A 56,078-nucleotide genomic window follows, 5' to 3' on the forward strand; every position below is an offset into this window, starting at 1 on the left:
AGCTGATGGAGCTACGCAGTATCCGATGATATGATTCGATGGAAGGCTGCATATTGAATTGAAAAGGTCTATTCGCAATAATCAGCGGCTCCTCGAGGAGTTCAAAAGGCTTAACAAGGGCAAGACGGACACACATGTCCCAACCTTGCTCGTTGTCATTGGGTGCTCTGAAAATACCAACATCGTTGTGCAGCTTGCGCTTGTATAGCAGTCCCCGAAGATCGCAAACTTCATATAGCATTTCCCGAACCTGTGCCATAGGTTGGACATCATTAGCTGAATTGCTTGTGTTCTGTTGGAAATGGCCGCATTTGACGGCTGTAACATTACTCTTGCCGTCTATTTGATTCAACAGGTCGGTCAGGCAATGGGGCAGAAGTTTGTCAGAAACATCTGACCAGAAGATGTATTCACCTTTGGCTGCATACAGTCCGCTATTAAGCAGATCATGAAAATCGCCTGAACGGTTGATTGTCCTGACTTTGAGTTCCGGGAAATTGTTTGCGAGAGCTGTAATGAGGGTCGTATCAGCTGTCTGATTGAGCAGGATAATTTCAACTGATTTTTCAGTTTGTTTGGATAACATGGTCAGAAACATGGGTAGCAGTTTGTGATCTGCTATTCCATTAAGCGGGACTAATATGCTGATTTTGATGTCATGTTTTTTTTCAGAAATCGGCATGACAGGTCTTAGGATGGTCCTGTCTTTAGATATAACCAATCCTTTATTTACGTGCCTGACTCTGCCTAGTCTGTTGAGCTTATGCCATGTCTTTGCCAGAAAATCTGTTGTGCTTGTGGAGAAGCATCCTGCATCACGCATGGTTTCTGTTTCAAACATTGCGCAAGCGCCTACTTCGTTGAAATGCGGAAGAGAATAGGCTGCTGTGGCGGTTTTGTGCTCGAAAATTGAACCGAGCCGTGAAAACATGAGTTCATCAAAGCAATCATCATTGCCGATGTATTCCATTTCCCGGTTGTCACTGATGAGTCTTTTCATGTTCGGGTAGCTAAGTACCGTATCTGTCTTAGCCAAAAACATTTCGCGCAGACTGTAGCAGAAATTCTCCGTGTATTGGCAATCCGGAGTAGCTGTGACCGTAAAAGGAGCTTTAGCCAATTCCAGACCTTTATTCAGCATCATGGGCAGTGGAAGATCTTTTGCGTCCACGTGGCGTATATACAGGCGGTTGCTGTATTTTGTTTTTACTTCCTTTTCCACTTCGCCACTGCTATCAGCGTCCAGCAGAATAAGTTCCGTGTTTAGAATTTGGTCGATCAAAGCGTCGATGCACAGTCTTGTCTCTTCACTCCAACTGAATACCGGGAGTAGTATGCTGGCCTCGATTTCAGTTCTGATATCGGAAATGGAAATACCTGTTTGCTCATAGAGTTCAGTGGCGGTCTGCGGCCCTTCAAGAACCAGTTCCTTATAGAAGTTGAGCAACTCTTCTTCGACAGGCAGTCCCTCTCCCATATGGTCGGTCACATTGGTCCCTTCTGAGTTGTCATATAGGGCCATGGGTTCACCTTTATGAAAGTAGAAAGCCCAGTTTTGCTTTCTAACGCAGGCATAGTCGGTGACACCCGTTACATCAAAGCTGACGTTGCGTTCGGATATGCCGATCAGTTCCGGAATAGGACCGCCTTGGAGCACTGATTTTAGGCTGACTCCCTGTGCCTTCATCTCTTTACTCAGCGCAAGGTCGAGCAGAGTAGGTGCGATGTCTATGGAGCGGATCAGTTCATGCTTTTTAGCCGGGGTAAGCCCTTCGGCAATAAAGGAGGCAAATACGCGGGTTTTGTTGTTGGCAAAGCCCCACGGCATGCTTTTATCATACTCAATGTAGTTCTCGTCCAGAACACAGCCATGATCGGAAGTTACTACAACGATATCTTCCGGTCCGGGGTCAATTTTGTCCCACAGCGCTTTAAAATCCTTTGCTTGTCGGGCCACAACTTTGAGGTATTCATCGGTGGTCCAACTGGTTTTCTGGTTGCCGCCGAAATCATGAATATAATCAAGGTGGAAATTGACGAAGAAAGGTTTCCTGCTTTGCCGTACTCTGGCTATGAACGCATCGCGTCTATCGTTATCGTAATTCCGATGCGGAGTATGTTCGAGTGTGGGGTAGCCGGATTCAAATACATCAAATCCCCGTTTAGGCTGGCAGGAGTCTAAGCTGCTGTCATCCCAGCGGAAGGTCTGGTAACCGTAATACTTGAAATGCTCAGTGACGGTCAGGACATCGTCTTTGAAATTACGGATGGTCTGCACTCCATGATGAATCATCCCTGTCAGCCCGGGCCGCAGGGATGAGAAGTACGAAGGTGCGGAGATTCTGGTAGAACCGCCGCTGGTCATGACATCGGTAAACAGGACCCCCTGTTCAATTACTTCGTCAATTTCATTGTAGACGGCTGTTTCGGAAAGACATGATGCCAGCATGTCCGATCTCAGGGTGTCGATTACGATCCAGATGATGTTTTTCATTTGAAGAGGCCTCGTTCAGGAACTAGAAAGTCAGCAAAGTATTAAACCGGTAGGGAGACATAGGATAGCTTTCAAGATCCTGATCAAAAGTCTGGACCTTCATGCCGTATTTTTTCCCATATTCATGGAACCATGATTTGGGATAGTAAAGATGGCGGTAGGGGCTGTCTTCTGCTGTTGGGTATTCTTCCCCGGCATAGACCACATTGCGCCTGAAGTCTTCGCAAAGATTTCTTTTCTCGAGATCGGGTACATCGAGAATAAATATTTTCCCGTCATGGGTTAGAACTCGCATTATTTCATCCATGGCCCTTTCAGCATAATCAAGGTCACGGAAGTAAAAGAAGACCCCGTGGGAAAAAACAGCTTCGAACATGTTGTCCGCAAAACCGAGGGTAGAAGCTTCGCAAGCTTTACCGTTTAATTCGGGGATTGCGGATGTGGCTTTCTGGATCAGTGTTTCAGAGTAATCAGCACCGTAAAGTTCCGGGCCGGAATTGCGAAAGGTGTAGAGCATTGCTCCGGCTCCGCAACCAACTTCCAGAATCTTTGAAGCCTTATCGGTTTCCAGTCTGTTTTTGATGTCTGCTGAAGTTTTCATCCAGTCATCAACAGATATTGCTCCGGTTCCGGTATCAAAGCCGTCTGCTTTCATAAGGTCTTCAAGTGAATCTCCACTTTCAGTTCCTTTGCGGGTCCATACCTCGTGCCATTTATTATCAGTAGAAATGTTCATTGTGATCTCCGCTTTATGCTGTTTGGGATGTGATCATATTATCAGCAAGTGTTGTGGTCAGGGCATCAACCAGCATGCGGTTCTCCTCAGGAGTTTTAACCGCAAGCCGCAGATAGCGTCCTTCAGGAAGCCCTTGCTTTTTGCCGAGGTCTTTAACCAGCATTTTGTGATTCATGAATAATTGTTCCTGAATGTAATCCGAATAAACCCCCTCCGGGAGTTCGCAGCAGAAATAATTTGCGTATGAAGGGATAACCTTCAGGGTTGGAATTGCGTTTAACATTTCTCCCATCTCATCACGGGCCTCGATTACTTTAGCGCGGGATAAAGCGTAATCGTTGCGGTATTTCGGGAGAATATCCAAAAAATATTGGGCAACTGAATTGATGTGCCAGATCGGCAGGGCTGTGCGTACTTCTTTAATGAGTTCGCGGTCGGCACTTGCAATGTAACCAAGCCTGATTCCCGGAACTCCGAGGTCTTTACTCAAACTGCGCAGGATGATCACATTCGGGTATTTATCCAGTTCATCGAGAAGAGTCGTGTCACGTCCGGTACCGATGAAATCGGCGAATGATTCATCAAGGATTATCATATCCAGATGACGCAGTTCTTCGAACATGTAGCGAAGTTCTGCCGGTTTGAACCTTGTTCCGGTAGGGTTGCCGGGGTTGACGATAACCAGCGCGTTGGAACCGCTTGATTTTGCTTCTTTGACAATTGTTGCCGGAGTTTGAGTCAGGCTATGCGGGCAGGGCGGTATGGCATGGATCTGTTCGGGTTTGAGATTTCGTGCATATTCATCAAATGAAGGCTGGAGCAGGGTAACCTTGTTAATTTTTTGACGCAGGAGTTCAATAAGTTCTGAACCGCCGTTGGCCACTGCAAGCATGGATTCATCAATTTTAGCCCAGTTCGCAAGGCTGTGATTGATTTCCTGCTGTCCTGAAGGGTAGTTGTCGAGCAGGTCGGTCAAGTTCAGGCGAAGTTCGTTATAAAGGTTCTGGTTGGGAAAATAAGGATTGTACAGATACTCGAAGTCCGTGAAGTCATAACGCCAGTATCCACCGTATTTCTTGCGTACTTTTTCCAGCAGGGAACGGTCATCGGTTACATATGCCTCGGCCCGTTGCAGGTCCGTGAAGTCATCAATTTCAAACCAGCGGTGAGAATTGCATATCTTGGCTTTAAGCTCTTTGCTGCCCATAAAAATTATCACACCCAGCACCAGTTCATAATACTCGTTCTGGCCGTTCATTTTTACATACAGATCAATAGTGGGCAGGAAAATATTTTGCAGGAAATCTTCAGTAAAGGTGTAAATGTTTACCGTCTTGTATTTGTCGGTAAAATTGAAATTTTTATCCTGGTCTTTACCGGGGATCAATCGGGTAATATTCTTGCGGTCAGGAGAAAGCTCCACCACAGTGCCGTCCATATGTTGCTGGAAATTATCAACCATGACAGCATTGGCGAATGGCTCTTCCAGCAGCTCTTCAATCAGTCCCGGTTCAAAGAAAATATCGCATTCCAGAAGAATGGTGTTCCTGTCCCACAATTCGCGGGTGAGCCATAGGGAGTGGATATTGTTGGTTTTGTCCCAGTCTTCGTTTCGTACGTAGACAATTTCGATACCGTTGTAGCTGTCACCAAGCCTTTCATGCAGTTGTTCCGACTTGTAGCCCTCTACAATAATAAATCGCTCAACCGGATGTTTCGACAGTATATTTAAAGCATTAACGATCAGCGGGCATCCATTGACTTCGACCAGTGGCTTGGGAACATCATCCGTAATGGGACTTAGCCTTTGTCCTCTTCCTGCTGCTAGAATGATAACCTGCATAGCTGTCTCCATGTCAAATTAGTGTTTGCAATGGGCAGTGATAAGCAATGTTTGTTCCAAAATAAAGTTCAATTAAGATTTATTAAAAACTTTGCAGGTGATCATGGATAGTACGATTAATGAATTTATATTGAGCGAATTGGTTTTATTATGATAATGATTTTATATAGATTTTGTGGTTGTTGATTTTAATGAATATTCGAATCAAAGGAGATGTATGTGGACGGTCTTCCACTTTGGTTGATTTGGCTGATTGCCGGACTTGTTCTGGCTTTGCTGGAACTTGTGGCTCCAGGAATGGTTTTGATTTTTTTTAGCCTTGGCTGTCTGCTTTCCGCTTTAGCAGCACTAATTTACAGTGATGCTTTGGTACTGCAGGTTACGGTTTTCTGTATATCCTCTGTTGGGACGTTGTTGATCCTTCGCCGGACATTTATGGGCTGGTTTCAAGGGCAGGTGTCCGATGTAGTTGATGATGGGTACGATAATTCGCCTGAAGGAGCATTAGCTGAGGTTAGCAAGGATTTCGGTTCTGACGGTTTTGGTCAGATTAAGTATAGAGGCTCATTCTGGAAGGCTGTTGCCCAGTTAGACCATAATTTCGTGGTTGGTGACAAAGTACGTATCGTTTCATGGGCTGACAAAAGCAAGACTTCTTTTTTAGTGGAAAAACTTTGACAGTTGAGGTTGCGTTATGGCTCCTGCTTTGATTGCTGTTATATTAATTGCTGTGGTTCTGGTTGTAATAATCATTAAATCCATTCGGATCGTTCCCCAGAAAACAGAGGCAATAGTGGAAAGGCTCGGCAAGTACCGGGTGACTCTTGGCGCTGGGTTTCATTTTCTGTTTCCGTTTATTGATCGTGTGGCATATGAGTTTTCACTTAAGGAAGAGGCTCTCGACACTTTACCTCAGACTTGTATTACAAGTGATAATGTCAGTGTAGTCGTAGATGGACTTATCTTCATAGAAGTGCAGGATTCCAAAGCCGCAGCGTACGGTATCGACAATTATCGATATGCTGCTTCGCAGTTGGCTCAGACTGCACTTCGTTCCTGTGTCGGTAAGCTTGCGCTCGATAAGACTTTTGAAGAACGTGATTCCATAAATGCTCAGGTGGTGGAAGCCATCGACGCTGCCGCTGCTTCTTGGGGTATAAAAGTTTTACGTTATGAGATTAAGGATATTACTCCTCCGGACAGCGTGAAAGCGGCTATGGAAACTCAGATGATCGCCGAGCGTCAGAAGCGTGCGGATATTGCCCGAAGCGAAGGTGAAAAACAGGCCATAATTAACAGAGCGGAAGCGGCCAAGCTTGATGAAGTGCTTAAGAGTGAGGGTGAGCGTGAGCGGCTCATGAACGAAGCCCTCGGTAAGGCTGAAGCCATCACTACTGTTGCTGATGCCACAGCCAAGGCTTTGCGTACTGTCGGGGAAACTCTGAATTCTTCTGGTGGTGCTGATGCTGCATCACTTCGTGTAGCGGAGCGTTATGTGGAGGCGTTTGAAGGTCTGGCTCGTGAATCTACCACCTTGATTCTTCCTGCTGAAGCCGGAGATGTGGCTTCCATGGTAGGAACTGCCATGAGTGTTTTTGGCAAGGTTAAGGGCGATAGTGGGAAGTCTGCACAGAAACCTGAAGGGCAGGGTGAGTTTGGATTTACTTTGGAATAAGTGAACTTTTTTCTCGGAAATTTACACGCATAATAAAACCCGGCTGTGATGGCCGGGTTTTACGTTTCAGGCGCACGGACTGCCCTTTTAGGCTATAGTGTTAGCTATTGTCCCAACACCGGAGTACGCGGCACTGAGAACGCTTTTTTGGAAATCATAATCGCTACTGGTTGAAGAACTGAACTGATCGGAGTTCATGTAATCAAGTGTCTTGGTTACAACCTGAGCTCCGAAGAGTTGCTTGTCACTTACCGCAGGTGCGGTATCCATTGTTGAGCTGATTCCTGTTACGTCCATAAAACCCCTCCCGAAAAAGGGCAATATACGCGCCTATCTGTTAAATCGGTTAAACTCTGAGATACTTTAGGGTAAAAATAAGGATAATTTAGGATTTCTGAACAACTATCTATAATAATTGTTTTAAAATATAAAAAATCCCCGCTTTTAATGATAAAAGCGGGGATTTTTTGAAGTCCAGTTGAACAGGTCTATTTTTTTACCTGTTCCCAAAGCTCATTCTGTTCGATGAGGCTCATCTCAGAGATATCTTTGCCTTGTTCTTTGGCGAGGTCTTCCATTTTGGCAAAACGCTCAAGGAATTTATTGTTGGTGATATCCAAAGCGGTATTGGCTTTAATGCCTTTTCTGCGGCCCAGTTCAATAAGGGTGAACAGGTAATCGCCGAATTCCTCGGCAATTGCTCCCTTGTCGCCGGATTCTAAGGCAGTGTTCCATTCTTTCCATTCACTATCGAGCTGGCCCAGGCATTGCTCATCAGATTCATAGGTAAATCCGCTGCGGGCTGCTTTTGAATTTATGCGGTATGCCTTGAGCATGGGCGGCAATCCCTTCGGCAGGGAATCGAAAATCTTTTTGTCGCCTTCTTTTTCGCTGCGTTTAATTCTTTCCCAGTTACGGAGCAACTCTTCCTGATCTTCGACCTTGCAGTCCGCGAATACGTGCGGGTGGCGGCGAATCATTTTTGCTGCGCCGGAATCAACAGCATCAGCAAAGGTAAACGCGTTATCTTCTTCGTAACGCTGAGCAATGAACAGCAGCAGAAACATGACGTCACCAAGCTCTTCCATCACTTCCTGTTTGTCGTCAGCACGGATAGCTTCTACAAGTTCGAAAGCTTCTTCAATTAAAGAATCACAAAGTGTTTGAGGTGTTTGCTCTTTGTCCCATGGGCAGCCGTCTGGAGCAGTTAGGCTGGAAATTACATTTTTGAGTTTTTCAATGGATTTTGCGCTCATTTTAAATAGTATCGCTTATAGGGTTAGTGAGTTCTGAGTGATCGGGAAACATTGACTTTATATCCAATGAATCAAGTACATTGTCTGGGGCGAAGCTGATGAAGAAGCTTGCCGTGGACATTACTTTTGGAGCCAGTTTGGACTTGGTCAGGAACTCTGAATTGGGTGTAAAGCTGTTCAGCACGACAATAATGATGCCGCCGACAATGATTGCTTCGACAAAACCCAAAATCCCGCCGAGGACCTGATCAGCCCAGCTGAGCATGGACACCGTCAATATTTTTTTAATGGTAACACCGACCAGAAAAGCAACAAAAAGCGTGGCTACGATAATAGAAAGGTAGCTGAACGCCTTTACAGTTCCTGGGCCGTCAAAAAAAGTTTGAAAATACGGGGCGAGCTCGTGATGATATTTTGCGGCAAGATAAAAGCCGAAAATTAAAGAAAAAACGGAAATAGCTTCTCTGACTATCCCCCGCAGTAAGCCTCTAAAAATCAGGGCCCCGGCAATGACAATTAAAATGATATCCAGCGCATTAAATGCTAAGCCTGCTGTTTGCATACTGAAATCCGTTAATAATTTGTTTGTGAAAAAATGCGCGAATTCCGCATGAAGCCTTATCAATAAAAGAGATAAGAGGAACCTAGCAGACAGCAGAGGAAAAGTGAATATCATGAACCTACTTGAAAATAATAAAAAATATGACAATCAAGTGAAAAATGAGGTTGTGTCATTTCGTGTTCTCAGGTAATTCTCGATTAATTTTGAGGGAATGGTTTTAAGGGGCAGGATTTTAATTATTCATGCTTGGAGGATATGCGTGAAGTTGATTGAAACAGAATTTCCCGGACTTGTGGTTATTGAACCTAAGGTTTTCAGGGATAGGCGGGGCTTTTTTCTGGAAAGTTTCAATAAAAATGTCTTTGCGGAAAATGGGTTGCCTACTGATTTTGTTCAAGACAACCATGCATATTCATCGGGTCTCGGCGTCATTCGCGGTCTTCACCTGCAGATGCCTCCTCATGCTCAGGCAAAACTTGTCTGGGTCACCAGGGGTGCTGTTAACGATGTCGTTGTAGATTTGCGTAAGGGATCACCAACCTACCGTAGATCGTTCAAAATTGAACTATCAGCGGAGAACTTTCTGAGGTTGTTTATCCCCAAGGGATTTGCGCATGGATATGAAACTCTGACCGAGGAAAACGAGTTCATGTACAAGGTCGATTCCGGATACACACCTGGCAGCGAGGCCGGGATCAGGTGGAATGATCCGGATCTTAATATCGACTGGAAGACAAAGAATCCGGTACTTTCCGATAAAGACCTGGAGCTTCCTCTCCTGGCACGGTTTGATTCTCCGTTTGAGTTTTAAACCGGTCTGCGAGAAGTGTTTTTCAAGCGCTTTTTCGCATATCTTTGTCAGGAAATAGGGGTTTTTCTTCTTTTGGAGAGTTTGTGAAAAGTTTCATATTCTCTTGACATAGAAAGATTCTCTATTTTAGAAGAAATGGCGTTAATTGGTTGTTTATGTTTCACAAAACTTAAGGAGTAGTGGGGCGAGGTTATGGAGGAAAAAAGAACATCGAAGCAGTGTGGAGGAGTTCTTCCTTTCTTCATCGGTGTCCTTGCGAGCCTGATTGTTGGTTGGTGGGTTTTCCCGCAGGTTATTTATAGCCAGAAGACTCAGCCTATCGATTTCAGCCACAAGGTTCATGTTGAAGGTGAAGGTATGGACTGTGAGTCATGTCACATGTTTTTGGAAGACGGTTCTTTTGCCGGTCTGCCTTCCAATGAGCAGTGTGCTGAGTGTCACGAAGATGTCCTCGGAGAAACCGAAGCTGAGGAAATTTACGTGACCGAGTATCTGCAGAAGGGTGTGGAAGTACCCTGGCTGGTTTATCAGTATCAGCCCGATAACGTTTACTTTTCGCACATGGCACACCAAGGTTTCGAGTGTACGGATTGCCATCCCGACGTAGGCAACAGCGACACGCTGCCGACGTATTACGAAAACAGAATCAGCGGTTACAGCAAGCAGACCATGAAGATGTGGCAGTGTGAACGCTGTCATGCGGAAGTTGGTACCAGCAACGCATGTTACGTCTGCCATAAGTAAGTGAGGGACTGCAATGGGTATTGATCGCAGAACTTTTATTCAATTGGTAACAGGTGGTGTAGTTGGTTCACTCTTCACCCCTGTAATTTGGAAAACTCTGGATGACGCTTCTATCTGGTCCCAGAACTGGCCCTGGATTCCCAGACTGAAATACGGTGCAATCACCGAGCAGGCTTCTGTTGCCAAATTCGGTGCCAGCCCCTGTGCTGAGATTGTAAAATCCGTGGGCGGAAGCCCTTACCTCACCAGAGGAAATGCAGAAAACGCAATGAGCAAAGGCGGTGTTGACCCGGTCAGCGCCAGCGGCCCGCAGCTCATGTACAGCCCTTCCCGTATTAACGGTCCTATGAAAAAGACCGCGGAAGGCAAATACGAGTCCATCTCCTGGGAAGAAGCTGAAAAGCTCCTTTCTGAGAAACTCGCAGCAGTTAAAGGACAGAAAGGCAAACTCACTGTTGTTTCCGGCGATACTACCGGTACTGCAACTGAGGTTCTGTCCGGTTTCGCTTCCGAAATGGGTGCAGACTGCTACCTGATGCCCTCTGAAGAGCAGGGCGCAGCCGTTGCTCTGGCAAGCATGGGCGGAAAAGGACAGATCGGTTACGATCTGGAAAATTCCGACTTAGTGCTTTTCGTAGGCGCGGATGCCATGGATTCATGGGGTTCGGTTGTGAGAAACCAGTGTGTTTACTCTGAAAGCCGTCCCACCGGTGAAGACATTAAGACTACTTATGTCTACGCAGGGCCTTTCCAGAACAACACAGCAGCCGCTGCAGATAAGTGGATTCCGGTAGCACCCGGTACCGGCGCTATTTTCTGCCTCGGTCTTGCTTACCATATGCTTAAGGCTGGAGCTTCCGCTTCTGCTTCTGATTTCGCCGACTTTAAGACTCTGGTAATGTCCAGATTCTCTCCCGATAAAGTGGAGAAAGCCACCGGCGTATCCGGAGTTGAAATGGCAGCAATTGCCAAACGCATCATGAAATCTTCCGCTCCCGTTGTTGTTGCAGGCTCCGAGTTCGCTCAGGGTGCCGGTGCAGCAGACGTGATTGCCGCTGCCGCAGTTAACATGCTGCTCGGTCGCGTCAACAAAGACGGTGGAATGAAGATTCTCCCCGAACTGCCCACAGCTGTTGAAGCTGCTGCCGGCCGTTCCGAACTGGCTGCTAAAGACTTTATCGGCTACCTTGCTGGTATCGCCGCAGGCAAAGTTGCAGCTCCTGCAGTAATGATGGCTTACGAAGCCAACCCTGTTTACGCTCTGCCCCAGAACACAGCTCTGGCACCGGCATTCGAAAAAGCAGGTTTCCTCGTAAGCTTCAGCACTTATATGGATGAAACAGCTTCCAAAGCTGACCTGATTATGCCCAACCCCACCAGCTATGAGCGTTTTGAAGATGCACAGACTCCATACGGTGTCGGTGCTGCAATGCTCGCAGCCAGTGCTCCTGTTGCAGAGCCTCTCTACAACAGCAAGCCCACTGTTGACGTAATTCTCGGCGTGGCTTCCGGTCTGGGTATCGACCTTGGTTACGAATCCTCAGAAGCCGTTTATCAGGCTAAAGCCGAAAAAGCGGGCGCTGACTGGGATTCCCTTGTAGAAGGATCTGCTTATGTTTCCGATTCCACTGAATCCGGTTCCATTAAGTTTGCAGCATCTGTTCTCTCTAAGGCAGTAACCATGCCTAAGGGCGGCGAAATCGCTCTTGCTCCTTACTCAAAGCTGATCTTCGGTACTTCCACTGTGGCTATTCCGCCGCTTAACGTGGTTGCTATCAGTAAGTTTGAGCTTTTGGGTAAAGACCTCATGGTTCAGGTTAACTCTAAGACTGCCAAGAAACTTGGTGTGTCTGAAGGTTCCAAGGTCAAGCTTGCCGGAGCAGGCGGAGAGTGCGCTGTAAGAATCCACATTAATGAAGGCGTAATGAACGATGTTATCGCCGCACCTCTTGGATTCGGTCACACCGCATGGGATGCTTACTCCAGCGGTAAAGGCGAAAACATCTCCAAACTTCTCACCGTTGGTACTGAGTCCGGCACCGGTTTGTCCGTGTGGACCAGTTCTTTCGTGAGCATCGCCTAAATTAAAGTCAGGGGATTCACGTTATGCAACAATTGGAATTTGATACTAAATGGACCATGGTAGTTGATGTCGACAAGTGTACCGGTTGCGGTGCTTGTATGGTATCCTGCCAGGCTGAAAATAACATAGCTCCCATGGAAGAAGGGTCCAATAAGCTTAAGACCCTCACCTGGATGCTTGTTTACGAACTCAACAACGGTAAGGAATTCCCGAACAGGGAAGTTGCCTACCTGCCCAGACCCTGCATGCAGTGCGGACACCCTGCCTGCGTTCCCGTCTGTCCCGTAGTTGCTACTACCAAGGACGAAGAAGGCGGTATCGTCAGTCAGATTTACCCCCGTTGCATCGGTTGCAGGTACTGTATGGCTGCGTGTCCTTACCATGCCCGCTACTTTGGCTGGCTTGACCCGGTATGGCCCGGTGGAATGGACAAGGCTTTGTCTCCTTCTACTTCTGCCCGTCCTCGCGGTGTTGTTGAGAAATGTAACTTCTGCCATTCCAGACTGCTGGATGCGCGTCAGCGTGCCCGTGCTGAAGGTCTGGATCCGAACAAGCTGCCTGACGGTTGGTACCAGCCTGCCTGTCTGGAAGCATGCCCCACCGGCGCAATCTCCTTCGGTGATGCCAAGAATCCTGAGCACAAAGTTCATGAACTGATTAAGAACCCCAATGCTTTCCGCATTCTGGAGTCTATCGGCATGGATCCTCAGGTTTACTACATCAGCCGTCGTGAATGGGTTCGTGAGCAGAGTGATAACGTAGCTCAAGGCAGCCATGCTGAAAAACATGCTGCTGAAGGCAAGCATTAGGAGGGAGGTTTACCATGGATAGCAATCTCTTCCCCGAAGGCACAAAACGCTGCGGACTGCCTAAGTTCCTGCTTTGGATGGTTTTTCCTACTGCCATCCTGCTCTGGGGCGTCTACGCTGCTGTAAAGATTTTCTATTACGGTATCGGCGTAACCGGCCTAGATAACTACTTCGGGTTCGGCCTCTGGATTACTTTTGACCTTGCGGTTATCGCACTTGGTGCCGGTGCATTTTTCACCGGTTTTCTCAAGTACATCCTCAAGATCGATCAACTTAAAAATATCATCAACCTTGCAGTAGTCTTAGGATTCCTGTGCTACTCCGGTGCCATGCTCATTCTGACCATGGATATCGGGCAGCCTATCCGCGCATGGTTCGGTTACTGGCACCCCAACGTGCACTCCATGCTCACAGAAGTTATCTTCTGTATTACCTGTTACTGCACTGTTCTGATTATTGAATTCATTCCGCTGATTCTCGAGCAGAAGCAGCTGAACAAGATTCCTTTCCTGCATCACTTTGCCCATCACCTTCACGTGAATATGGCTCTGTTCGCAGGTATCGGAACATTCCTGTCCACCTTCCACCAGGGTTCTCTCGGCGGTATGTACGGCGTCATGTTTGGTCGTCCTTACGCCTTCCGTGAAGGTTTCTTCATCTGGCCCTGGACTTTCTTCCTCTTCGTTCTCTCTGCTGTGGGTTCCGGTCCTGTCTTCACAGTTCTGGTTTGTACCCTCATCGAGAAAATGACCGGTAAGAAACTGGTGGATTACAAAGTTAAAGCTCTGATGGGTAAAATCGCCGGTACCATGCTCTGCGTGTACATGTTCTTCAAGATCATTGACACTTGGGCTTGGGCTGTAGGCTACCTGCCCTCCGTTGGCCTGACCTTCGAACAGATGTTCTACGGTAATGTATACGGTCAGTGGCTGCTCTGGACTGAACTCGTGCTTTGCGGCATCGTTCCCGCAATCATGCTGATCACTCCTTCCATCAGAAACAACCCCACACTGCTGTACTCTGCAGCAATTCTGGACTGCATCGGCGTAACCATCAACCGTTACGTATTCACTGTCCAGACCATCGCTATTCCGGTTATGCCTTTCGATAACTGGGAAGTATATGTACCGAACTGGGCAGAATGGGCTACCACCCTGATGATCTGCGCATACGGTGCTCTGGTACTCAGCCTCTGCTACCGCTACCTGCCTATGTTCCCTCAGGAACTCAAGCTGAACAAGAAGTAGTCTTCGGCTGATTACATAAGTAAAGTCAAAAGGCCCCGCTCGTGAGAGTGGGGCCTTTTCTTGTAAACTATGGTATTAGATTTTAGGCTGGAAAATCATAATCCTGACTGGTATGTTAAATTCATGATGACTATGGGTACAAATGATATATCAAAGCTTGCCACATTGCTGGAGCAGCAAGATGATCTCGAAGTCGGGATTGTTTTTGGCTCAACTGTAACTGGCGACACTAGACCTGACAGTGACATCGATGTTGCTGTATTAGGTCCATCTCCTCTTTCTTATAAGAGAATAATGGAACTTCAAGCTCTTATCAGCATCAAAATGGGTCGCGAGGTCGATCTCATTGATTTAAAGAAGTGTCATGGATTACTTCTTCAACAAATTTTAACCACAGGTAATCTTATGTTTGGACTGGATTCTCTTCTTCTGGCTCAAACAGCAAGTCGCATGCTTGTTGAGCAAGCCGATTATGAACCCTTACGAAATCGTTTGGTGCTATCCAACCTAAAGAGAGGATTTAGTGAATCAAAAAGTTATTGAGGTTAAGCTTGTTTCCTTACAGCGTTGCCTGGAAAGGATTAAGCAGAAGACTCCTAGTCGGGTGGAAGTTCTTGCTTCAGATTATGACTTACAGGATATTGTTATCCTGAACTTGCAGCGTGCAGTCCAAATAAGTGTCGATATTGCAACTCATATTTTAAGTGCAAAATTTAAAATTCCCTCTTCAATGGCTGAAAGTTTTATTTACCTTGGGCAAGAGAAGATACTGGATAAAAATTTGGCTGAACGATTATCACGAAGTGTCGGATTGCGTAATATTGCAGTGCATGAGTATATGAACTTGGATTGGGAGATCGTCCACGCAGTAAGCTTAAATCATTTGGATGACTTCTCACGTTTCGGTGATGCTGTTTTGCAATGGTTGGATTCAAATAAGTAGCAGTCTTTATAATTTTTCGTATCAAAAAAGCCTCCCCGCTTGCGCAGGGAGGCTCTCTAGTACATACTTACCTATCTTTGCCTAGTAGGGCAGAAACCACTTCATGCCTTTCATTTTTGCAGGAATGGGCTTCTCTTGTGACGGAGGATGTTTGATGTCCCAGCATTCCATTTCCTGTGTAATCCATGAAGGACGGGAAAGTCTGATAGAGTTCCCTTTGGTTATGGAATCATCATCGCCGCTGAAATGCTGCAGAATGAGGCTGACATTGCCGTCTGCATCACCCAAGGACCATTTCCAGACCTTGAGAGTGCCGAAGGGGTTGCCTCGCCAGTCATTGGGCTTTCCAAAACGTTTTTCAATTTTGCCGTAAAGCTTGTTGAAAAATTCCATGCTATCGTCTTGATATTTGAGCTTCATGCGCAGGATGATATCTTTGCGCTTGCAGTTGCCGACAACAACATATCCACCCTTATAACCTTCCATGTCTTTCAAGCCGATCCGTTTGATATACTCCTCCTGCCAAGGGCAAGTCGCAGAATTCTCTTCCAGAAGTGAACGGATTGTTGAGACATCATTACCGATGGTTATGCCCGCAACTGATTCTGGAGCGTTTTGGGCGGCCAGAGCACCAGATATGCCAATCAAGGAAACTAATAAGGTCAATAAGATAACTTTCTTCATTTGATAATTCCTGTAGCCCAATGGGCTCTATATGAGAGTCAATCCTATCCCGGTAGTACAGCCGGAACATCCTGCGTTGTAGTTTGCTATAAATCTTTCTTCCCAGTTGCTGATCATGTCAACTGTGGCCTTCAAGAACTTGTTGCTGATAACAGGATATTGCTCTTGAGCCTTCTTGAATTTTTCACTGGTCAGGCGGATGCAGATGCAGTCCGAAGTTGCCTTAAGAGTGAATAAACGTTTGGAATCGCCAATGAGGGATAGCGCACCGACAAAGTCTCCCTCTTTAAAAGATTGGACTTTCGTTGTGCCTGCATCAAGATAAGCTTCCATGGATCCGCTGATTAGGTAATATGCGGACTGGTCAAAGTCACCGCTGGCAAAAACTTCGTCACCTGCTGAAAATCTCTCACGTACGCAAAGGTAGGCGATCAGCTTCTGTGCTTCAAGGTCAAGACCGGAGAAGTAAGGAATCTCCCTCATTATTTCCAAATGTTCTTGGTATTCGCTTGTTTCTGCTGCCATGACTAATGTGCTCCGTGTACGAGTTCGTAAAGAAGTCCCTTTTTCGCCATAAGTTCATCATAGGGACCAACTTCCATCAATTTACCAGCCTTCATGACTGCTACTTTATCATAATTTTTAATAGTATCCAGTCTATGGATAACCGAGATAAGTGTTGCTTTGCCTTTCCACTTGGTTTCAAGCAGTCCCTGAATACGGTTTTGAGATCTGTTATCCAATGCGGAAGTCGCCTCATCCATAATCATGATGGGCGGATTCTTAAGGAAGGTTCGGGCGATAGCAAGTTTCTGGCACTGTCCGCCGGAAAGTTTATCTCCCTTGGTGCCAACCTGGAATTCCATGCCTAATTCAACAACTGTTTCAAGGAGATCCTCCTCAATGAGCAGCTGGATCATGGATTGGTTGATTGCGTCCTGAACCTTTGGATGATCGGTTTTAGGTTTGCCGAAAAGGATATTATCCAGAATTGTTTGCGACGGGATGAATTCAGCCATCTGATAAAAGCTGAATGCTTGCGGCATATCTTCTGAAATTCTGGAATTGAACATCTTCCGGCCGTCAAGGATTAACCCTTTCAATACGGACGGAAGCGCGACAATCTTATGTACTCCGGGAACGAATCCAAGAGCAAGGCGCAACAGCATTTCGCGGTCCTTGTCTTCAAGCTCCAATAATGGAATGTCGTCAATACGAGCGGTAAGCTGCTTGTAATCTTCGAATTCCTCTGAAGGAATAGGGCTTTGCTCGAAGAAAACCTCATCCGGGGGGAGATTACCGAGAATATCGACAGTCTGCTTGGCTAATTCGCGTCCAAGGCTCAGTAGCGGTGTTTCCAGTTGCGCTTCCTTGAGGAAGCTCTGGAAGTAGTCGTTGCTAACCAGTGCACGGCCTGAAAAGGTGTTGTCATTGGCATGCCCAAAGGTAATGTTGCCTGCTACGGACGAGAAGTCGAGATATGCTCCATCCTGATAGAATTCCACATGTTCAGCAAGCCTGTCGCCGAAATCGGAGTGAAAGTTTTGACGCACTCTGACCAGTCGTTCTGAAAGTTCAGTTTCTTTGTCCGGGTCGAGCAGTGTGTTAAGGCCGAATCGGAGTACATCAACAAAAATACCAGCCTGTTGAATTGACTCAATCATGTTATCCCGGCTGGGCATTTTCTCTTCAGCTTCAGGGTCCCCCTCAAGGACAGCTAAACAGGAATATAGCAGGTTGTCTTTGATCGTCCCTGAGAAAATGAAAGGTGCTTGAGCCACGATGCCCATGTTATGTACCATGTCGGCCTTGGTCAGGTCTCCGACTTCATAGCCGTCGATTTTTACCGACCCTCCCGTGTATTTATATAGCTGTGAGATACATTGGGCCAGCGTACTTTTACCACTGCCCGAAAAGCCTACAAGAGCCATTTGCTCTCCGGGCTTAAGCTGCATGTTAATTTGCTTAAGCAGCCGTATATTGCCGGACACGGTGAAACCGAGGTTTTGAACTTCAATATTCCCCTTGAGTTTTACTGGAGCGCGTCCTTCAGGCTCAAGCTCGAACTCTGGTTTGGTGTCAAAGTATTCCATGACCCGGTTGTAGCGGACTGCTGAATCGTTATGGACCTGATAGAAATCCATGAGTTCTTTCCACGGATCATAGATCTTTTCATAAGCAGAAAGGAATGCCACCAGAGCACCAAGGTCGAAGCGGCCCTGAATGGCAAGGTAACCACCTACGATGAAGAGTAAAAACGGGCCTAAGTTTTGGAAAAAGTTGTTCAGGACCTTGATGCCCTGTTTATAGAGAATCCAGGTAATCCTGATCTTGAAAAGACGATCGACAAAGGCGCCGTACTTACGGTTTTCAATGCGATAGGAACCGTTTCCGTGAATTTCATGGATGCCGGAAATAGTTTCATTGATATGGCTGGAGAGGTATCTTGTCGTATCGACCCTTTGTTTGTTGGCCCTGTTTGATCTCTTCTGAAGCTTTGGAACCAGATAGATCACAAAAGGATAAAGAGCGATGGAAATAGCGGCCATGATTGGGTTCAGGAAGAACATGTATCCGGCAAAAGCTATGAGCGTGAGCAAGTTTGTAACCGGAACAGCTACGGATTGTCCGACGTATTCACCGGCCGGTGCCAACTCTGTCACCAGCGAAGATACCACCATGCCCGGGTTGGCTTTTCTGAAATAGCTTAAAGGTAGTGTTAATATATGCGCGTATAATTCCTTACGCATTTTTGCCAGAGCTTCCTGACCAATGTATGTCTGCAGCACGGTGATAAGGTATTTTAGCAAGCTGGCTGATACAACAGATGCAATGTAAAAACCACAGTACATGAAGAGGAGGTCAACCTTGCGCATACTAATGGCTTGGTTGATGATTTTCTTCTGCATTTCCAAGGGAACAAGTCTGACTGCTACTGTAAAGAAGATTACAACAAGCAATATGAGCTGCAATTTCATATTGCTGTTCTTCACCCAGTAGGTTAGCGGACGCTTGGTGATCATTAACAACTCCTGTTTAGGCTATATATCTAACAAAAATTTATTACCTTTTTGTTGACGCAGCGACAAGGGTTTTCTAACTTATGAAAGGTAATCATACTATCTGTCCCACATGAGAAAATTGAGGATATGGTTTTGGTAAATAATCCTGCGACGCAGGCTGAGGCGGGCGTCACTTCTTCATTCTCCCTGAAATCCGATATTTCCGAGCTCAGGGTTCTAGCCGAAAAGATAGAAATTTTCGGCAGTGAACACGGTGTTTCTGATAAAACTGTGTTTGAACTTAATCTCGTGCTTGATGAACTTTTTACGAACCTTGTCAGTTACGGCTGCCAGTCGGACAGGCATAAGTTTGATATAGTCATTGAGCTGAAAGATAGAGTACTTACCATCTGGATTGAGGATGACGGCAAGAAATTTAATCCTCTTGACGCTCCTGAACCGGACATGGGCTGTAAATGTGAGGATCGCAGAGTAGGTGGATTAGGAATCCATTTCATGCGTAAAATGATGGACAGCATTGAATATGAATGGAAGGACGGCAGTAATAAATTGACGTTGACCAAAAATATCCAATAGCTTTATAAACCTAATTAGATAAGTAGTCCGCAGAGCGGATTTTAATATTTAACAGATCGGCAGTGCCGTTTAACAGACGGTAAATTTGGAAAACGGAGGAAAAGATGGGTCTTGAAGTTGGTGAAATTAAAAATGACGGTATTATTACCTTTAAGCTTAAAGGTCGTCTTGATTCGAATACATCCAATGATTTTGAAGAAAGGCTTTTGAGCCAGATTCAGGGTGGCGAAAGCAAGATTATTCTTGATTTTGAAAACCTTGAATATATTTCCAGTGCCGGTTTGCGCGTTCTGCTCAAAGCAGCCAGAGAACTCAAAGGCGGGGATGGTAAGCTTATGCTCTGTTCTCTTAAGGATTACATCAGAGAAGTCTTTGACCTTTCAGGATTTGTATCCTTCTTGCCCATATACGACACTATGGATGAATGTATTGGTGCTTTCTAGACATTTATAAATAATCAGGCCATATTCAGGCCTTACCTTATGTTTATATTGCTTCCTGTCCGCTTTTTTAGCGGACAGGAATTTTGTTTTTTGAAACTATAGTTGTTTATTGCTATAATAGCCGATGCGCTTTCTTACATACACCGGAGGGTATAAAATGAACGGTATATTCACATCTCTTGCTGTAATGATGTCACCGAGAGGTCTTGAGGCCGCAGGACATGGTGCCGGATTAGGCGGAGCTGCGTTTCTGGGAGTTTTGGTTCTGGCCGCACTTTCAGCAATCTGCACCGCGCGCAGCATGGATAAATTATCTTCCGGTGAACTACGGGCCACCCCAGTTGACCGTGTTGCTTTCGGGTTTCTTGATGCAGCCCGCTTTTTTACTCTGACTGTTCTGGCTGTGTCATGGCTGGGCATTGCCGGGTATGCGGTTAATGAAATTTTTATCAATTCATTTCCTAATCTGGGTGCTTCATTCACTATCCTCGCCCTTGCTGTCTGGTCTTGCTTTCTTTCAAAGAAATATGCCGGAGATCTCTTCGGCGGCACTTTGACTCTGGCATTTCTGTTCTTTGTGTATGTGTCGGTGATGGTTAACCAGCCAGTGACCGGAGGAATGGGATATCCGACCGAGTTGCCGGGGATGTTTGCTCCATTAATGCCTGCTGGATTGGCTGCTGCCGGGCCTATAGGCTGGATGCAATTGATTTTTCTGGGTGTGTTCGCTTTTATCGGATTTGATCTGCCGCTGGTTTATGAAAATAAAGGATCACGTGCGGTTCCGGCAATTCTGTTGGTGCTTGTTGCTTTCGGTCTTTTCGTCTGGGCCGCTTTACTGGTTGCGACTCCTGAGGACTTACTTAATTCTACCGTTCCACACCTTGCAGTTGCTGCTCAGGTTCTTGAAGGCAAGGGTACTCTGCTCATGGGCGGTACAATCGTATTCGCAACTTTTGCAGGGCTTTGTGCTCTGTTCCGTCTTTTCGGGTACAAAGTTCGCGGTGTTCTTGCTGAAGATTATTCCAGCTACGCTGTCGGTGGCGCTGCGGTTTTTCTGGGCGCAATTATCGCTATCATGCTGGCTAAAGGCTGGGCAGGTAAGGATGAATTGGAGTCCCTTATTTCCGCAGGTCTTTGTTTCTGGTTCGGCTCCTACGCACTGATTGATCTTCTGGGTATCATCGCCATGCGTCGTGCCAGACGTTTCTATTTGCCAAGATTTTTGACCTTAGGGCTGCATGTTATTGCCGCCGCAGTCTGTTGCCTGCATATCGAATTCCTCAACTACTTCCTTTACACAATCGGCTGTCTTGCTGTTGCAGGTATTGCTCTTGGTTTTACCATGAAGGAATACTGCGACTATCCTCCGCTGGAAGAAGTTGAATCTGAAGATGAAAGCGAAAGTTCGTCTAATTCTGAAGAAGGGGAAGAAGTTCAGAGTGATGCGGTTGAGGATGATCCTGAAGATGAAGAACTGAACATCGTCAGTTATAAATAAAGACGTTTCTGCCTGTTTTTACTTGTCCTGCGGTTTTGATTTGGTATTATTAAAATGAGTCCTAAAGTTGATCATTTATTAATATACAAAATACGTGGAGGTAATAATGGGCAACCGTTTAATATTGCTTCTCTTTGCTTCAGTACTTGCTGTTATGGCGAGTTTTGCGGTCTTTCCCCTCGCTGCAGTTGCTGAGGATGTGCCCCGGGTTTCAGGTGATTATCTGGAACGAAAGCTGGGTTCGGAAGGGCTGGTAATTATAGACTCTCGAAGTGGTTCGGATTGGCGGGGCAGCTCTTCCAAGATCAAGGGGGCGATCCGCGGCAAGCCGGGGAAGGAACAGGAATGGTCCGCAGACCTGCCTAAGGATGCTGAGATAATAATCTACTGTGCGTGACCCAACGAATACACAAGCTCCCGTGTGGGGCGGAAGTTGAAGAAGATGGGCTTTACCAATGTAAGCACGCTTCTGGGTGGATGGCATCAATGGCATCGATCCGGTTTCCCGGTGGAACCAAAGTAACAAAATAGAGAGGGGGATTGCTAAGGCAATCCCCCTCTTTTTTATTCCGGTTTATCCATTTCAATCTTATTCAAAAAGCGGTGTTTGCGCAGGGCAGCTGACCTGAAACATTTGCTGACAAGTTTGCGTTTTTCTTTGAGTGCTTCACGCTGCGCTGCAAGCTGAGCTGCCTCGTCACCTTTGGGTTTGTACTTATTTTTGATGCCGCGGAAGGCCACTTTAATTTTCTTGCTTTGGAATTTTTGATCGAGATCATCTACAATATCTGATTCTGTTGGATATTGATGCTCAAAATGCCTGACCCAGAAAAGTACTTCAAATTCTAAACCTAACTGCCCAAAGCGTTTGAATAAAATATTCGGAGCCGGGTCCTTGAGCACATTGGGATGCTTCTTGACTACCTTAAGCATGATCTTTTTAGCTTTCTTGACTTTGGAACCGGGGACAAGCGTGACTGGGATTGTAACCCTGATACGGGTGTCCTGATAGTTGAGGTTGACGATCTCACCTTTCAGAAAGCTGGAGTTCGGTATGATGATCATGGTGTTGTCCAGCGCTTTTATTGTGGTATTTCGGATAGACACATCAACAACTGTGCCGATGATCTTCTTGTGCTGCAGAGTGTCACCTTTCTTGATGGAGCCGCCGAAAAGAATAATCAGTCCGCTGACAAAGTTGCTGACAATATCCTTCATACCGAAACCGATACCGATGGAGAGGCCGCTTGCTATCCATGTCAGAGCGGACATGGGTATGCCAAGCAGGAAGAAGGCTGTCAGCAGGAAGACAACCCAGACAATGTATGATCCGATTGTGGACAAAGTATGGGCCAGCGCCGACTCAATTCTCTGTCCATTGATTGAAGTGTTGTTAACAAAGGACTTGAGCCAGAAAAGAGCCAGTCTTGCTGCAAAGAAAAGAATTAGAATGTAGAAAAGATTTTTTATTGAAATATCCGCTCCGGCAATATTCATGTCCATGTGCCGGAATACAAAACGGGCAAAGGGAATACCGCCCATGTAGGATGTGGCCCAGCCGATGAACATAAAAATTATTACCGAAACCGAGAGGGGATAAAAAAGCTGCACCATCTGGTTATGATGCTGTGCCTCGCGCAGTCCCTGTTTGAATTTCTTTTGTTCTTCTTCATCTAATTCCTGATCTTCAGGAGGCTGGTATCCCGGCTGAGGCAGGTCTGTGATCAGTATTGTTTTCAGGGCGGTACAGATTTTTATAGTTACCAGAAAGAGGAACCATATCTGGGTCAGCATCATTGCCTGTGTCCCGAATCCAAACAGGGTGAAAAAAGCCGATCCGGAAAGAATGATCTTGTTGGCCTTGGATGTGGAACGGGTAATCTGGAGAGTGTATCGGTTGCGGTTCAAGTGCAGAGCTGCAAGTCCGGCGAGACTGAGCACGAACCAGATTACGGACAAGCATTCCGCAGGCAGGGTCAGCATATGCATGATGTCCCCTGCGGTCATCAGGCTCCAAAGGATGAACATGGGGGTGTAGATCAGCGGTGCAGGCTGAACCTTCTCGCGGGCCCAGAGAAAATTGCGGGTGCAGATGATGGCCCCTAAGGTTATGGCCTCCGTCCATACTAAGCCGGTTATCTGGTTGGCCGTAAAAAGGGTAAAAACACGGGCAAACAGAATCGCCGTACCGAGCGATATGAGTAACAGTCCGGTGTTGTATAATGAAAGCCTGTGGTTGCTGAACATAGGCCGGCAAAGCATTCTTTTTACCAATGTGCGGAGGATCAGCCAAAGCACAATGGTAATGCCGCTCATAATTATCAGGAAGTTACTCCAGTCAACCCAGACAATGAGCGGATGGTAGAACTTGGTAAAGCTGTCCTTCCATTCTTCAAAGGCATAACCGAGATCATTCCATGCCTGCGGAAAGAAGAGAACCAGACTGGGTTCAAAATAGAAATTTTTTAAAGTTTGAGCATAAAAATTGTGAGTGACTTCGAGGTCCTCGCTCATGGATTCAATCAACTTGTCTGATTTCAGCAGGGCAGCATCGAGAGTCTTTTTAAGTGTAGCTGCTTCATCACGGACGCGCAGGTATTTGTCTCTGGTGGTGGCAAGTTTTTGTTTAAGCAGCGAATCAGTGATTTTAGTTTTGAAGTGGATTTCGTTGATGACATCAAAGCCCTGTTTTATCTTCTTGAGCCTGTTCTTTTCTATGAGCAGGTCTGATTTTGCCAGTTGAACAAATTCCCCTACATCGTCAAGCTGCATGAGTACCGTGCGGTACGACCACGGGGTCTGCTTTGCCATCCCGCGCAGCATTTTTAGCTGATCCAGCCTGACCTGCGCAGTGTGTAGCTGGGCATCGTACTTCTTGATCATTGCCGGAATATGTTGATTGAGCTTCTTTACAGCCAAGTCCTGTCGGTTGATATCAGCATCGAGAGTTTCGACCATGCTGAGCAAAGTCTGTGTGGCTGTTTCGGCCTGTGAATGTGCGGCTATGGAGAAAGTGAAGAGTAAAATAGAAAGAATCAGGATCAATCCTTTTTGCGTCTTTGAGGGCATGTTTTTCTCCAAGGCTTGACAAGCCTGCTATTTTTCCGGTTAATTAACCGCATCCGCTGACTGCTTTTCAGTTCGTTTCCTCACAGTCCTGCCTGTGATCATCTTTTCTAGAAAATTTTCCGGTACAGACCGGATCGTGTCCGGTAGAAAATTCTATCCACAAACATGCATTCTGCAGTCGGCAATTCTTATTCTTCAATGTACACTGCTGGTTGTACTAAATGTATCTGATAAATAAAACATTTTTTACAGCCCATTATCAACCGGGAGAATTATGGTATCCAATATTTATCTAATCGGTCCCCGCGCCTGCGGTAAAACAACCGTAGGAAAGCAACTTGCCGATAAGCTCCGTCTTGAATTCTTCGATAGTGATGAAGTGCTTGTGCGAAAAGCAGGCTGCGAGATTGCGCAGTATGTTGAACAGCATGGCTGGGATGGCTTCCGTGATTTGGAGGCAGAGGTGCTTCGTGAATTATCCCTGAAACAGAATGTTGTCATTTCCTGCGGCGGCGGAATTGTGGTCCGTGCGGAAAACAGGGCTTTGCTTAGTGATAATTTTACCGTTTATATTAAAGCGGATGTTGAAACTCTCGCCAATCGTCTACAGACCGATCCAAATCATGATCAGCGTCCGTCGCTTACCGGAAAGTCCATTGTCGATGAAATCCGCGAAGTACTTGAAGCGCGGGAAGAACTTTATTCCGGTTGTGCAAACCTTGTCGCGGACGGTTCCGGTTCCATCGAAGATGTTTGCAGTGAGATTTTAGATAGCTACCAATCCTTCAGCAAAAGGGAGAAATAATATGAGCGGCAATACATTCGGCCAGATTTTTAAGGTAACCACCTACGGCGAATCCCACGGCCCCGGACTGGGCGGAGTTATTGACGGTTGTCCGGCGGGTATTGAATTAAACGAAGAAATTATTCAGCTGGAGCTGGACCGTCGTAAGCCCGGACAGGGCATTGCTTCCACCGCCCGTAAAGAGGCGGACCGGGTCAAGATTCTTTCCGGCGTTTTTGAAGGCCGTACCACCGGGACCTCCATTGGTTTCCACATCGAGAACACTGATCAACGCTCCCATGATTATTCCAAAATAATGAATGTATACAGGCCCGGACATGCGGATCGGACCTTTGACGCCAAGTACGGCTTCCGCGATTATCGTGGTGGAGGGCGTTCTTCCGGTCGTGAGACTGTTTCCCGTGTGGCCGGCGGGGCTGTGGCGCAGGAATTTTTGCGTCAGCAATCCATAAGCTGCCAAGCCTACACTGTACGAATTGGCGGAATTGACGGAGAGGTCAAAGCTCCCGAAAAAGCGCTCGAACAGCCTTTCTTCTCTGCTGATCCGGATATCATTCCCAGTTGGGAAGAGCGAATCAAGGAAGTCCGTTCACAGGGCGATACCCTTGGCGGAGTTGTAGAAGTATGCATCAAGGGCGTGCCCGCCGGACTCGGTGAGCCTGTTTTTGATAAGCTGGATGCCCGCCTTGCTTATGCGCTCATGTCTGTGGGGGCGGTGAAAGGCGTTGAGATCGGTTCCGGATGCAAGGCAGCGGATGCTCTTGGAAGTGAGAACAATGATTTTATGGATGGTGATGGTTTCTGCAGCAACAATGCGGGCGGTATTCTCGGCGGTATTTCAAGCGGGCAGGATATTGTTGTCCGGGCATACGTGAAGCCGATTCCGTCCATCAGCAAACCGCAGCAGACTGTTGATCGCGACGGCAACGCAACCGAGATTAAGATTGGCGGAAGGCACGATATCTGTGCTATCCCTCGCATTGTGCCGGTGCTTAAATCCATGGCCATGCTCACTGTGGCGGATTTTATCTTGCTGCAACGAAGAATGGGTTAATAAGTAAAGGGGCAGACTCTGAGAGTCTGCCCCTTTTTTTTATTTCTTGGCGATTATATATCCGAAGCTGGTCCAGCGTCCATTATCTACAGCAAGGGTTTTCGGATCATCGTCCGGGTCCTTTTTGCAGAAAGGGTCATGCTTGGCGAATTCCATCCACCAGTCCCACGCATCGGGAGCATAGCCGCTCTCGATGATTTCAAATCCGGCTAGTTTAAGGTCGGCAACAGTGCTGTCAACAGTCCTGAAGCATTCCTTCCACGGAAATTCCGGTTGTGAAACGTACGGTTCCAAGTCTTCAGGTAAAGGAACATTAAGGTGCATCGGTTCGCCTAAGGCGAAGATACCACCCGGTTTGAGTACCCGGCGAATTTCTTTGAGGCATTCTATATAGCCTTCTTCGCCACTGATCCCGCGAACCATTTCAAGCGCTGTTGTCGAGGTGGCAAAGTCGAATGATTCAGATGCAAGGTGCGTTTCAGGTACACCTATTTTCTGAGTCAAAACCAGATTTTCCACTCCCCATTGCTGAGCGTTGGCTCGGGCATGTTCCACCATTGGTCTGCCGTCCATTCGGTCATCCCAAGGGTCGATGCCAAATACGGATACGCCGTATTCCTTGGCAAGGAAGCAGGCCTGAACGCCACGGTTACAACCTACATCAAGTAGCCGCTTACCGGACTCGATAGCCATTTTCTGGGCCATGAAGTCGCTGAGTTTCAGTCCTCCGGGACCGCTGCACTGTGCGTAGATGGTGTCCAGATCAGTATATTTTGATGATTTTGAGTAATTAATCTGCGTCATTGGATGACTCCTGTTGTTTCAAATTATTGGAACAGGCACGTTCATGCCTTAACCATAGTAAAACCGGAGTCCTCCGCCTGCCGCGGAAACAACCCGTCAGCAGACGGATTACATTACTATTCTATTTTTCATAAAATCCCCGTTAAATGTTTGTGTGTTCAAGTCATAAAAGATGTTATGGCCTGTTGTCTCATACAAAATATTGTAAAATCTAGCCAGTACAGGTCTTACAGATCTTAAGGTTAGTGAAATCACCTTCCTGATACTGGCGGATCAAAGAAATAAAATGATCCGAGTTCCAGATTTCTTCAAGGGTGTTTTTGTAGAGGTTGCCGACCACAACGGTTCTACGCCAGTCGTGGCAGCAGATGATAACATCTCCGTTAAAAAGCACGTAGGCCTGTTTGAGAAAGAGATCACAGTCCCTTTTGAGCTGGGGTTTGCGGGCACTCAATTTGCTGATGTCGTCCCCGGCACGGTTATCCAGCTGGTGAATCTTGAAGGTTACATCTCGTTTGGCCCAATGTTTTTTCGCATATTCCAGCTCGTCGTGGACGATGGTGGTATCGAGAGTGGTGATGGAAACCTTGGGGCGCTTGGCACCTTTCTTCTCTTTGATGTCGAGAAACTTATCAATATTATCAAGAATGTTGAATTTCTTGATTCCCATAGATTCAGTGTAAGTCCCGGCAGTATAGCCCTGAACGGAAACCCAGAGGTGTCGCAGACCTGATTCGATGAGTCTTTCACTCATGTCTTCGGTGAGCAGGGCACCGTTAGTATTGATCTTGGTGCGGGTGAAAGGCTTCTTGTGCTTTTCAATGTAGGCGATACGCTCAGGCATTTTTTTATCCATGAGCGGCTCATTCATTAAATAAGGGCTGACGCGGCCAATGAAATGTTTGCTGGTCTCATCGATGATTTTTTTGAAAAGATCATCTTCCATATGGCCCTGAGGCTGTGTATTATGAGTGTGTTTCCAGCCACAGAACAAACACATTGCATTACAATAGCTTGTAGTTTGAATCTGAATGGCGCGCGGAAAAGAGGGACGGGGACGTTTTTTGTCCTTGATCCAGGTCATCAATTGTTTGAATTTGCCGTCGTTTTCCGCAGGCATATAATATTCACCCATGTGAGTTTACTCCTTGTAAAACTTATAGCGGGTAATTTAAGTGTCGGTATTCGGGAGGCCGAACTTATAATGAGTTGACGAGCAGTGTCAACGTGTACGGAGAATTTGAAAATGAGTGTTCTTGTTGAATTGACAATTTTTCCCACAGACAAAGGTGAAAGCGTCAGCCCTTATGTTGCAAGGGTTGTGAAAATTATCCGAGAATGCGGTCTGCCATGCCAACTCGGTCCCATGGGAACCTGCATCGAAGGTGAATGGGAAGAGGTTATGGATGTGGTCACTAAATGCTATCAGGCTCTTGAGACGGATTGCGAGCGAATCTATATGCTGATGAAAGCTGATTGCCGTAAGGGCGCTGTGGATCGACTGCACGGTAAAGTTAAATCCGTGGAATCAAAACTTTAACGGGGTCGGTTAGGAGAATTCGATGAAATTAATGAAGCCTGCTAACTGTGCAGCTCTATGCATTCTATTGTTTGCAGTGTCCGGATGTGCTCATCTAGGTGTTTCGCATTTGGAGCGGCAGTCGTGGAAGCTGGAAAGTCCGCGGAAAATGCAGATGGAGTTCATGACTTTTGATTATGAAATTGTGCCGCGTAAAGACAGCTTCGGTCTTCGTGGTAAGGCTTATGTTAAGAAAAACAACGTGCCTATGTGGGCCGGGTGGATTGGTGAACTTTGGATTCAGGGCTATTTGAGCGACATGGATGGTGAAGTTTTGGCCCAAGGTTTACAGGTTTTCTCACCTGAAGCTCTGGAAGACGGGAAAGGGATTCCTTTTGATTTTGAACTCAAGCCGGAGAAGCTTGATTCAGGACCGCTGTATATCTCATTTGGATACCGCATGGCACTTTACAAAAGCCGTGAAGACAACAACGGTCCGCCGTTCATGGCCATTGAACGCGCTGTAAGTCAGTAATTTAAAGTGCGATCAATTCCAGATCGCCCCAAGCTCCGATTTTTGAATCATATTGTACAAAAACACCATCAAGCCCGTGTTCCGAGAGAGCGCGGGCTTTTTCTATGACCAGCGGTACATCGGCAGGAGATTTGAGCAGGTTTGCAAGGGCGGTTGCTGCGGCATCGGCAAACCGTGCATCCTTGGCGCGGACAGTAACCAGATCGCCGCTGCCGAGACTAAGAGAATGTCCGATTGTTCCAGAGGATGAACAGATGGAAAGCGGGAAGTCCCCGTCTTCGATTGCGAGGCCTATTTTTGCCCCTGAGTCAGGCTCAGAAAGCAGGGCCACTTTGCGTGTTGAAGTCGAATGCATGTAAATATCGCCGCCGTTCTCCACAATAACATTGGAAGAAAATGGCAGTAGTTTATCCGCAACATATTGAGCTACTGCCCCGGCTACAGCGGCCATGGGACCAACTCCGCAGGCAAGTGCGCCCTCAGCCATAGCTTTGATCACAGGATGTACCTGCGCAGGAACAGCAACAGGTACAAGGCTGGTTGCGAAATCAGGATTGAGCACGAAATGGGCCTGCAGAATACCACGAATTTCATGGACAGCATCGAGTGCTTCTTCTTTTAAGGTCTTTTCAGCAACAATAAATAAATCAGTCTGTTCGACAACAACCTGAAAAGAGGTCTCGCTGCCCGATAGGGCAACATTTTTACGATAACTGCGGGTGTGATCAGTATGAATTTTCTTACTCAAGATGGGTCCTGTTCGTCGTCAGGGAAAGTCAGTCGCGCTAGACGGCGAAGCCAACTAAAAGGTTCTGAAAAGGGGAATCCAGAGGGGAAAACTTTTGCAAAAGTTTTTCCCTCTGGCCGCCGAAGGCAATAAAATTAGAAGCCTAAATCTTCGTTGATGAATACTACGTGGATGCGTCCCTGAGGTGAGGACTTTTCAGTGATTCCCCAGACATTACAGATCCGATCCTTGGAGTTACAGTCCTGACATTTACCGGTAACCGCACAGGGGGTCTTGCGCTTAAGGCGCATGGCATTGACCGGAGCAGCGTATTCTTTGATACGGCTGACAGCAGCATCGAGATCGGGGCAAAGTTTATTACGGCCTACAAGTACAACTACATTGCGGGGACCGAAAGCCATGGCAGCTACGCGGTTGCCTGTGCCGTCCAGATTGACGAGTTCGCCTTCTTCGGTGAAAGCATTGGCACTGGTGATGAACAGGTCTGTTAAAAGAGACTGACGGCGGCGTTCGATTTTTTCTGCCATGGGCGGATTGACATCGTAGGTGTCAATTACCTTTACTTTCGGAAGTTTTTTGATTTTGTCATAAAGGCCGGAGTCTACAACAGTCATGGAGCCGCCGAAGCTGATGGATTTGGGCTTCATTTTGGGGATGATCTTGTCGAGCACCAGAGAAGCTGCAGCTTTCTGACTTTTTACAACGTATGTTTCGTAACCATTGTCTTCGAATACTTCTTTTATCTCACCGAGCTTGATGTCCCAGAAGGTTTGAACGGGTTTCATTGTTATCTCCTTGAAATTATTTCAGCCGCACATGAGTGAGACCGTTAAAAAGTTACCGCTTGAAAAATATATGAAAAAAGCGGTGAAAAAAAAATGCGCACGTGATAAAAGTTATTTAACCAGTTGAGAGAACTTTACGTCAGCATTATGTATGAATTCACTTTGACAGTATGGCCGCATCGGGTTATGCGGACTTGTTTTCGTTTTGCAGCAGCATAGATTATTCAGAGTGAGATTAAAAGCACTTAGCTGCACGGTCACATTGAAAACATTTCTTGACGATATCTGAAGTAGGGGATATATGTTCCCGTTCCTCGTAGCCGGAATTTGTTCTCCGGCTCTACTAACGTTATTAATTTTTGGAGAAATAGAACAATGAAAAGAACTTACCAGCCTAGCAAATGTAGAAGAAAAAGAACCCACGGTTTTCTCGTTCGTTCCCGCACCAAAAACGGTCGTGCTGTTATCGCAAGACGTCGTGCAAAGGGTCGTAAAAGATTAGCCGTTTAAGTTGGAAAAAGGAGCACAAGCTCCTTAGGAAGCCTGAATTTGATCTCTGCTATGAGCAGGGAAAAAAGCTCTACACAAAGAGTTTTATTCTCTTTGTGATGTGTCATGGTAGCGGCCCCAGCGGGGTCCGTTTGGGCCTTACCGTGAGCAGAAAGAAGGGGCCTGCTGTTGTCAGGAACCGGATTAAAAGGGTTTTGAGAAGTTTTTTCAGGATAAATCAGGAACTTTTTCAGGTGCGTGCGGACATAATTATTGTGCCTAAGCGTGCTCTGGACGGCAAAACCATAACCTATGCTCTTGCCGAAAAAGAACTTCTCCCCATGGTCGGAAAGATAAATAAGCTTTCCTGTGGCGGAGAGTGATGAGAAATCAGGGAATGCGGACTCTGTTTCTTTACCCGATACGCTTTTATCAGAAGTTTATATCCCCGTTATTTCCGGGGTGTTGCCGCTTTCATCCAACCTGCTCGCAATACGCCATAGAGGCTATATCCCTTCATGGAGTGCTAAAAGGGGGGATGTATACTTTGTGGCGTCTGTTGCGTTGTAATCCGCTATGTAAGGGCGGATTCGATCCCGTTCCCGCCCATGAAAAAATTCCACCGCGCAGTCCCGGCATGATCTGAGGGACAAATTTTTAGTGAGAAAAAAAAGACATGGATAATAAACGCGTTATTTTGGCTGTAGCCCTTTCGTTTGCAGTTCTTCTCGGCTGGCAGTACCTTTTTCCTCCCCAGCCGCAGCAGCCCGCGCCTGCCCAGCAGGAGCAAACCGCTCAACCAAATCAGGCCGTTGATTCCAGTGTCGCCGGTCCTGTATCAAACCAATTACCCGATCCCGCTTCCACAAGCGCCATTGTTTCCGCCAAGGGAACAAGACTTACCGTTGAAACTCCCCTCTATTCCGCAGTGATCAACTCACAGGGCGGCCTTCTCGAAAGTTTCAAGCTTAAAAAATTCAAGGCAACCATTGATGCTGACTCTCCTTATGTAGACATGGTCGGTGCCAATGCTCTTGATAAAGCTCCCATGGGACTGATTCTCAACGGCATGGCAACCTGGGCTAACGGCGTCTGGGGTTATGAAGGTGCAAACCTCAACCTTGAAGGCGACAAGCTCGGTACACTTATTTTTCGTGGTGATGTGGAAGGTTTCAGAATTGAGCGCAGGCTTACTTTTCACGCAGATAACTACCTCATCGACGAAGACGTAAGGGTAATTAACAAGTCCAATCCCAGCGGCATGGGGCGCATTGCATTTACCACTGCAACAAAGAGCCTGACCGCTGCTGATGACCGTTACAACCCCACCAGAATCGCATGGTTCAACGCTGAAGGTCTTGTCGAAGAAAACGACCGTGACACTCTTAGCGAAACCGGTGTGACCGAATCCGGCAAAGTCGAATGGGCTGCGATTGATTCCAACTACTTCATCCTCGCTCTTGTTCCCGGTGCAGATTCTGTGACCATGAAGGGCAAGCTTCAGGATGATATTTTCCGTATTGCTGCAGAACAGAATGTTTCTTTTGATAAAGACCTTGAACGCAAACTGTCCTGTTCCTACTATTTTGGTCCCATGGATGCTCAGCTGATGGCGAAAGTTCCCGGTGAACTTTCTAAGGCAATCGACTTCGGCTGGTTTGATATTATCGCCAAGCCTCTTGTTGTGGCTCTTGAGTGGTTCCACCAGTATACCAACAACTACGGTATTGCGATCATCCTGCTGACCATCGTTATTAAGATTCTTTTCTGGCCCCTGTCCCACAAGAGCTACAAGTCCATGGAGCAGATGAAGCGTCTGCAGCCCATGATGGCCAAGCTTCGTGAGAAGCACGGCGATGACAGGGAAGCGCTTAACAAAGAGATGATGCAGCTTTACAAGACATATAATGTCAACCCTGCAGGTGGTTGCCTGCCCATGCTGCTGCAGATTCCGGTTTTCTTTGGATTGTACAAGGCATTGATGGGAACAGTTGCCCTCAGGCACGCTGATTTTGTCCATTTTCTGCCTTTTACTGATATTGTCTGGTTGGCCGACCTTTCGGCAAAAGACCCGCTTTACATCACCCCTATCGTGATGGGTGCGACTATGTTCCTGCAGCAGAAAATGACTCCTTCCGCAGGCGACCCGACCCAGCAGAAAATTATGATGTTTCTGCCTCTCGTATTCACATTCATGTTCCTCAACTTCCCCTCCGGGCTGGTTGTATACTGGATGGTGAACAACGTACTCTCAATTGCACAGCAGTGGATGATGATGCGTAATGTTAAAAATTAGCGCGTAACAAGCTGATCGGATTTAATGGAGTGAAGAACAATCAGGAGATAGAATGAGCGAATTCATGGAATTCCAGGGGAAGAATTTGGACGAGGCGATTAATAATGCCTGTGATCATTTTAGTCTGAATCGCGATAAACTTGAGATTGAGATCATTAGTGGAGGTTCCACCGGGGTTTTCGGCCTGGTTGGAAAGAAAAATGCTAAAGTGAAAGCACGTCCCAGAGGTGGAGATAACCGTTCTGTGCTGAATGATGATTCCAGAAGAGGAAGAGGTCGTCAGCAGAGAAGAGAACAGCCTGAAAAGAGACAGTCCAGACCCAAATCTGACCGTCGCAGAGAGGAGCAGGCTCCGGTTGAAAAAGAAGATTACTCTCCTGCTCCGCGTACTGAGCCCGAAGTTCCCGCAGTTAAGCCTGAGGCTGAAGTGGCTGTGAAGGAAGAAGGTGAAGTTGCAGTTAAGCCTGAAAGCGAAGTCGCTGTCAGGGATGAGGCTCCTGCTCCTGCAGTTGCCGATAGACCTGAAGAAGGCCGTGACGAAGATATTGAAGAGCACGATGAGCGTGAAGAACGTGAAGAACGTGAAGAACGTCGCGAACCGCGCAGCATTATGGAAGGTGATCCCGAAGAGATTGCTGCCGCTGTGCGCGAAGCTCTTGAAACGATGATCGAACCCATCATTCAGGATAAGCCCAAACTCGAAATCGAAGTGGGCGAAGACCGTGTTAACGTTCTGGTTGATGATGAAGAAAATTCCGGCCTGATAATCGGCCGCGAGGGACAGACTCTGTCTTCCCTGCAATACCTGTGTAACCGTATGGTCTCCAAGAAATTGCAGACCTCCGTGCGTGTACAGATTGATACCGGTGACTACCGTGAGCGTCAGGACGAAAAGCTTCGCCAGCTGGCTTGGCATCTTGCTGATAAGGCCATGCATACCGGTCGCGTTCAGTCAACTAAGCCGCTTAGTTCTTACCATCGCAGAGTTGTGCATATGGCTTTGCAGGAAGACAAGCACGTCAATACCCGCAGTAAAGGTGAAGGCCCCATGAAACGGGTTCTGATCCTGCCCCGCCGCAGTCGCAGCGGAGGCGGAGGAGGCGGCAGACGCAACGATAGTTACAATCGTGGTAATGATCGTTACGATTCCCGCAGCAATGACCGCACCAATGACCGCAGTAATGACCGCAGTAATGACCGCAGCAGGGGACGTCGCGATCGTACAGAGCGCCCCGAGCGTAGCGACAATTACCGAGGCCGCCGTACGGAGCGCCCCGAGCGCAATGATAATTATCGCGGACGTACTGACCGCAACGATAATTACAACCGAGGTCGTCGTACCGAGCGTAACGATAGTTACAACAAGCGCACTGACAATTATACTCAAGGTCGCGATGAGAACTTCGGTAACCGCGAAGAGTTCAACCGTCCTGCTCCTTTTAATGACGGTTACAGCAACCGTTTTCAGGATGACAACTTCGGTAACCGTCAGTCGCGTTACAATAACAACCGCCGTAACGACCGCAATAAAGACGGTAACAGCGCTAACTACAACAGCGAGCGCTATAACCGTTACTAATTGTTCACGAGCGGTGAATAATGACTTAGAAAACCCCGTGGACTTATGTCTGCGGGGTTTATCCTTTCTTTCAGGGAGATTTTTATATGTCCATCACTTCCACCGGGACCATTGCCGCAATTGCTACACCTCCGGGTGACGGCGGTGTAGGGATCATACGCATCAGCGGTGAACAGGCATTATCCATTGCCAAAGACATTTTTCGTCCAGCCAAGGAATCCTTTTCCGGGTTCAAGCCTTACACCATGCATTACGGTACTATCGTTGATGCGGAATCCGTTGAGATCGACGATGTTTTGACCGTGTTCATGCCCGGGCCCAATTCCTATACTGGTGAAGATACCGTTGAAATTAACTGTCACGGAGGCAGGGCAATTCTAAGTGCGGTTCTCGGCGAAGTACTTGCTAAAGGAGCGAGACTGGCCAATGCGGGTGAGTTTACCCTGCGTGCCTTTCTGAACGGGCGTATGGACTTGACCCAGGCCGAAGCTGTTGCGGAGATGATTCATGCTCCTTCCCGCGGAGCTGCACAGTTAGCTAAGGTTAAACTTTCCGGTGTACTTGGTGAGCGTATCAGCGGTTTGCGTCTTCGTTTGGAGGAGTTGCGTGCGCAACTTTGCGTAGCTGTTGATTTTCCTGAAGACGAATTGGAATGTCTTCCCTTGGAACAGATGCAGTCTGAAGTGGGGGATGCTGTAAAAAATATTTCTGAAATTCTTTCCGGTGTAGAGCGCACAAAGGCGTGGCGCGAAGGAGGACTTGCTGTCCTCTCAGGAAAAGTAAATGCTGGTAAATCCAGCTTGCTTAACGCACTGCTGGGGCGCAACCGGGCCATCGTTACAGATATTCCCGGCACAACCCGTGATTTTATAGAGGAAACCCTCAATCTTGACGGTTTGCAAGTCAGGGTGGTTGATACAGCCGGTTTGCGTGAGACCAGCGATGCTGTTGAGCTTGCCGGTGTGGACATGGGCCGGGATCTGGCATCTCAGGCTGATCTTGTTCTGATGATCATTGACGGTTCCAAGCCGTTCGCCCTTGCTGATCTTGATCCGCAATTTGCTGATATGGCGGACAAATGCCTCGCGGTTATTAACAAGTCCGACCTTGATCAGGCCGAGCCTTCACCAGCCGCAATTATGCGCGAATCCGGGTATGAGGTTGTTGAAATTTCAGCTAAAAAGGGTCAGGGTATTGAGCGGCTGGCAGCACTGATCCGTGAGCATATCCTCCAAGGTGCAGGCGAGCCTGATCCTGATGAACTGGTGCCCAACTCGCGTCAGGCTGCTGCACTGAAAAAAGCCCACGTAGAGCTTGAAGAGCTTATGGGTGATATTGCTATGCAGGTACCTTACGATCTGCTTGGGGTGCGTCTTGAGTCTGCTTGTAGTTCTCTTTCCGAAATTACCGGGGAGATTACGCCTCAGGAAGTGTTGAACTCAATTTTTGAAAATTTTTGCGTTGGAAAATAAAATGGAAGACAGTAAATTTGTTGATCTCAAAGGCGTAACCTGCGGGCTGGTTCCCATCATCGTTAACCATCTTGATAACACATCCAATCCGGTAGTGGAGTTTCAGGTCCGTCTCGGTATTCGCGAAGAACTCATGAGCGGATTCGGAACAGGCGGTAACTGGGATATCGACGTGATCGACGATCTCGGCTGTGACCGTCTGCGTTTTACCCGCCGCAAAGAATCTAATGAAGATCGTTTGAACATTGTAGACTATTAAGATGCCTCCGGCGGCGCTTTCAGCGTGACCAAAGAAACATTTTTATTAGTTTTGGCTTGAACTTGCGCTGAAAACAGTCTTTAAGATCGCTATGCTTTTAGGGCACAAGTCTTGTACTGTTGGATTGCCGAGAAGTCTTTTCAAGTCTGCCACTGTATCCATATCTTGATGCTCTGGCAGAATAGCCGGATTTATAGCAAGTTTTTCAAATCGGGAAATTGTCTCGCTAAAGACGCTTTCCGTGCTCCATTCCATATCTTTGAAGATAGAGTCAGTTAGAAATTCTTTCTGGAAACCGATCAGATAATAGCCCCCGTCGCTTGCAGGTCCAATGCAGGCGGGGGCTTTTTTCATGGCTTGTTCAGCTTGTTGGACAATTTCAGGATCAAGGTCCGGTAGGTCACTTCCGGTAAGGATGCAGGTGTCGAAGTCTAAATTGAATCCTTCCATCAATGCATTATGCATGCGTTCTCCTAGATCGTTGCCCTGCTGCGGGATGAAAGTCCTGTTACCCAGCCAGTCCTTATATCTTTTTTCAGGCTGAAAAGAATCAAAAGCTATGATCGTCGTTAGCCTTGATTCATCCATATTATGGAGCATGTCTTCCACAAAAGCAGTGTAAAGAAGGGCTGCTGTATCGTAGCCGATGTCTTTGCCCAGCCTTGTTTTGACTTTGCCTGCTTCAGGAAATTTTACAAAAACGATGACAGCACATTTCATGGTCAGGATTTCCTTCTACTGTACATGGCTGCTAGAGTTTCCGTTCCTACACCGATACGGTGCAGCAGACGTAAAAGAGTGTTGCGCAGGGCACAGCGTAGAGGGCCAGTCGATAAATAGCGGCGCGCGGAAGTGGTAATGGATTCTTTAAGGATGACGATTTCAAGTCGTCTTTTCTTGATGGTCTGGAAAAGCTCCACATCTTCCATTAACGGAATTTCAGGAAAACCGCCCAGCTCTTCAAATGTGGACTTGGAAATGAAAATAGCCTGATCCCCGTAAGGAATACGCTCGATCCTGCAACGCAGGTCGGCGAGGAAGGCAATAAAATTCATAGTGCGTGAAGGCGTGTCGAAACCAAGCTTAAAGGCTCCGGCAGTGGCGCAAGGCGCACGAAGTGCTTTTCGGACAAGACTGTCTGCTGCATGCGGTAGAATCGTGTCTGCATGCAGAAATATCAGGATATCACCTACGGCCTTTTGCGCGCCGTAATTCATCTGGGCCGCACGCCCCGGAGGTGATGCCAAAAGCCTCACCCCAGCATCGTCAACAGCGGACAGAGTCGATCCGTCAACGGAACCGTCAACGATTATAATCTCAGAATTATCCCCGCAACATTCCTTTACATTCGCGATGCAGGAGACAATAGTTTCCGCCTCATCATACACCGGAATGATGACTGATATTTTCAAGCTTGATGGCATAGTGCTGTACTATACTTTTTCCCAAGCCTGATAAAGAAGCAAATTTGACTATTGCTAGTGCAAAGCAAATCAAAAGTTTCTTTGGCCCTCGGAGAGCCGCAGGAGGCAATTACCCAACGCGGCCAAGCTGATCTTCTTCCATGCGGGACTGGCAGGATACGCAGAAGCGGGTGGTCGGATTCGCTTTGATACGGGCGATGGCAATCTCTTCGCCGCAATCTTCACAAATTCCGAAATCCCAGTTATCCACCCGGCTCAAAGTCTCTTCCATATCACTGATAAGTCTGGTCTCGCGCACATGTAAGGCAAGATTGATCTTCTGTTCGCTGATACGGGAAGCGTATTCATTGTCGTCAGCGCAACTTTCAACAGCAGTATCTCGCGCTGTGGTTCGTTCAATTAGTTCAGCAAGCTTTAATTCAAGATGTTGTCTGATGCTGATTCTCTGAGAAGAATTCATAATTAACCTCCGACTTGGATTGTGGAATTGATTATTAATCCTATGACTATGGGGCTTATACGCCTGCCTGTCCGGGAAAAAATCGCAATCCGGTTACGGAGGTGAAACTTTACAATGAAGTTCAAATAGGGTTGAAAACAACTCCGTGGATACCCAAGGGAATGTTTATTTATGATTCTGCTGGATCTTAAAGGCTGTAGCCTTATTTTTTAGTGCATTCAATAAATAGAAAACAGGGTTTGGTCGTGAGCCTTTTGTACGTCGCTGGGTTAAGTTTTTGTATCTCATTTTGCACCATCCCTTCGTTTAGCCCGGTAACGCAAAAATCTGCTCGGGTTATGGCGGAAAATAGTTCAGTAAGTGGTCTGCGGTAAAATGAAACTTCTACTCGCTCGTCAATTACGTCCCATTCTTGGGTAATCAATTCTTGTTCAAAATAATTTCCTGAAATACTACTTTTAAGATCAAAAACAGGATGATGTGTGGAAAAAATAAATTTCCCCTCCTTTTTTAAAACTCGGTTGATGTCGGAAAATAGGGGGTTCAAGTCTTTGATATAATGGATTGTCAATCCACTGATGACTACGTCAAAAGATTCATCCAGTTCATTAGGTAGTCCCTTGGAAATATCTTGAGTGTAAGCCCTAAGGCTGCCTTGATTTTGTTTTTGAATTAGGTCGATCATTGTTTGAGAAATGTCGATCGCAGTTACATTTGCACCTTTACTCTGTAGGTGTCTGGAGTGTTCACCTGAACCACAGCCTAAATCGAGTACTGTTTTGCCTTTAAGATCAGGCAACATGGCTTGTAGTGAAGGGCGTTCGAAAAGTGCGTTGTAAATATTCTTCTTAATCGCTTCGCTGTATTCAGGGGCATAATCCAGATAAAGTTTGTTGTTCATCTTTTTTGAAATGGTTTGACGTGGTTAAAAGAAATTAAAACTTCACTAGCTTTGAATTAATATCAAAAATGACTGTGAAAATTATTAGACTAGTCAATCTTGCTGGTGCGGCCAAAAAGTTCGGTCATTTCGCCGAGTCTTTCGCGGATAAGCGGGGTCAGTTGTCCGGGAGTAAGTTTCCATCCCCAGTTGCCGTCAGCCTCGCCGGGGACATTCATACGAGCCTTTCCGTCAAGACTGAGCAGGTCTTGTGCCTGAATCACGCACAAGCAGCCTACGCTGGACATGAGTAATCTGATCAGCTCCCATGAAATCTTGGCGTCGTCTATCCAGTTGTAGCCTAGATAGGCCAGCAGATTCTTGCGACTGACTTCGTCCGCATCTTCGAGAAACCAGCCCCTATTGGTGTTGTTGTCGTGAGTTCCGGTGTAGACTACGGAATTGCGTTTGTGGTTATGCAGGGCATCTCCGCAATATCCTATGTCGTCACCAAAGGAGAATTGCAGGATGTTCATGCCCGGAAGATGGAAGCGATCCTTAAGCCAGATTACATCGGGTGTTATGTGGCCGAGATCCTCAGCAATGATTCGCAGGCAGCCTATTTCTTCAGTGAGTTTTTCAAAAAGCTTATGTCCGGGGGCAGGGACCCAGTAACCTTCCATGGCTGTCTCGGCTTCGGCTGGAACTTCCCAATAGGCAGAAAACCCCCGGAAATGGTCGAGGCGCACCCAATGGTAAAGGCCGAGGTTGTGCTTCATACGGCTGATCCACCAGCCAAAGCCGTCATTCTGGAGTACTTCCCAATTGTAAACCGGATTACCCCAGAGCTGACCTTTTTTGCTGAAATAGTCGGGTGGAACCCCGGCAACACAAAACGCTTCACCTTTTTCATCAAGCTTAAAGATTTTGCGATTGGCCCAGACATCGGAACTGTCGTGGGTTACGTAGATTGGTACATCTCCAATGAGTTCCACCCCAATTTCATCAAGATGGTCTTTAAGCTGTCCCCATTGGCGGAAGAAAATCCATTGGCAGAATTTTACATACAGAATCTCGCGGTAGAGCTTTTCGCCCCAATGCCGCAGGCCGTCTTCTGTTCGGTCGCGTATGTCTTCGGGCCATGTGATCCAGTTTGTTCCTTTGAAATGTTTTTTAAGGGCCGTAAAAAGGGCAAAATCGTTGATCCAGTGCATATTATCCCAGATGAACTGGTTGAATATCACTTCATCAAGAAGATTGTTGGCTACCCGTGCGAAGGCTTTGCGCAGCAACTCTTCCTTGACCATTCCTGCTGTCTTGAAATCAGCATGATCGGTGTCAGGTAGTGTGTGCTGAAGAATATCTTCATATTCCAGTAGGCCGTAATCAACCATGAGTTCCGGGCTGATCAAAAGCGGGTTGGCTGCATAAGCTGAAAATCCCGAATAGGGGGAGTTGCAGAGCTCCGGAGCTGTCGGGGTGATGGGCAGTACCTGCCAGAATCTTTGTCCGGCTTCGGCTAGAAAGTCGGCAAAATCATAAGCCGCCGGACCAAGATCTCCAACACCGAACCGTGAAGGCAGGGAAGTGAAGTGTAAAAGAATACCGCTGGAACGTTTCATTATATATCTCCTTCTTGCTCTGCAAAGTCTGCATGCAGTCATGCTGACTCTAACATTATCATATTGCAGGGCAAGGGGGGAGATGTCCAGCCGATATCTTTTTTAACTGATTGAAAGACCCTCGGACCTGATTATCAATTCCGAATGGAGGAAAAGAGCAAAGGATTGTCCTGCTATTTTTACTTTTCCATCCTGAGGTAGAATTCCGGGTAGATCAGAATCATTACCGGCATAAGTGCCGGATGCACTGTATAGTTCGGTGGTCCAAACTCCTTCCGGCAGGTATTGAGCGATGTTATTATCTGTTTCTTCTTTGGAGAAATTAAAGAGCACGGCAGCGTATTCCCTGTCCACGGATGTCGAGTTGCGAAAAATTAAAATTACCCCCGGTGCTATTTCCTGCACATGGCATCTGCTGCGACATGGTTCATGGAGGGTAGGGTGTTCCTTTCTTATTTTCAGTAGTCTGCGGTAAAGGGTTAGCATAGCGCCTCCCTGATCGCTTTCAATATTCATCCAGTTCAAACAGCACTCATCAGAGCAATGCCCGTTCGGCGAGTCATTGAAATTGTTGAAAGGTGCTCTTTCACCGTATTCTTCGCCCATGAAAATCATTGGTACATAGGGTGAAAGCAGTGTTGCCCCTGCGCTGAGCTTTGCTGCTTCGAAACCGGCGTTTTCAATAATGCGGCATTTAGATTCGTCGCCATAATTTTCTTCATGACCTTGAGAATAAACAATAAATTGGCAGCCGTTTAATTCTGATCTGTTGCGTCCCTGCTTTCTCAGGTAATGATTCGAAATTTCGCCCCGATAGGCAAATCCGTACTGCATTGCCGAAACCATACGGTCCGGGGCTACGTAATCTTTGAAGCGTCCTTCATGGTTTCCGGTTACCTGACTATGAAGAGCACAGTAAAAGTTGTCGTTATAAAGGGCATCCAGTCCGTAGCCTCCTTTCTCCGGTGGCAGTACAGGACGCAAGGCATTACGTTTGTCTCCATTGATAAGCACGCAGGTTCTGTTGCTTTGACGTGCAAAATTTTTGACACGGGTTGCCAATTCTTCAAGAAAATGGATGGGAGTCTGATCAAAAATATGGTCGGCATCCTTAATGCGCAATCCGTCAACGCGGTAGTCGCGTATCCATGAAAGAGCGCATTGTATGTAAAAATTACGAACTCCGTAGCTGTATTTTTCATCGAAATTTAAAGCCCGTCCATTATGGACATTGTATTTTTTGCTGAAAAAAGGAAAGTATGCAGGTTCCAGAGCTGCCACCGGAATCAGGCTTCCGAAGGATACATCCAGAATAACCGCTATACCTTTCAGGTGGCATTGTTTGATCAGTTCTTTAAGGTCATCCGGTTTTCCGTATGGAGGATGTACTGCATAAGGGAAGGTGGTTTCATATCCCCAGCCCTGCCTACCGGCAAAGTTTGCTACCGGCATAAGTTGCAAAGTGTTGATCCCCAGCTCGCTAAGGTGCTGCAGTTTGCATATAACTCCCTGGAAATTTTTTTCAGGGCTGAAAGTGCCTATATGAGCTTCGTAAATGAGCATTTCGCTCATGGGCAGACCGGAAAAATCGTCCTCTCCCCAGTCAAAAATATGATGTCCGACTACTGCAGAAGCGTTTCGTTGCTCCTCTGGTTGCCAAGAAGAAGCAGGGTCAGGAATTGCTGGACCGTCATCAAATACATAAGAATATAAGGTTCCGGGCTGAATCTCTTCCAGTGTTATTTCGTGATAACCATACTGGGAAGGAGTTAAAGGGTAGCCCTCATTTTGTTGGGTTTGTATATTTATTTTAACCTGTTGGGCATGCGGAGCAAAAATTCTAAAAGAACATTTACCGTCTTCCTGAAGTCGCGCTCCTAAATATTTGTCATTCATAAATGCGCCCGTGTTAAAAAAAATTTTGTTTTTACAAAAATAATAATGTATACTGATACCAACAGTCGGCTCGTCTTTTGCATGTGATTGAGTACTTGCATCTCGTAACAGCATTAGGAGGCAGACCATGAATAATCAACACCGCGAAGCGTCTGAGGAGCGGGTCAAGATCGCTGAAGTCATGGCCGGGGAAAGCGCAATACTCCATGAATTGGATTTTCAGGATGTAGCTATTTCAACCCACGCTGTGCTTACCTTGAAGAAAGCTGCCGTTGCAGTGATGCAAAGATTCATGCCCGGTAGCCGTCCCGAGACACTGACCAATTCACAAGCTATAGCCTTTTTTATAGATCGTGTGTTTTGGGATCAGGATACAAAGGGGTTGATACTGTGTGCCGACGTGGCTAAACGCAGTTTCTGTATCCCAATCCCAAGGGATCATTGGCATATGAAAGCCGATCTTGGAGTTATTCAGTAGTAAAGTTTTAAACAGTTGACAAGTAAAAAATAAAAGCAGGCGGTAAATTGCCTGCTTTTTTATTTTGTATAAAATATAGGACACCCTATTGCTGAGTGCTCGGGAATAAAAAATGTAAGGCACATGTCACTATAGAGTAACACACGTTAGCGTCTGTCCGGCTAAGGTAGATCAACAAAAATTAATAGCCGGGAGTTGTTGATGGGACGTGAAGCCTGTTCAGATTTATTCAGTTTGAAATCACCGTTTGTAGATCCTTTCAGAGGTGCTTTATTTTCTCTTGTAGAAAAGCCCTTATCACACCTTTTGTGTCTGCCACGGTTAAATTTCTTATATAATCGATTGCACGATGAAGAGCACTGGCGTGAAAAGAATCACGATGATTTTGTTAGCAAGGCTCTGAATTTGTTAGGGGTTCAAGTTGAACTTGATGGTCAGGAATTAAAACGGATCCCAAAAAAAGGACCATCCGTGGTTGTGGCGAATCATCCTTTTGGCGTTGTAGAAGGGCTGATACTGATTCAATTACTAAAAGCCGTTCGACCGGACATTAAAATCATGGCAAATTTTATGCTCGGATTAATTCCTGAGATGAATGAATATTTGATCTCGGTAGACCCTTTCGGCCGCAAGGAGTCTCACCTGGGCAATATTTCAGGGCTCAAGGAAGCGGTTAAATGGGTGAAGGCCGGTGGGATGCTGGCTGTCTTTCCGGCCGGAGAGGTTGCCAGTCTAAATATCAGGGGTGTTAAGGTTGAAGACCCGGCATGGAGTCCTACTGTCGGTGGGATTATCAAGCGAACCGGAGCCAGCGCCACTTCTGTTTTCTTTAATGGACGTAACAGTGTTCTCTTTCAGGCTGCGGGGGTGATCCATCCTTCCCTGCGCACTGTGCTTCTGCCTCGCGAAAACCTGAAACAAAAATCAGGGCCGGTTAAGTTTGCTGTGGGCAATACCGTCAGTGGTGATCGTCTTGCTTCATTTGAGAGCAATCAGGAACTTATGGAATACTTGCGTTTTCGCACTTATAGCCTGCGCTCGCGTTTTGAAAAGAAGAGGATAGCTTTGCCTGCGTTCAAGAAAAAGGAAGCAAGCATAAGTGATCAGACTTCACAACGCAGAATTATTACCGAGCTGAGCATGCTCGGACCGGAATCCGTGCTGGTGGAAAATAACGAATTTGCCGTACATGAAGTTCATGCTGCCAACTGTCCATTTATCATGCATGAGATTGGACGGTTGCGTGAAAAGACCTTCCGGCAGGTCGGAGAAGGAACCGGTTTGGCAGTTGATGTGGATCGTTTCGATAATACCTTTATCCATCTTGTTCTCTGGCACAAGGAAAGTAAGGAAATTGCCGGAGCTTATCGCATTGCCCGTACAGATGATCAGATTAAGCGATTCGGATTGAAGGGCGTCTACAGTCATTCCTTCTTCCGCTTCGACCCCAAGTTTTTCGATAAAGTCAGTCCGGCCCTTGAGCTGGGCAGGTCTTTTATCCGCCCCAGTTTTCAAAAGAATTTTTATTCACTGATGATGCTTTGGAAAGGAATTGCCGCTTACCTCGCGCGTAATCCGCAGTACCGGTACCTGTTTGGATGCGTTAGCATTTCCAATGACTATACGAAAATATCCCGTGAGTTGATTGCTGACATTTTGCTGAAACACAATGGACACGCAGATCTGGCAGAGCTCATTTCTCCGGCCCGTCCTTTGAAATTCAAGAAGCTTAAGGCATGGAAGAAAAACTTACCGGGTGTGTCCTTCGCTGACGAGTCAGACTTAGAGAAAGTAGTTCAAGATATTGAAGGCGGTGGAGGAATTCCGGTTCTGTTGCGTCATTATTTAAAGATCGGCGGCAAGCTGGTCGGCTTTAATGTAGACCCTGATTTCGGAAACGCTCTTGATGGCCTGATCGTGGTCGATCTGTTGGAAACTTCCGAGCGCAGCCTATTTAAGTTTATGGGCAAGGAACAGGGCAGAAAATATTTGGATTACCATCTAAAATTTCCGGCGGCGGGTGATAGGAAAGATTGCGGTTGCCCAAGTAATGATGAAAAAGTTGCCTAGGACCGATTTACAGTAATATAATGAACGCCCTCTTTTACGGTGTGAAAAGAGGGCGTTAAATTAATTTACGGTCTCCTGCCAATAGTGGCGAAGCCATAATAAAAGGTTTTGGGATTCTTAAACCCTTTTGCAAAAGGGTTTAAGCCGCCGGAGGCAAAATTAAATTAATTCTTTCAAAGCAGCGCAGAAGTTTTCGATATCTTCTTCTGTTGTAGACCATGAGGTCATCCAGCGCACTTCTCCTGTCTGTTCATCCCATACGTAGAAAGGAAATCTTTCCTGCAGCTTCTCCACTGCATGTTCAGGGATGATAGCGAACACACCGTTGGCTTCTACCGGACGGGTGATTTTTACACCTTCGATGGCACCGGCTTTTTCCGCCAGCTTACGTGCGAGAGAATTGGAATGCTCAGCATTTCTTTTCCAGAGTTCGTCGGTAAGCAGAGCTTTGAATTGTGCGCCGATATAGCGCATCTTAGAGATAAGCTGCATGTTCTGCTTGCGGATATATTCGAAGTCCTTGCCTAAATCCGGGTTGATAAAAACTGCGGCTTCAGCGCACATGCATCCATTCTTGCTGCCGCCGAAGGAAAGTACATCCACTCCGCAGTCAACGGTCATTTCCTTAAAAGTTACACCTAGAGCGGCCGCAGCATTGGCGATTCTCGCTCCATCCATGTGTACGTGGAGTCCTTTGCTGTGAGCAAAATCGCAGATGGATTTGATTTCATCCAAACTGTAAAGGGTTCCAAGTTCAGTGTTCTGGGTAATGGAAATTACTGCGGGCTGAGCACGGTGCACATCCGGTTCAGAAGGGACCAGCGGTTTGATGGTCTCAACAGTGATCTTTCCGTTTTTGGTCTCAGCCAGCATAAGCTTGATACCCATGCTTTCCGGTGAACCGCACTCATCTACATTGATATGCGCGTCTTCGGAACAGATGACGCTATTCCAGCTTTTACAAATATGACGCAGGATCAGGGTGTTTGTGGCTGTCCCGGTGGTAAGAAAGAAAATTTTGGCCTGCTCACCGAAGTGCGCTTTGAAAAGCAGTTCAGCTTCCGCAGAAACCGGATCGGCACCGTAGGAGGACATATGATCCTCGTTTGCTTCCATGATGGCTTTCATTATTTCGGGATGGACACCGGAGTAGTTGTCGCTGGCAAATGATCTCATGGGAAATCTCCTCATCAAATAAGGACAGCATCCCCATCAAGGGAATGCTGTCCGGTTTGTAACTGGATTGTGGGAAAGACGTGATTTAGCTGAGGTGGGGCAGGATGTAAGGGGAAATGAATTTGCTGATCACTCCGGCCATGATGCCATAACCTTCCGCGTTTGGATGGACTCCGTCGCTTTCCTTGAGGGCCTTGATGTAAGCGGTATTTTCCCGCAGAGAGGAATTAATATTCAGACAGGGAATGTCAAGTTTTGAGCAGATTTTAATAAACTCAGCAGAGAGATTTTCTGTTCTTTTGTCTTTCTCTTCATCAATCATGGGCGGCGGAGTTATGAACACAGTGGCGTAGTTGCTTTTTGCGTTGTGAAGAATGTTTTCAACACAGGTCTTGCTTTGTTCAAGCGGAATGTTTTTTACAGCATCAGGTGCACCCATGCAGAAGATCAGCAGAACAGGGGCTTTAGGATTAATACGGTCGGCAGCTTCTTTTTCCCAGCGGGATTCAATATGTGCTGTGGTGGATGCCCGTACGCCGAGGTTGTAAGCTGTGAGTTTAGCTCCCTGAGGATCAAGCTGTTTGCAGATTCGTCCCGCCCAGCCCAGTCTCTCCGAGTCGCTGACTCCGGAAGTTAGTGAATCTCCTATGAATAAAAGTTGCATTTCCATATTCCTTTTAAAGTGTTATGCTTAATTTCCTTGCCTTTTCAGCCCGGAGATTTAACCTTGAAGGGAGCATAGAGTGTGACTGTTGTAAACTTTATATTGATGATTATATGAAACACTGCCGCAAAAAGATAGTGCAATCCATTCTCAATTAGGCTATCAACTTGTTCGCCTGAACAAATGGCGGAAGGTAAGATTAAATGGATCAAAAAAGTGTAATAAGTTTTAATGATGTAAGTTTCGGGTACGGTCAGCATACAGTGCTGGACCATGCCAGTTTTGAGATAATGCCGGGAGACTATCTTGCTGTTATCGGACCTAACGGGGGCGGTAAAACGACCTTGCTCAAGCTGCTGTTGGGGCTGATTGAACCGCAGCAGGGTAGTATTGAAATACTGGGTATGCCTCCGGGCAGGCATGGTGGACGCATCGGCTATATGCCGCAATATACAACAGTTTCCGCCAGCTTTCCCATCACCGTCCGTGATGCTGTGCTCATGGGTAAGGTCTCTCAGGGATTTAAGGGAGTTTTCGGTTTAAGCTTCGGCGACAGTTCCGGCGGAGAGGTTGAAAAGGCTCTTGAACGGGTCGGGATGCTTGAGCATATAGACCGCAGGGTCTCCGATCTGTCCGGTGGGCAGAAACAGCGGGTATTCATTGCCCGAGCTATTGTGGATGAGCCGAAGATGCTGCTTTTAGATGAACCGGCAGCCAGCGTGGATCAGGCCGGTAAAAGCGGTCTTTACTGCCTGCTCAAAGAGCTTAATGCTGAAATGACCATTGTTATGGTCAGCCATGATATTTCCGTGCTCGGGCAGGGTGTGAAATCCGTTGCCTGCGTCAACCGCAAAGTTCACTTACATGAACAGCCCAAGATTACCCGTGAGCTGCTCAGCGAGGCTTATGGCGAAACCCTTAAGGGCACTTGCCCCATTGAGCTGATAACCCATGGTGAACTTCCGCACCGTGTGCTTGAATATCATCCTGAATCAGATGAGACTGAAGGAGACTGGAATGCTTGAGGCTTTGAGTTATGAATTCATGCAGAATGCGCTCATGGCCGGTTTGCTGGCGTCCATCATCTGCGGGATTATCGGTGCACTGGTAGTCGTAAACCGTGTTGTATTGCTGGCTGGCGGGGTGGCCCACGCTTCCTATGGCGGGGTTGGGCTGGCCTTTTATCTCGGCCTGCCTATGCTTCCGGTTACTGCTGCATTCGCTGTCTGCGCGGCTCTGCTCATGGCTTTGGTGACCATGCGCGTAAAGGAAAGGGCTGATACTTTTATAGGTGTAATGTGGGCTGCTGGTATGGCTTTGGGGATTATCCTGCTGGATATTACCCCCGGCTACAATGTGGATCTGATGAGCTATCTGTTTGGCGGCATTCTCGCTACGCCTAAGACTGACCTTATGCTCATGGGAGGGCTGGCAGCCTTTGTACTGCTGGTTGTATTCTCCTGCTACAAGGGCTTCTGGGCTATGTCGTTTGATGAAGAGTTCGCCCGTTCGCGTGGAGTCCCGGTAACTCTGCTGTATTTCGTCATGCTGGCGCTTATTGCGCTTAGTGTGGTTATGGTCATCCGCGTGGTCGGTCTGATTCTGGTCATCGCCCTTTTGACTATCCCACCTCAGATTGCTGAGAGCAGGACATCATCCCTTTTTTCAATGATGTTTTTTTCTTCCATTCTGAGTATGTTTTTTTGCGTGAGCGGACTATTGCTCTCATATCAGCTGAACCTGTCTTCGGGAGCTACGATAATTGCCGTCAGTGTGGCGGGTTTTTTAGTCTCGGCAGGCTTGGGCAGGATGCGCAAGATTAATTAGTAATAAAACTCCCGGTTTTAAAGAAAACCGGGAGTTTTGTTTTTTTAGACCCTGCCGTTTTTGTGCTCAATGGCCCAAAGAGCAAGATTCAGTATGTTCCAGACAAAATTCTTGTGCTTCTTCCGTCCTGAGACATGCTCATCAATGCGTTTGTTCAGCGCATCCATATCGAAGAACTGTTGCAGGAACGGCGTAGCCTGACTGATAGCATCGAGTGTAAAATCTGCAGAATCGCCGCTGGTCCATTTGGCGACAGGCATGGAGAAGCCCTGCTTGCGGCGGTAAAGGATATCCTTGGGCAGGTAGCGTTCTGCAAGCTTCTTGAGAAGATATTTGGACTCACCGCCCTTGATTTTAAGTTCAGGGGGCAGGCTGGCCATGTACTCGAAAAGTTCATGATCAAGCAGCGGAGAACGCACTTCAAGGCTGTGAGCCATGGAAGCAATATCCACCTTTACCAGCAGGGCGTCGGCGAGGAAATGGACGGTATCCATCCAGAGCAGTCGTTCTGCCGGGGTGTTTGCGTGCATACAGGCCTGCCGGGAAAGTTCGTACTGCCATTTAAAATTAAATTGCCCCAGCTGTTCGCGAACATCAGCGCGGTAGACATCATTTTTATAGCGGGCGATCTTGAATTCATTGCGCAGTATGCGTTTGAATTCCGGGTGGAACTTACAGATCATCTTACGGCGCAGTTTACCAATTGCCGAATTGCTGTTGAAGGCACTGTGAATATTCTTTTCCGGCAGAATCTTTTTACCGATCAGAGGTGCTAAGGCCGAAGCCAATTTCACATGGGTGTATGCAGAGTACCCACAGGCAAGTTCATCCCCTCCATCACCGCTGAGGGCAACGGTAACGTGTTTGCGGGTGGCTTCGCTGAGCAGCATGGTTGCCAAAGCTGCGTCATCGGAAAAAGGTTCGCCGTATTGGCGGACAACTGCGGGCAGCATATTTTCAAACTGGGTCGGGTCCAGATATTCCACATGATGATTCACGCCCAGATGCTTTGCTACTTTTGCTGCATGACCTGACTCATCATATTTTTTCTCATGAAAACCAATGGTGAAGGTATCGATAGATTTACTTCCGGCTTCAGCCATAAGCGCTACGACAAGGCTGGAATCGACCCCGCCTGAAAGCAGGGCTCCCAGCGGAACATCACTTTCCAGCCTGATTCTGGTTGCTTCCAGAAGTCGGCTGTGCAGTGACTCCAGTACATCTTCTTCCGAACATTCAATTTTCCGGGTGAAATCAAGGGACCAATAGCGATGCAGAGAAAGCCCCTGAGTATTCACAATGCCGTAATGGGCGGCCGGGAGTTTTCTGATGTCTGAGTAGATGGAAAAGGGGGCCGGAACGCATCCGGTACTCATGAACAGGTCAATGGCCTGTACGTCCACATCCTTTGAAATGTCAGCGTGAGCGGCAAGGGCACGGATCTCAGAAGCAAAAATGAAATTGTTGCTGCTTTGAGAGTAAAAGAACGGTTTTTTACCGAGGCGGTCGCGTGCGATGAACAGTTGTTTTTTGGCATTGTCCCAGATGGCGAATGCAAACATGCCGCGCAGCATGGAAATACATTTTTCGCCGTATTCCCCGTAAAGCTTGAGCAGGACTTCCGTATCTCCGGATGAATTGAAGGTGTGTTCTTTGCTTATCAATTCTTCACGCAGGGATTTGAAATTGTATATTTCCCCGTTGAAGACAATGATGTTCCCGGTTTTCGGGTCCTTCATGGGCTGATTTCCACGATTGGAAAGGTCGAGGATGGAGAGCCGGGTATGCCCCAGTGCTATGTTTTCCTCTGTGTGGATGTGCTGAAAGTCAGGTCCGCGATGGGAGATAAGGTCGAGGATGGGTCTAATGTCTCCGGGATGTCCACCGGGATTGAAATAGCCTGCAATGCCGCACATGATTGCTTTACCGCCAAGTCAAAAGGGTTGATTGTTTTCAGTATGAAAGCTGGTTACACAGTGTTTTTTGACGGGTCAACAGACATGCTCATAAAAAAGGCGGCCTCCTTTTGGGAAACCGCCTTTTGATTGTCTTTGTCGCCGTCCTTATGACTGCATGTTTCTGATCAATTCCTTGATCTTGGAAGCCAGTTCAGCAACTTCCGAGATGGCCAGAGCAGACTGAACCGTGGTCTCAGCAGCTTCAGCGGAGATTTCGTTGATTTCTTCGGTGGCGCGGCTGATCTGTTCACTTGATGCAGATTGTTCTTCAGCTGCAGCTGCAATGCCTTCGATCTGATCGGCAGAGGTTTCTACCATGTGCACGATTTCATCAAGGGCGTTACCAGATTTAGATGCAAGATCAGTTGATTCAACAATGGACTTAACTGCGTTTTCAGTAGCACTGATGTTTGTTCTGGTGCTGTCCTGAATGGAAGTAATAGCCTCGCCAACTTCCTTGGTTGCATCCATGGTTTTTTCAGCCAGCTTACGTACTTCATCGGCAACAACCGCGAATCCGCGACCTGCTTCCCCTGCACGTGCTGCCTCAATGGCTGCATTAAGCGCCAGCAGGTTGGTCTGGTCCGCAATGTCGGTAATAACATTCATGACCTTTCCGATGGAGTCGGTGCGTTGTCCGAGTTCTTCCATGCTGGATTTGAGCTCTTCAGAGTTCTGCTCAAGGGCCTGAATGGAGGTAACAACCTGTCCGACCAGTTCCTGTCCTTCCAGCGCCTTTTCCTTAGTTACGCGGGCATTTTCAGAGGCTTCGCCTGCATTACGGGCGACTTCCATAACTGTTGCGTTCATCTGGTCCATGGCAGTTGCTGTTTCACTGGCTCTCTGCTGCTGGACTTCAGCACCCCTGCGGGATTCGTCAACCTGAGCTGAAAGTTCATCGGCAGCGGAAGCAAGCTGATCGGATATTTCGTCCGCATCCCTTGCTGTTGCTGCAATGGTGTCACGTTGGGCAGTAATGGCTTTTTCGTTTTCCTTAATGGTTGTGATGTCATTCATGACCATGAAGGCCCCGATAAGCTTTTTATCAAGGTCGTGCAGAGGAGCTACGTCAATAATGGCGTAGAATTCTTTGCCGCCCTCGGTATGCCCGTGTATCTCAATTTCAGAGAAATTGCTCTCTTCTTTCAGGCAGCGGTCAATGGTATCACGAATGGTTTGGATCGTGACCAGATCGTTGGAGCGTTTCCCTACATAATTATCAGGAGTGCCGTTCAAACCAAATTGATCAATGAGATGCTGGTTAATGAAGGAAACCTTTTTATCAAGATCCACAACTATGCAGGGCAGGGTCAGTCCGCTAAGCAGGCCGCTGGAAAAACCAAGCTTGTTCTTCAGTTCGAATACCATGTGTTTAACTGAACTGATTGTACGGCCGACCACGTCATCTGCTTCATATTCAAGTTCGGAATCGTAATCACCTTCAGATACTTTGGCTGTGAAGTCTGAAAGCTGCTGTAGCGGTCTGGTGGTCGCTTTGATCATCAGCAGTAGGATAACAGCTGAGATGGAAAGAGCAACCACGGCGATGATTACGTTGGTAATGAAAATGTCGCGGTCCACGCCATGAGACATATCGGATGTCTTCATCACAAATGCAAATGACCAGTTCCATGGTTTGAAGTCCGTTATATAAGCGGATGTAGATTCCCCGTCCTCGTCGTATTCAATTTCCCCTTCTTCTGTCTCGGCAAAAAGATTCCAATTAGGTGTATCTTTTAAATTTTCGCCGGTAAGGGTCGGGTGGAGCATGATATCACCCTTAGTGTTGAATATCATTGCGTAGCCCTTTCCACCTACATTTGAAGCCATAACGGATTTTTTAAAGGCATTAGTAATAATTTTGCGCCCTACATAAATGACGCTGACAATATTACCGCGCAGGTCAGTCAGGGGTTTGTAGGCGGTGATGTACCATGCGTTAACAACATAAGCCATCCCGTAGTAGGTCTTACCGGCCATTACAGCTTTGTATACGGGGCTTGAGTCGGGGATATATGTGCCTGTGGCCCGGTTTCCATCCAGCTTGAGCACGTTGGTTGAGACACGCAACAGCTTGCCGGGGAGGACTTCGAAAATTGTGGCTGTTCCGCCGATTTCTTTTTTTAGGTCATCAACGATATCAAACTTATCATTTACAGCAATTCCACCGAACTCAAGGCTGGGTATGGTTACGGTTTCGCTTTGTTTGGTGACCTGGTTTGTGATGGTGGTTTCAATGGGGTGGCGCTTGTTGAGTTTTGGAAAGCCGAGTGAAAAGATCTGTTTATCCAGAATATCGATGTCTGCTTTTACCTTGTCCATCAGGATGTCATTCTGCATTTCCATGAGTGAATGAACGCTGTCAGCGATAGATTTCATGGATGTTTGACCCAGCGTATGAAGCGATTCCTGTACCTTATACAGGTTTATTCCGGTCATGAAAATTATAGTAGCCAGAACTATTAAGACTGCTCCAAACATAAGTTTTGTTTGAAATGCCAGCTTCTTTAACATGCTCTCTCCCTGATCCAAAGTTAGATACGTTTGCCAGCCTTGCTCGCGTTTTCCCTCTACGCACGCAGATCCGGCTTAAAATATGATTGAGAACTGTGGGATGCAGTTCCTCAGGACATTAAGTATTTCGGCATGGATTATTGTGTATTGCCCCTTGAGAATTTGGCTAAAATCCGGACCACTGCATTTTCCTGTTCATGTTCAATGCGAGACACCTGTGGTGCGGCTTTGGCATAATACACAATTACACTATCCCCCAGTGAAACCCTCCTCCAGAATGTGCTTTGTACAGCAGCTGTTCTTTCTCTGGGCAAACCGGAAGGATCAATAAAACGATACCTGACGGTCTGACGTTCTTTTTCAGTTTCATTTAAATTATGTTCGCTTATTCGGCTGTTTTTTTCAATAACTATACCTATAGCTTTGTTTTCTCCAAAGGCTCTTATCCTTTCCAGTCTGATTTCCTTGTAGGGAATAAAGAAATATCCGGCAATAACCAACAAAGCTGCACATAGTGCGATTTTGTTTTTTATGCCGGAAGAAGGTATAGATTTAGATAATAGCATGTTTAACTTTAACATCTGTGAGCTTGAGGGGCAAGTTGTTGTCCTTACTCAAGAATAAGAAAGGAGTTAAGGATGAGTAGTCTGCAAAAGACAGGGCAATGGTGGGTGCTGGCGGTTGGTGCGGATTTTGATCAGAATGCTTTTGATCAAAGGGAAAAGTGCCGGGCAGAGTTGCTTCACAGGGTGAATCTCGCTGGCATAGAGTTGGACGAAAATGTCTGGGTCTATGATGAATCCAAATGCGCACAGCTTGTGCTTCAGGTCTGTCCTGACCGTGAAAGTGCGGAAGAAGCCGCCCGCGATTTGGAAGATTCCGGGCTCAGCCTGCGGATAGCAAGGGCATTTGAGTAAGGGCTAGTTTTTGGCAAGGGCCATTTTCAGCCCCAGACCGATAAATACTATACCGGAAATGGCTTCAAGCCGTTTCTTGAATTTACCGCCGGAAATGAGGTGACGCACTTTGCCCAGAGCAAGGGTTATAAAGCTGAACCAGAGAATGCCCATGCTGAAGTGGATGGTCATGAGGAGCAGGGATTGACGCAGGATTGATTCTCCGGGAGAAATAAACTGGGGCAGCAGTGCAAGATAAAATACCGCAACTTTGGGGTTAAGTACATTGGTCAGGAAGCCTTCACGGATGGAGGCTGAGATTCCTTTGCTGCACGGCTCGGCAGAAAATTCGGTCTTTTCCTGCTTTCGACTGCTCCGCAGTGACTGGACGCCTAGATAAATAATATATAAGGCCCCGGCAAGTTTGACCATCTCAAAGGCGGTTGCTGAATTCATGAGGATCATGGAAAGCCCCAGAGCCGAAGCAAGGGCATGGATTAACAGGCCGGCATTGATCCCGGCTACCGTGCACAGGCCGTCCGCAGTTGAGCGGGTCAGCGTGTTATTGACCACAAGCATTGTGTCAGAACCGGGGGTGATGGTCAGAATAGCCGCGACCGGGATAAAAGCCATGGTCAGTGCATCCATTGTCCAATTTCCTTTAAAGCAGCCCGAATTTATTGAGTTCTGCCTGAATTTTTTCTTTTGTGATCGGTTTTGTAATATATGATAAAGCTTCACACTGGAAAAAAGCGCGTGAAGCTTTAGTGCTGTCATCGAGGGCTGTAGTCATGATAGCCTTGACCTTCCTGTCTTCAGGAATATTTTTGCTCTGCTCGATGGCCCTGATCTTTTCGAGAGTCTGAAGGCCGTCCATACCGGGCAGGACTATGTCCATAAAGATAAGATCGTAGGGTTTTCCTTCAAGCCATCTGTGTTCAAAATTTTCCAGTGCTTCTTCGCCGCTGACAGCGCTGTCTATGCTTTTGTTCTCAAGTCCCTGAGTAATTATCCTAAGAACTTCTTTGAGATACATTCTGCTTGTATTGCTGTCTTCGACTATAAGAATCTGCATGCTGCTACTCGCTTGCTGGAGTTTTTCCTATTCTCCGCTCAGGTAAGGCTCAAGTTCACCGACTGCTTCAAACAGAAAGTGGTCAATGAGGTGGCAGAACATGTGTCCTACTGCAATGTGTACTTCCTGAATGATTGCGGTGTCTTTGCTGGGAACACTGATAATATGGTCACATATGGGCAGCATTTCGCCTGCGCTGATGCCTGTCATGCCGATGGTGACCATGCCTTTGCGTTTGGCTTCTTTGAGTGCGCAGATCACGTTGGGGCTGGTTCCGGAGGTACTGATACCGAT

The 56,078-nt window shown here is 46.9% G+C and carries 57 protein-coding genes (2 of these 57 running past the window's edge); 29 read left to right on the forward strand and 28 right to left on the reverse strand.

Annotated elements, in window-relative coordinates:
* The 3 genes in view from ACNI23_RS00880 to ACNI23_RS00890 are tightly spaced (at most 22 nt apart) and all read right to left on the reverse strand, a layout consistent with a single transcriptional unit that may run on beyond the window.
* On the reverse strand, positions 1–2,494 hold the 5' portion of the coding sequence (locus ACNI23_RS00880; RefSeq protein ID WP_420246159.1) for a sulfatase-like hydrolase/transferase. 179 nt of this gene lie to the left of the window's left edge; 2,494 of the gene's 2,673 nt are visible here — the first part of the coding sequence; it begins with the start codon at positions 2,492–2,494; its stop codon lies beyond the left edge, outside the window.
* A 22-nt stretch (positions 2,495–2,516) separates the two neighbouring features.
* On the reverse strand, positions 2,517–3,230 hold the full coding sequence (locus ACNI23_RS00885) for a class I SAM-dependent methyltransferase (protein ID WP_420246161.1): 714 nt from the start codon (positions 3,228–3,230) through the stop codon (positions 2,517–2,519).
* Positions 3,231–3,243: 13 nt separating this feature from the next.
* On the reverse strand, positions 3,244–5,073 hold the full coding sequence (locus ACNI23_RS00890) for an aminotransferase class I/II-fold pyridoxal phosphate-dependent enzyme (RefSeq protein WP_420246162.1): 1,830 nt from the start codon (positions 5,071–5,073) through the stop codon (positions 3,244–3,246).
* Positions 5,074–5,292: 219 nt separating this feature from the next.
* Here ACNI23_RS00890 and ACNI23_RS00895 point away from each other — a divergent pair, with 219 nt between their 5' ends.
* Entirely contained in the window at positions 5,293–5,751 is a 459-nt protein-coding gene (locus tag ACNI23_RS00895) for an NfeD family protein (protein WP_420246164.1), read from the forward strand.
* Positions 5,752–5,767: 16 nt separating this feature from the next.
* Positions 5,768–6,748, forward strand: coding sequence for an SPFH domain-containing protein (locus ACNI23_RS00900; protein WP_420246166.1), 981 nt, complete (start codon positions 5,768–5,770; stop codon positions 6,746–6,748).
* 87 nt (positions 6,749–6,835) lie between these two features.
* On the opposite strand, the gene ACNI23_RS00905 is transcribed toward ACNI23_RS00900, so the two are convergent.
* From ACNI23_RS00905 to ACNI23_RS00915, 3 genes are all read right to left on the reverse strand, one after another.
* A complete protein-coding gene (locus ACNI23_RS00905) occupies positions 6,836–7,045 on the reverse strand; it encodes a hypothetical protein (protein WP_319780608.1) in 210 nt (69 codons plus the stop codon).
* A 191-nt stretch (positions 7,046–7,236) separates the two neighbouring features.
* On the reverse strand, positions 7,237–8,004 hold the full coding sequence (mazG, locus tag ACNI23_RS00910) for a nucleoside triphosphate pyrophosphohydrolase (RefSeq protein WP_420246167.1): 768 nt from the start codon (positions 8,002–8,004) through the stop codon (positions 7,237–7,239).
* 1 nt (position 8,005) lies between these two features.
* Positions 8,006–8,566, reverse strand: a complete 561-nt coding sequence (locus ACNI23_RS00915) for a CvpA family protein (RefSeq protein WP_420246169.1) — start codon at positions 8,564–8,566, stop codon at positions 8,006–8,008.
* Positions 8,567–8,825: 259 nt separating this feature from the next.
* On the opposite strand from ACNI23_RS00915, the gene rfbC reads away from it, so the two are divergent.
* The 7 genes from rfbC to hepT all read left to right on the forward strand — a co-directional run bounded on the left by rfbC (position 8,826) and on the right by hepT (position 15,203).
* A complete protein-coding gene (gene rfbC / locus ACNI23_RS00920; protein ID WP_420246170.1) occupies positions 8,826–9,377 on the forward strand; it encodes a dTDP-4-dehydrorhamnose 3,5-epimerase in 552 nt (183 codons plus the stop codon).
* Between the two features lie 192 nt (positions 9,378–9,569).
* Positions 9,570–10,121, forward strand: coding sequence for a menaquinone reductase multiheme cytochrome c subunit QrcA (qrcA, locus tag ACNI23_RS00925; RefSeq protein WP_015850926.1), 552 nt, complete (start codon positions 9,570–9,572; stop codon positions 10,119–10,121).
* A gap of 13 nt (positions 10,122–10,134) precedes the next feature.
* On the forward strand, positions 10,135–12,204 hold the full coding sequence (gene qrcB, locus ACNI23_RS00930; RefSeq protein WP_420246172.1) for a menaquinone reductase molybdopterin-binding-like subunit QrcB: 2,070 nt from the start codon (positions 10,135–10,137) through the stop codon (positions 12,202–12,204).
* A 23-nt stretch (positions 12,205–12,227) separates the two neighbouring features.
* Positions 12,228–13,013 (forward strand): menaquinone reductase iron-sulfur cluster-binding subunit QrcC, encoded by a 786-nt coding sequence (qrcC, locus tag ACNI23_RS00935; protein WP_420246173.1) that lies wholly within the window; start codon positions 12,228–12,230, stop codon positions 13,011–13,013.
* Positions 13,014–13,027: 14 nt separating this feature from the next.
* Positions 13,028–14,260: a menaquinone reductase integral membrane subunit QrcD gene (qrcD, locus tag ACNI23_RS00940; protein WP_420246174.1), complete on the forward strand. Its 1,233-nt coding sequence runs from the start codon at positions 13,028–13,030 to the stop codon at positions 14,258–14,260.
* Positions 14,261–14,329: 69 nt separating this feature from the next.
* Entirely contained in the window at positions 14,330–14,803 is a 474-nt protein-coding gene (mntA, locus tag ACNI23_RS00945; protein ID WP_420246175.1) for a type VII toxin-antitoxin system MntA family adenylyltransferase antitoxin, read from the forward strand.
* Entirely contained in the window at positions 14,784–15,203 is a 420-nt protein-coding gene (gene hepT, locus ACNI23_RS00950; RefSeq protein WP_420246176.1) for a type VII toxin-antitoxin system HepT family RNase toxin, read from the forward strand. Before mntA ends, hepT begins: the two co-directional genes overlap by 20 nt.
* A gap of 81 nt (positions 15,204–15,284) precedes the next feature.
* On the opposite strand, the gene ACNI23_RS00955 is transcribed toward hepT, so the two are convergent.
* Genes ACNI23_RS00955 through ACNI23_RS00965 form a run of 3 tightly spaced genes read right to left on the reverse strand, consistent with a single transcriptional unit; the run spans position 15,285 to position 18,910 of the window.
* Positions 15,285–15,887, reverse strand: coding sequence for a hypothetical protein (locus ACNI23_RS00955; RefSeq protein WP_420246178.1), 603 nt, complete (start codon positions 15,885–15,887; stop codon positions 15,285–15,287).
* Between the two features lie 27 nt (positions 15,888–15,914).
* Entirely contained in the window at positions 15,915–16,412 is a 498-nt protein-coding gene (locus ACNI23_RS00960; RefSeq protein WP_420246180.1) for a Crp/Fnr family transcriptional regulator, read from the reverse strand.
* 2 nt (positions 16,413–16,414) lie between these two features.
* Positions 16,415–18,910, reverse strand: a complete 2,496-nt coding sequence (locus tag ACNI23_RS00965) for an ABC transporter ATP-binding protein/permease (RefSeq protein WP_420246182.1) — start codon at positions 18,908–18,910, stop codon at positions 16,415–16,417.
* Between the two features lie 126 nt (positions 18,911–19,036).
* Here ACNI23_RS00965 and ACNI23_RS00970 point away from each other — a divergent pair, with 126 nt between their 5' ends.
* The 4 genes from ACNI23_RS00970 (at position 19,037) to ACNI23_RS00985 (ending at position 21,953) form a co-directional block, all read left to right on the forward strand.
* Positions 19,037–19,486: an ATP-binding protein gene (locus ACNI23_RS00970; RefSeq protein WP_420246184.1), complete on the forward strand. Its 450-nt coding sequence runs from the start codon at positions 19,037–19,039 to the stop codon at positions 19,484–19,486.
* A gap of 104 nt (positions 19,487–19,590) precedes the next feature.
* Positions 19,591–19,929, forward strand: a complete 339-nt coding sequence (locus ACNI23_RS00975) for an STAS domain-containing protein (protein WP_420246185.1) — start codon at positions 19,591–19,593, stop codon at positions 19,927–19,929.
* A 157-nt stretch (positions 19,930–20,086) separates the two neighbouring features.
* Complete coding sequence (locus ACNI23_RS00980; RefSeq protein ID WP_420246187.1) at positions 20,087–21,430, forward strand: APC family permease; 1,344 nt, start codon at positions 20,087–20,089, stop codon at positions 21,428–21,430.
* Positions 21,431–21,536: 106 nt separating this feature from the next.
* Positions 21,537–21,953 carry a rhodanese-related (seleno)protein gene (locus ACNI23_RS00985; protein ID WP_420246188.1) on the forward strand — a complete coding sequence of 139 codons (417 nt, stop codon included), beginning with the start codon at positions 21,537–21,539 and terminating at the stop codon, positions 21,951–21,953.
* A 41-nt stretch (positions 21,954–21,994) separates the two neighbouring features.
* On the opposite strand, the gene ACNI23_RS00990 is transcribed toward ACNI23_RS00985, so the two are convergent.
* Positions 21,995–24,499, reverse strand: coding sequence for a mechanosensitive ion channel domain-containing protein (locus ACNI23_RS00990; RefSeq protein WP_420246189.1), 2,505 nt, complete (start codon positions 24,497–24,499; stop codon positions 21,995–21,997).
* 274 nt (positions 24,500–24,773) lie between these two features.
* Between ACNI23_RS00990 and aroL the strand changes: the two genes are divergently transcribed.
* The gene (gene aroL, locus ACNI23_RS00995; protein WP_420246190.1) at positions 24,774–25,304 is read left to right on the forward strand and encodes a shikimate kinase AroL; all 531 of its coding nucleotides are present in this window, start codon (positions 24,774–24,776) and stop codon (positions 25,302–25,304) included.
* A gap of 1 nt (position 25,305) precedes the next feature.
* On the forward strand, positions 25,306–26,358 hold the full coding sequence (aroC, locus tag ACNI23_RS01000; protein ID WP_420246191.1) for a chorismate synthase: 1,053 nt from the start codon (positions 25,306–25,308) through the stop codon (positions 26,356–26,358).
* Positions 26,359–26,397: 39 nt separating this feature from the next.
* Here the strand turns inward: aroC and ACNI23_RS01005 are convergent, their stop codons facing one another.
* Together ACNI23_RS01005 and ACNI23_RS01010 are read right to left on the reverse strand one after the other, a co-directional pair.
* Positions 26,398–27,162, reverse strand: a complete 765-nt coding sequence (locus tag ACNI23_RS01005) for an SAM-dependent methyltransferase (RefSeq protein ID WP_420246193.1) — start codon at positions 27,160–27,162, stop codon at positions 26,398–26,400.
* A 211-nt stretch (positions 27,163–27,373) separates the two neighbouring features.
* Complete coding sequence (locus ACNI23_RS01010; RefSeq protein WP_420246194.1) at positions 27,374–28,297, reverse strand: radical SAM/SPASM domain-containing protein; 924 nt, start codon at positions 28,295–28,297, stop codon at positions 27,374–27,376.
* Positions 28,298–28,408: 111 nt separating this feature from the next.
* Between ACNI23_RS01010 and ACNI23_RS01015 the strand changes: the two genes are divergently transcribed.
* Positions 28,409–28,702: an MTH1187 family thiamine-binding protein gene (locus ACNI23_RS01015; RefSeq protein WP_420246195.1), complete on the forward strand. Its 294-nt coding sequence runs from the start codon at positions 28,409–28,411 to the stop codon at positions 28,700–28,702.
* Between the two features lie 22 nt (positions 28,703–28,724).
* Positions 28,725–29,216, forward strand: a complete 492-nt coding sequence (locus tag ACNI23_RS01020) for a hypothetical protein (protein WP_420246196.1) — start codon at positions 28,725–28,727, stop codon at positions 29,214–29,216.
* 1 nt (position 29,217) lies between these two features.
* Here the strand turns inward: ACNI23_RS01020 and ACNI23_RS01025 are convergent, their stop codons facing one another.
* Together ACNI23_RS01025 and ACNI23_RS01030 are read right to left on the reverse strand one after the other, a co-directional pair.
* Complete coding sequence (locus ACNI23_RS01025; RefSeq protein ID WP_420246197.1) at positions 29,218–29,964, reverse strand: UPF0280 family protein; 747 nt, start codon at positions 29,962–29,964, stop codon at positions 29,218–29,220.
* A 134-nt stretch (positions 29,965–30,098) separates the two neighbouring features.
* Positions 30,099–30,749: a lactate utilization protein gene (locus ACNI23_RS01030; RefSeq protein ID WP_420246198.1), complete on the reverse strand. Its 651-nt coding sequence runs from the start codon at positions 30,747–30,749 to the stop codon at positions 30,099–30,101.
* A 375-nt stretch (positions 30,750–31,124) separates the two neighbouring features.
* Here ACNI23_RS01030 and rpmH point away from each other — a divergent pair, with 375 nt between their 5' ends.
* The 7 genes from rpmH (at position 31,125) to ACNI23_RS01065 (ending at position 36,844) form a co-directional block, all read left to right on the forward strand.
* Positions 31,125–31,259: a 50S ribosomal protein L34 gene (rpmH, locus tag ACNI23_RS01035; RefSeq protein WP_015850946.1), complete on the forward strand. Its 135-nt coding sequence runs from the start codon at positions 31,125–31,127 to the stop codon at positions 31,257–31,259.
* A complete protein-coding gene (gene rnpA, locus ACNI23_RS01040; RefSeq protein WP_420250545.1) occupies positions 31,247–31,621 on the forward strand; it encodes a ribonuclease P protein component in 375 nt (124 codons plus the stop codon). The genes rpmH and rnpA overlap by 13 nt, the downstream gene beginning before the upstream one ends.
* Positions 31,622–31,635: 14 nt before the next feature.
* The gene (gene yidD / locus ACNI23_RS01045; protein WP_420246199.1) at positions 31,636–31,884 is read left to right on the forward strand and encodes a membrane protein insertion efficiency factor YidD; all 249 of its coding nucleotides are present in this window, start codon (positions 31,636–31,638) and stop codon (positions 31,882–31,884) included.
* A 30-nt stretch (positions 31,885–31,914) separates the two neighbouring features.
* A complete protein-coding gene (gene yidC, locus ACNI23_RS01050) occupies positions 31,915–33,534 on the forward strand; it encodes a membrane protein insertase YidC (protein ID WP_420246200.1) in 1,620 nt (539 codons plus the stop codon).
* A 52-nt stretch (positions 33,535–33,586) separates the two neighbouring features.
* A complete protein-coding gene (gene jag / locus ACNI23_RS01055; protein WP_420246201.1) occupies positions 33,587–35,113 on the forward strand; it encodes an RNA-binding cell elongation regulator Jag/EloR in 1,527 nt (508 codons plus the stop codon).
* A gap of 92 nt (positions 35,114–35,205) precedes the next feature.
* Positions 35,206–36,585, forward strand: coding sequence for a tRNA uridine-5-carboxymethylaminomethyl(34) synthesis GTPase MnmE (mnmE, locus tag ACNI23_RS01060; protein WP_420250546.1), 1,380 nt, complete (start codon positions 35,206–35,208; stop codon positions 36,583–36,585).
* Position 36,586: 1 nt separating this feature from the next.
* Positions 36,587–36,844, forward strand: coding sequence for a hypothetical protein (locus tag ACNI23_RS01065; protein WP_420246202.1), 258 nt, complete (start codon positions 36,587–36,589; stop codon positions 36,842–36,844).
* 45 nt (positions 36,845–36,889) lie between these two features.
* Here ACNI23_RS01065 and ACNI23_RS01070 read toward each other — a convergent pair whose 3' ends face one another.
* The 6 genes from ACNI23_RS01070 to ACNI23_RS01095 all read right to left on the reverse strand — a co-directional run bounded on the left by ACNI23_RS01070 (position 36,890) and on the right by ACNI23_RS01095 (position 43,126).
* A complete protein-coding gene (locus ACNI23_RS01070) occupies positions 36,890–37,564 on the reverse strand; it encodes a TIGR04282 family arsenosugar biosynthesis glycosyltransferase (protein ID WP_420246204.1) in 675 nt (224 codons plus the stop codon).
* 2 nt (positions 37,565–37,566) lie between these two features.
* On the reverse strand, positions 37,567–38,268 hold the full coding sequence (locus tag ACNI23_RS01075; RefSeq protein WP_420246205.1) for a TIGR04283 family arsenosugar biosynthesis glycosyltransferase: 702 nt from the start codon (positions 38,266–38,268) through the stop codon (positions 37,567–37,569).
* Positions 38,269–38,377: 109 nt separating this feature from the next.
* Positions 38,378–38,728 (reverse strand): TraR/DksA family transcriptional regulator, encoded by a 351-nt coding sequence (locus ACNI23_RS01080; protein WP_420246206.1) that lies wholly within the window; start codon positions 38,726–38,728, stop codon positions 38,378–38,380.
* 202 nt (positions 38,729–38,930) lie between these two features.
* On the reverse strand, positions 38,931–39,629 hold the full coding sequence (locus tag ACNI23_RS01085) for a class I SAM-dependent methyltransferase (protein ID WP_420246207.1): 699 nt from the start codon (positions 39,627–39,629) through the stop codon (positions 38,931–38,933).
* Between the two features lie 89 nt (positions 39,630–39,718).
* Positions 39,719–41,320: a 4-alpha-glucanotransferase gene (malQ, locus tag ACNI23_RS01090; RefSeq protein WP_420250547.1), complete on the reverse strand. Its 1,602-nt coding sequence runs from the start codon at positions 41,318–41,320 to the stop codon at positions 39,719–39,721.
* 12 nt (positions 41,321–41,332) lie between these two features.
* A complete protein-coding gene (locus tag ACNI23_RS01095) occupies positions 41,333–43,126 on the reverse strand; it encodes an alpha-amylase family glycosyl hydrolase (RefSeq protein ID WP_420246208.1) in 1,794 nt (597 codons plus the stop codon).
* Between the two features lie 127 nt (positions 43,127–43,253).
* On the opposite strand from ACNI23_RS01095, the gene ACNI23_RS01100 reads away from it, so the two are divergent.
* Positions 43,254–43,604, forward strand: coding sequence for a hypothetical protein (locus ACNI23_RS01100; protein ID WP_420246209.1), 351 nt, complete (start codon positions 43,254–43,256; stop codon positions 43,602–43,604).
* Between the two features lie 201 nt (positions 43,605–43,805).
* Positions 43,806–45,674, forward strand: coding sequence for a bifunctional lysophospholipid acyltransferase family protein/GNAT family N-acetyltransferase (locus tag ACNI23_RS01105; RefSeq protein ID WP_420246210.1), 1,869 nt, complete (start codon positions 43,806–43,808; stop codon positions 45,672–45,674).
* 159 nt (positions 45,675–45,833) lie between these two features.
* Here the strand turns inward: ACNI23_RS01105 and ACNI23_RS01110 are convergent, their stop codons facing one another.
* A complete protein-coding gene (locus ACNI23_RS01110; protein WP_420246211.1) occupies positions 45,834–46,850 on the reverse strand; it encodes a threonine aldolase family protein in 1,017 nt (338 codons plus the stop codon).
* An 85-nt stretch (positions 46,851–46,935) separates the two neighbouring features.
* A complete protein-coding gene (locus ACNI23_RS01115; protein WP_420246212.1) occupies positions 46,936–47,514 on the reverse strand; it encodes a GDSL-type esterase/lipase family protein in 579 nt (192 codons plus the stop codon).
* Positions 47,515–47,717: 203 nt separating this feature from the next.
* Here ACNI23_RS01115 and ACNI23_RS01120 point away from each other — a divergent pair, with 203 nt between their 5' ends.
* Positions 47,718–48,539, forward strand: a complete 822-nt coding sequence (locus ACNI23_RS01120) for a metal ABC transporter ATP-binding protein (RefSeq protein ID WP_420246213.1) — start codon at positions 47,718–47,720, stop codon at positions 48,537–48,539.
* Complete coding sequence (locus ACNI23_RS01125; protein ID WP_420246214.1) at positions 48,532–49,341, forward strand: metal ABC transporter permease; 810 nt, start codon at positions 48,532–48,534, stop codon at positions 49,339–49,341. Before ACNI23_RS01120 ends, ACNI23_RS01125 begins: the two co-directional genes overlap by 8 nt.
* Positions 49,342–49,385: 44 nt before the next feature.
* Here ACNI23_RS01125 and asnB read toward each other — a convergent pair whose 3' ends face one another.
* The 3 genes from asnB to ACNI23_RS01140 all read right to left on the reverse strand — a co-directional run bounded on the left by asnB (position 49,386) and on the right by ACNI23_RS01140 (position 54,379).
* Entirely contained in the window at positions 49,386–51,257 is a 1,872-nt protein-coding gene (gene asnB, locus ACNI23_RS01130) for an asparagine synthase (glutamine-hydrolyzing) (RefSeq protein WP_420246215.1), read from the reverse strand.
* Positions 51,258–51,404: 147 nt separating this feature from the next.
* Positions 51,405–53,813, reverse strand: coding sequence for a methyl-accepting chemotaxis protein (locus ACNI23_RS01135; protein WP_420246216.1), 2,409 nt, complete (start codon positions 53,811–53,813; stop codon positions 51,405–51,407).
* 137 nt (positions 53,814–53,950) lie between these two features.
* On the reverse strand, positions 53,951–54,379 hold the full coding sequence (locus tag ACNI23_RS01140; RefSeq protein ID WP_420246218.1) for a hypothetical protein: 429 nt from the start codon (positions 54,377–54,379) through the stop codon (positions 53,951–53,953).
* Between the two features lie 72 nt (positions 54,380–54,451).
* On the opposite strand from ACNI23_RS01140, the gene ACNI23_RS01145 reads away from it, so the two are divergent.
* Positions 54,452–54,730, forward strand: coding sequence for a hypothetical protein (locus tag ACNI23_RS01145; protein WP_420246219.1), 279 nt, complete (start codon positions 54,452–54,454; stop codon positions 54,728–54,730).
* A gap of 3 nt (positions 54,731–54,733) precedes the next feature.
* Here the strand turns inward: ACNI23_RS01145 and ACNI23_RS01150 are convergent, their stop codons facing one another.
* The 3 genes in view from ACNI23_RS01150 to ACNI23_RS01160 are tightly spaced (at most 27 nt apart) and all read right to left on the reverse strand, a layout consistent with a single transcriptional unit that may run on beyond the window.
* Positions 54,734–55,357: a LysE family translocator gene (locus ACNI23_RS01150; protein WP_420246221.1), complete on the reverse strand. Its 624-nt coding sequence runs from the start codon at positions 55,355–55,357 to the stop codon at positions 54,734–54,736.
* A gap of 13 nt (positions 55,358–55,370) precedes the next feature.
* Complete coding sequence (locus ACNI23_RS01155) at positions 55,371–55,784, reverse strand: response regulator (RefSeq protein WP_420246223.1); 414 nt, start codon at positions 55,782–55,784, stop codon at positions 55,371–55,373.
* Positions 55,785–55,811: 27 nt separating this feature from the next.
* Positions 55,812–56,078, reverse strand: partial view of a D-sedoheptulose 7-phosphate isomerase gene (locus ACNI23_RS01160; protein ID WP_420246225.1) — the 3' end only. Its footprint extends 351 nt past the window's final position; 267 of the gene's 618 nt are visible here — the last part of the coding sequence; the start codon falls outside the window, past its right edge — the gene reads right to left on this strand; it ends in the stop codon at positions 55,812–55,814.

This window comes from Maridesulfovibrio pacificus (SeqCode) (assembly GCF_048612815.1).
Classification (GTDB): domain Bacteria; phylum Desulfobacterota; class Desulfovibrionia; order Desulfovibrionales; family Desulfovibrionaceae; genus Maridesulfovibrio; species Maridesulfovibrio pacificus.

What these genes read in the sequence shown, in the direction of transcription:
- qrcB (WP_420246172.1), top strand. Translation starts at nt 10,135, where the DNA reads ATGGGTATTGATCGCAGAACTTTTATTCAATTGGTAACAGGTGGTGTA.
- ACNI23_RS00915 (WP_420246169.1), bottom strand. Translation starts at nt 8,566, where the DNA reads ATGCAAACAGCAGGCTTAGCATTTAATGCGCTGGATATCATTTTAATT.
- ACNI23_RS00975 (WP_420246185.1), top strand. Translation starts at nt 19,591, where the DNA reads ATGGGTCTTGAAGTTGGTGAAATTAAAAATGACGGTATTATTACCTTT.
- ACNI23_RS01140 (WP_420246218.1), bottom strand. Translation starts at nt 54,379, where the DNA reads ATGCTATTATCTAAATCTATACCTTCTTCCGGCATAAAAAACAAAATC.
- aroC (WP_420246191.1), top strand. Translation starts at nt 25,306, where the DNA reads ATGAGCGGCAATACATTCGGCCAGATTTTTAAGGTAACCACCTACGGC.
- ACNI23_RS01005 (WP_420246193.1), bottom strand. Translation starts at nt 27,162, where the DNA reads ATGACGCAGATTAATTACTCAAAATCATCAAAATATACTGATCTGGAC.
- ACNI23_RS01030 (WP_420246198.1), bottom strand. Translation starts at nt 30,749, where the DNA reads ATGAAACCCGTTCAAACCTTCTGGGACATCAAGCTCGGTGAGATAAAA.
- ACNI23_RS00990 (WP_420246189.1), bottom strand. Translation starts at nt 24,499, where the DNA reads ATGCCCTCAAAGACGCAAAAAGGATTGATCCTGATTCTTTCTATTTTA.
- ACNI23_RS01125 (WP_420246214.1), top strand. Translation starts at nt 48,532, where the DNA reads ATGCTTGAGGCTTTGAGTTATGAATTCATGCAGAATGCGCTCATGGCC.
- ACNI23_RS01100 (WP_420246209.1), top strand. Translation starts at nt 43,254, where the DNA reads ATGAATAATCAACACCGCGAAGCGTCTGAGGAGCGGGTCAAGATCGCT.
- qrcA (WP_015850926.1), top strand. Translation starts at nt 9,570, where the DNA reads ATGGAGGAAAAAAGAACATCGAAGCAGTGTGGAGGAGTTCTTCCTTTC.
- ACNI23_RS00980 (WP_420246187.1), top strand. Translation starts at nt 20,087, where the DNA reads ATGAACGGTATATTCACATCTCTTGCTGTAATGATGTCACCGAGAGGT.
- ACNI23_RS01110 (WP_420246211.1), bottom strand. Translation starts at nt 46,850, where the DNA reads ATGAGATCATTTGCCAGCGACAACTACTCCGGTGTCCATCCCGAAATA.
- mntA (WP_420246175.1), top strand. Translation starts at nt 14,330, where the DNA reads ATGGTATTAGATTTTAGGCTGGAAAATCATAATCCTGACTGGTATGTT.
- ACNI23_RS01135 (WP_420246216.1), bottom strand. Translation starts at nt 53,813, where the DNA reads ATGTTAAAGAAGCTGGCATTTCAAACAAAACTTATGTTTGGAGCAGTC.
- ACNI23_RS01120 (WP_420246213.1), top strand. Translation starts at nt 47,718, where the DNA reads ATGGATCAAAAAAGTGTAATAAGTTTTAATGATGTAAGTTTCGGGTAC.
- ACNI23_RS01150 (WP_420246221.1), bottom strand. Translation starts at nt 55,357, where the DNA reads ATGGATGCACTGACCATGGCTTTTATCCCGGTCGCGGCTATTCTGACC.
- qrcD (WP_420246174.1), top strand. Translation starts at nt 13,028, where the DNA reads ATGGATAGCAATCTCTTCCCCGAAGGCACAAAACGCTGCGGACTGCCT.
- ACNI23_RS01145 (WP_420246219.1), top strand. Translation starts at nt 54,452, where the DNA reads ATGAGTAGTCTGCAAAAGACAGGGCAATGGTGGGTGCTGGCGGTTGGT.
- ACNI23_RS01155 (WP_420246223.1), bottom strand. Translation starts at nt 55,784, where the DNA reads ATGCAGATTCTTATAGTCGAAGACAGCAATACAAGCAGAATGTATCTC.
- ACNI23_RS01105 (WP_420246210.1), top strand. Translation starts at nt 43,806, where the DNA reads ATGGGACGTGAAGCCTGTTCAGATTTATTCAGTTTGAAATCACCGTTT.
- jag (WP_420246201.1), top strand. Translation starts at nt 33,587, where the DNA reads ATGAGCGAATTCATGGAATTCCAGGGGAAGAATTTGGACGAGGCGATT.
- yidC (WP_420246200.1), top strand. Translation starts at nt 31,915, where the DNA reads ATGGATAATAAACGCGTTATTTTGGCTGTAGCCCTTTCGTTTGCAGTT.
- aroL (WP_420246190.1), top strand. Translation starts at nt 24,774, where the DNA reads ATGGTATCCAATATTTATCTAATCGGTCCCCGCGCCTGCGGTAAAACA.
- ACNI23_RS01080 (WP_420246206.1), bottom strand. Translation starts at nt 38,728, where the DNA reads ATGAATTCTTCTCAGAGAATCAGCATCAGACAACATCTTGAATTAAAG.
- qrcC (WP_420246173.1), top strand. Translation starts at nt 12,228, where the DNA reads ATGCAACAATTGGAATTTGATACTAAATGGACCATGGTAGTTGATGTC.
- asnB (WP_420246215.1), bottom strand. Translation starts at nt 51,257, where the DNA reads ATGTGCGGCATTGCAGGCTATTTCAATCCCGGTGGACATCCCGGAGAC.
- ACNI23_RS00885 (WP_420246161.1), bottom strand. Translation starts at nt 3,230, where the DNA reads ATGAACATTTCTACTGATAATAAATGGCACGAGGTATGGACCCGCAAA.
- mazG (WP_420246167.1), bottom strand. Translation starts at nt 8,004, where the DNA reads ATGAGCGCAAAATCCATTGAAAAACTCAAAAATGTAATTTCCAGCCTA.
- ACNI23_RS00965 (WP_420246182.1), bottom strand. Translation starts at nt 18,910, where the DNA reads ATGATCACCAAGCGTCCGCTAACCTACTGGGTGAAGAACAGCAATATG.
- rpmH (WP_015850946.1), top strand. Translation starts at nt 31,125, where the DNA reads ATGAAAAGAACTTACCAGCCTAGCAAATGTAGAAGAAAAAGAACCCAC.
- ACNI23_RS01015 (WP_420246195.1), top strand. Translation starts at nt 28,409, where the DNA reads ATGAGTGTTCTTGTTGAATTGACAATTTTTCCCACAGACAAAGGTGAA.
- ACNI23_RS00900 (WP_420246166.1), top strand. Translation starts at nt 5,768, where the DNA reads ATGGCTCCTGCTTTGATTGCTGTTATATTAATTGCTGTGGTTCTGGTT.
- ACNI23_RS01075 (WP_420246205.1), bottom strand. Translation starts at nt 38,268, where the DNA reads ATGCCATCAAGCTTGAAAATATCAGTCATCATTCCGGTGTATGATGAG.
- ACNI23_RS01020 (WP_420246196.1), top strand. Translation starts at nt 28,725, where the DNA reads ATGAAATTAATGAAGCCTGCTAACTGTGCAGCTCTATGCATTCTATTG.
- ACNI23_RS00955 (WP_420246178.1), bottom strand. Translation starts at nt 15,887, where the DNA reads ATGAAGAAAGTTATCTTATTGACCTTATTAGTTTCCTTGATTGGCATA.
- ACNI23_RS01085 (WP_420246207.1), bottom strand. Translation starts at nt 39,629, where the DNA reads ATGAACAACAAACTTTATCTGGATTATGCCCCTGAATACAGCGAAGCG.
- yidD (WP_420246199.1), top strand. Translation starts at nt 31,636, where the DNA reads ATGCGGACTCTGTTTCTTTACCCGATACGCTTTTATCAGAAGTTTATA.
- ACNI23_RS00905 (WP_319780608.1), bottom strand. Translation starts at nt 7,045, where the DNA reads ATGGACGTAACAGGAATCAGCTCAACAATGGATACCGCACCTGCGGTA.
- ACNI23_RS01065 (WP_420246202.1), top strand. Translation starts at nt 36,587, where the DNA reads ATGGAAGACAGTAAATTTGTTGATCTCAAAGGCGTAACCTGCGGGCTG.
- ACNI23_RS00970 (WP_420246184.1), top strand. Translation starts at nt 19,037, where the DNA reads ATGGTTTTGGTAAATAATCCTGCGACGCAGGCTGAGGCGGGCGTCACT.
- ACNI23_RS01070 (WP_420246204.1), bottom strand. Translation starts at nt 37,564, where the DNA reads ATGAAATGTGCTGTCATCGTTTTTGTAAAATTTCCTGAAGCAGGCAAA.
- ACNI23_RS00890 (WP_420246162.1), bottom strand. Translation starts at nt 5,073, where the DNA reads ATGCAGGTTATCATTCTAGCAGCAGGAAGAGGACAAAGGCTAAGTCCC.
- ACNI23_RS01010 (WP_420246194.1), bottom strand. Translation starts at nt 28,297, where the DNA reads ATGGGTGAATATTATATGCCTGCGGAAAACGACGGCAAATTCAAACAA.
- ACNI23_RS01115 (WP_420246212.1), bottom strand. Translation starts at nt 47,514, where the DNA reads ATGCAACTTTTATTCATAGGAGATTCACTAACTTCCGGAGTCAGCGAC.
- ACNI23_RS01095 (WP_420246208.1), bottom strand. Translation starts at nt 43,126, where the DNA reads ATGAATGACAAATATTTAGGAGCGCGACTTCAGGAAGACGGTAAATGT.
- ACNI23_RS00960 (WP_420246180.1), bottom strand. Translation starts at nt 16,412, where the DNA reads ATGGCAGCAGAAACAAGCGAATACCAAGAACATTTGGAAATAATGAGG.